The organism is Pseudomonas sp. JH-2 (assembly GCF_036231725.1).
Lineage (GTDB): Bacteria > Pseudomonadota > Gammaproteobacteria > Pseudomonadales > Pseudomonadaceae > Pseudomonas > Pseudomonas delhiensis.
In genome coordinates this window covers 1-51551 of record NZ_JAZAQP010000046.1, presented here as the reverse complement: position 1 = coordinate 51551, position 51551 = coordinate 1, and the positions used below count along the sequence as shown (strand labels likewise).

Here is a 51551-nt window from a genome sequence, read left to right as displayed (position 1 = left end):
AGCCGGGCTACCCTCGCGAATTCCCCCGCCACGGAGGCCCGCCCCGACAGCACGTCCCTGTGCTGATCGGGGCTCTAGCGACATCCATGTCGCATGACCTCCTGAGCGCCGGTTTCGCTCGGCCTTCTGAAGGGGCGTTCCGGTGCGCTCGGATATTTCTCTGGAAATCTAAAATCAAGAGCGGCACTGCTCTTCGTAGGAGCGAGCTTGCTCGCGAACCCTGGCTCCCCGCGTTCGCGATAGTCCGTAGGGCGCATAACGCCTACGGCGTTATCCGCCAAATCGCGAACGGAGTCTCCTACGGTTCCAGAGACGCACGGGCGTAGGACTCCGTCCGCGATTGGCTCGCCGGACGCACCGGGCTACCCTGTGGAGCGCTCCCCTTCGCGAACATCCTCACCTGCCCTCCCGCCCCTCCACACCCCGCGAATTCCCTGCTCCCGCGGCTTGCGCGAAGGGGCGTGCCTCACTAACGTAGCGGCTTTCCGCAAGCCCTGTGCAGGAGCACGCTTCCATGGCCTCGCGAGCCTTCCGCCCGCTTCCCCGATTCGGCCTCGCCGCCGCCCTCAGCGCCGCCGTCAGCCTGACTGGCTGTCAGACCTGGCTGAACGACCGCTACGCCGACAGCCTGCCGCCGACCTCCGGCGTGCAGCCGCTCAAGGGCCTGGCCGAAAGCGTGTCGGTGCGCCGCAATGCCCTGGGCATGCCGCTGATCGAGACCAGCACCTTCCACGATGCGCTCTTCGCCATGGGCTACGTGCATGCCAGCGACCGCATCAGCCAGATGGTCAGCCTGCGCCTGATGGCCCAGGGGCGGCTGTCGGAGATGGTCGGCCCGGGCGCCCTGGAAATCGACCGGTTCATGCGCACGGTCGATCTCAAACAGTCCGCCAATGCCCTCTACGCCGGCGCCTCGCCACGCCTGAAGCGCTTCTTCGAGACCTACGCGCGCGGCGTCAACGCCTACCTGTTCCGCTACCGCGACAAGCTGCCGATGGACATCGCCGAGTCCGGCTACCGCCCGGAATACTGGAAGCCGGAGGACTCCGCGCTGGTCTTCGCCCTGCTCAACTTCGGCCTGGCGGTGAACCTGCAGGAGGAGCTGGATTCCCTGGCGCTGGCGCAGAAGGTCGGCGCCGAGAAGCTCGCCTGGCTCACGCCCATCTACCCGGACGAGGAACTGCCCTTCGCCGAGGCCGACAAGCTCAAGGGCCTGCAGCTCGCCGGGCAGATTCCCGGCCTGGCCGAGGTGGGCGGCGCCGCCGAGGCGGTGGCCAGCCTGCAGATGCTCGGCGTGGCCGCCTCCAACAACTGGGCCATCGCCCCGCAGCGCAGCCGCAGCGGCAAGAGCCTGCTGGCCAACGACACCCACCTGCCGCTGTCGATACCGTCGATCTGGAACTTCATGCAGGTCCGCTCGCCGAAATACACCGCCGCCGGCGTCACCATCGCCGGCGTGCCCGGCGTGGTGGCCGGCTTCAACGGCAAGCTGGCCTGGGGCATGACCATGGTCATGGGCGACAACCAGGACGTCTTCCTCGAGCAGGTGCGGCGCCAGGGCGGCAAGCTCTACTACCTGGCCGACGGCCAGTGGAAGCCAGCCCGCGAGCGCGTCGAGACCTTCTTCGTCAAGGGCCAGCGCCCAGTGCGCGAGACCATCTACGAGACCCGCCACGGCCCGCTGCTCAACAGCGCCCTGCTCGGCGCGAAGAAGAACGACCTGCAGCCGCTGCCGCTGTCCAGCAGCTACGGCCTGGCCTACCAGAGCATCCAGGCGGTGTCGGACAAGAGCCTGGATGCCTTCTTCGACCTGTCGCGGGCCAGGAGCGTCGAGCAAGCCTTCGACGCCACCCGCGAAATCCGCGCCATGCCGCTGAACATCGTGTTCGCCGACGAGAAGCACATCGGCTGGCAGGTCACCGGGCGCTTCCCCAACCGCAAGGACGGCCGCGGCCTGCTGCCCTCCCCGGGCTGGGACGGGCGCTACGACTGGGACGGCTACGCCGACCCGATCCTCCACCCGTCCGACCAGGACCCGCAGCAGGGCTGGCTGGGCACCGCCAACAACCGCACCGTGCAGCCCGGCTATGGCGCGCAGCTGTCCAGCTCCTGGTACTACCCCGAGCGGGCCGAGCGCATCGCCCAGCTGGCGAACGCCAGCAACCGCCACGACGCGCGCAGCATGATCGCCATGCAGTACGACCAGACCACGCCCTTCGCCGCCAAGCTGCAGGGCATGCTCGACGCGCCCGGCATGGCCGGGCCGTTGAAGCAGGCGATCCAGGCCCTGCCCGCCGGCCAGCGCGAACGCGCCCGCGAGGCCCTGGACCGGCTGATGGCCTTCGACGGCAAGCTCTCCGCCACTTCCGCCGATGCCGCCCTCTACGAAGCCTTCCTGCAGGAAAGCACCCGGCAGATCTTCCTCGATGAACTGGGCCCGGAAGACAGCCCGGCCTGGAAGGCCTTCGTGCAGAACGCCGACCTTTCCTACTCGGCCCAGGCCGACCACCTGCTGGGCCGCGACGACAGCCCGTTCTGGGATGACGTGAAGACCCCGCAGAAGGAAGACAAGCCGGCCATCCTCGCCCGCAGCCTGGCCGCCGCCACCGCCTTCTGCGAGCAGAAGCTCGGCGCCGACCGCCGCGCCTGGCAGTGGGGCAAGCTGCACACCTACGACTGGGTCAGCGACAGCACCAAGATGGCGCCCTACCTGGACGCCGGCCAGCGCGCCAGCCTGGGGGCGATCAAGGGCTACCTGGACCGCGGCCCCTACCCCGCCGGCGGCGACCACAGCACGCTGAACGTTTCCGCCTACGCCTGGGGCCAGGACTTCGACACCTGGCTGATCCCGGCCATGCGCATCGTCGTCGACTTCGGCCAGAGCGAGCCCATGCTGGGCCTCAACAGCAGCGGCCAGTCCGGCAACCCGGCCAGCCCGCACTATGCCGACGGCATCGACGCCTGGCTGAAGGGCGACTACATGAGCTTCCCGTTCCAGAGCCAGAACCTCGACCGCGTCTACGGCACCAAGCGCCTGACCCTGGTGCCGCAGAAATAGTCGGCCGGCGCGGGAACTTCCGCCGCGCCGCCGACTCATAACTGTCGACTTACTCCATGATCATCTTGAAGGCACCCTCGGGTGCCTTTCTTTTTTGGTGCCTGCGCCACAACCGGCGCACCAGGCTGTTACCGAAAGCCCCGCCCCCTCGCCCCGTAACGGGGCATCGCTTCCCCGACCGGCTGCTATACCTGTCGTAGGAACGCGCCTGTCGTCCGCCTCCTACCGCCGAGGCCCGTGGTTGCGCCCCTGGTTCGAAACTTGCTGTCACATTGATGTTATGCCTTTCGTTCCACTGCTTGAATCAACCACCAAGGATTCCAACCGATGAAAAAAGCATGGCTGACCCTCTCCGCCCTGGTGCTGCTGGCTGGCGCCGGAGCCTTGCAGGCCAAGGAATGGAAAGAAATCCGCTTCGCCACCGACCCGTCCTACGCGCCCTTCGAGTCCAAGGCGCCGGACGGCAGCCTGGTCGGCTTCGACATCGACCTGGGCAACGCCATCTGCGCGCACCTGAAGGTCAAGTGCGTATGGATGGCCAACGACTTCGACGGCATGATCCCGGGCCTGAAGGCTCGCAAGTTCGATGGCGTGATCTCCTCGATGACCGTCACCGAGGCGCGCCAGAAGGAAATCGACTTCAGCGACAAGCTGTTCACCAGCCCCACCGCGATGATCAGCAAGAAGGGCTCGGGCCTGGAGGCCACCGCCGAATCCCTCAAGGGCAAGACCGTCGGCGTCGAGCAGGGCACCATCCAGGAAACCTTCGCCAAGGCCAAGCTGGAGCCGGCCGGGGTCAACGTGAAGAGCTACCAGAACCAGGACCAGGTCTACGCCGACCTGGTGTCCGGGCGCCTGGACGTCTCGCTGCAGGACATGCTGCAGGCCGAGCAGGGCTTCCTCACCACCGACCAGGGCAAGGGCTTCGAGATCAGCAAGCCGGTGCATGACCCGCTGATGCCGGCCGACATCGCCATCGGCATCAAGAAGGGCAACAACGAACTGCGCGAGATGATCAACAAGGGCATCAAGGCGATCCACGCCGACGGCACCTACGACAAGCTGCAGAAGAAATACTTCGGCGACATCGACATCTACAACGACTGACCCGCGCCCGCCGCCCCCGGCCGCCGCCAAGGCGGCCGGGGGCGGTCTATTCTGCTGACAAGGCACAAGGAGTTTCCTGCGCATGCTCCAGGACTTCTTCCGGACCCTGGCCGAGAACATGAGCCTCAAGGGTTACGGCTCCATCCTCCTCGACGGCACCTGGATGACCGTCAAGCTGTCGATCTGCTCGCTGCTGCTGTCGGTGCTGCTGGGCCTGCTCGGCGCCAGCGCCAAGCTGTCCGGCTCGAGGCTGCTGCGCTTCCCCGCCATCGCCTACACCACGCTGATCCGTGGCGTGCCCGACCTGGTGCTGATGCTGCTGATCTTCTACAGCCTGCAGACCTGGCTGGCCGACATCACCGACTACATGGACTGGGACTACATTGAGATCGACCCCTTCAGCGCCGGCATCATCACCCTCGGCTTCATCTACGGCGCCTACTTCACCGAAACCTTCCGCGGGGCCATCCTCGCCGTGCCGCGCGGACAGCTGGAAGCCGCCAGCGCCTTCGGCCTGACGCGCCTGCAGCGCTTCCGCTTCGTGCTCTTCCCGCAGTTGATGCGCTTCGCCCTGCCAGGCCTGGGCAACAACTGGATGGTGCTGATCAAGTCCACCGCGCTGGTCTCCATCATCGGCCTCTCCGACGTGGTGCGCGCGGCCCAGGACGCCGGCAAGAGCAGCTACCGGCTGCTGTTCTTCCTGCTGGTGGCGGCGGCCATCTACCTGCTTTTCACCACCGTTTCCAACATCGTGCTCAACGCCCTTGAGCGCCGCTATGCCATCGGTGTGCGCGAGGCCCTGCGATGATCGAGTTGCTGCAGCAGTACGGCAAGGCCTTCCTCTGGACCGACGGCTACCACATCACCGGCCTGGCCATGACGCTCTGGCTGCTGACGGTGTCCATCGCCTTCGGCTTCACCTTCGCCATCCCCCTGTCCATCGCCCGCGTCTCGCGTAACCCGCTGGTGCGCTGGCCGGTGCAGTTCTACACCTACGTGTTCCGCGGCACGCCGCTCTACATCCAGCTGCTGGTCTGCTACACCGGCATCTACAGCGTGGCGGCAGTGCGCGAGCAGCCGATCCTCGACGCCTTCTTCCGCAACGGCCTGAACTGCACCCTGCTGGCCTTCGCCCTGAACACCTGCGCCTACACCACCGAGATCTTCGCCGGGGCCATCCGCAACATCGCCCACGGCGAGGTCGAGGCGGCCCATGCCTACGGGTTGAGCGGCTGGCGCCTGTACCGCTACGTGATCATGCCCTCGGCGCTGCGCCGCTCGCTGCCCTACTACAGCAACGAGGTGATCCTCATGCTGCACTCCACCACCGTGGCCTTCACCGCCACGGTGCCGGACATCATGAAGGTCGCCCGCGACGCCAACGCCGCCACCTTCCTGTCCTTCCAGTCCTTCGGCATAGCCGCGGCGCTGTACCTGGTGACCTCCTTCACCCTGGTCGGCCTGTTCCGCCTGGCCGAACGCCGCTGGCTGGCCTTCCTCGGCCCCAGCCATGGCTGAACCCCATCCACCCACGGCCGCCAGGGGGCGGCCGGCGCACCCGAGGACTCCATGACCACACTGAAGATCGAAGGCCTGTACAAGCGCTACGGCGACAACGAAGTGCTCAAGGGTGTTTCCCTGGAAACCCGCACCGGCGACGTGGTGAGCATGATCGGCGCCAGCGGCTCGGGCAAAAGCACCTTCCTGCGCTGCATCAACTTCCTCGAACAACCCGACGAAGGCAGCATGAGCCTGGACGGCGAGGTCGTGCGCATGGTCCCCAGCCCTGGCGGCATGCGCGTGGCCGATGCGGCGCAGCTGCAGCGCATCCGTACCCGGCTGGCCATGGTGTTCCAGCACTTCAACCTGTGGAGCCATCTGACGGTGCTGGAGAACATCACCCTGGCCCCGCGCCGCGTCCTGGGCATCGAGCGCAAGGAAGCCGAGGAGCGCGCGCGCAGCTACCTGGCCAAGGTCGGCCTGCCGGCGCAGGTGGAGGACAAGTACCCGGCCTTCCTCTCCGGCGGCCAGCAGCAGCGCGTGGCCATCGCCCGTGCCCTGGCCATGGAGCCGGAGATCATGCTGTTCGACGAACCCACCTCGGCGCTGGACCCGGAACTGGTGGGCGAGGTGCTCAAGGTCATCAAGGCCCTGGCCGAGGAAGGCCGCACCATGATCCTGGTGACCCACGAGATGGCCTTCGCCCGCGAGGTCTCAAGCCAGGTGCTGTTCCTCCACCAGGGCCGCGTCGAGGAACAGGGCCCGCCCCAGGAGGTGCTGGGCCATCCGAAGAGCGAGCGGCTGCGGCAGTTTCTCAGTGGCAACCTGAAGTGAGGTCGGCGCGGTTGTCCGTCCCTGGCTCGACAGGATAAGGGCGGGGGAACGGAGCCAGGCCCGGCGCCGGCGTATCGTCGAAGTCCGCCCCTCTCCCCAGCCCTCTCCCTGAAGGGAGAGGGAGCCGTTCGGCGTCAAGCGAGGCCAAACAGGCATCCTGCACACCCGCCCGCTCTTGTAGGAGCGAGCTTGCTCGCGAACAGGCCCCCGGCTGACTGCGTGGCCGCCCATTCTGCCCAACGGTCCCCTCTCCCGCTTGCGGGGGAGGGTTAGGGAGGGGGAGCGGAGCCAAGCCCAGCACCAGTGTGTCGTCGAAGTCCGTTGCCCTCTCCCCAGCCCTCGCCTACGCGGCCCGCCCTGAAGGGAGAGGGGGCCGTTCGGCGTCAAGCGAGGCCAAACAGTCATCCTGCACACCCGAGCTACCCGCTCTCGTAGGAGCGAGCTTGCTCGCGAACGGGGCTACCGGCTGACTCCATGGCCCCTCGCCCTGCCCAACGGTCCCCTCTCCCGCTTGCGGGGGAGGGTTAGGGAGGGGGTGCGGAGCCAAGCCCAGCACCAGTGTGTCGTCGAAGTCCGTTGCCCTCTCCCCAGCCCTCTCCCTGAAGGGAGAGGGGGCCGTTCGGCGTCAAGCGAGGCCAAACAGACATCCTGCACACCCGCCCGCTCTTGTAGGAGCGAGCTTGCTCGCGAACAGCCCCCCCGGCTGACTGCGTGGCCGCCCATTCTGCCCAACGGTCCCCTCTCCCGCTTGCGGGGGAGGGTCAGGGAGGGGGAGCGGGGCCAAGCCCAGCACCAGTGTGTCGTCGAAGTCCGTTGCCCTCTCCCCAGCCCTCTCCCGCAAGCGGGAGAAGGAGCTGTCCGCAGCAGCCGGGCAGCGACATCGCTAGCCGGTTGGCCCGCAATCGCGCGCAGGGCGCGCTCCTACAGGGGGGCCATGCCGCCCTCTCTCCCCGCCCCCAGGCAACAAAAAACCGGGCCATGGCCCGGTTTCTCGTATCCGCCTTCGGCCTCAGGCCTTGGGCAGGGTCACGCCGGTCTGGCCCTGGTACTTGCCGCCGCGATCGCGATAGGAGACCTCGCAGGCTTCGTCCGACTGCAGGAACAGCATCTGCGCCACGCCCTCATGGGCGTAGATCTTCGCCGGCAGGTTGGTGGTGTTGGAAAACTCCAGGGTCACGTGGCCCTCCCACTCCGGTTCCAGCGGGGTGACGTTGACGATGATGCCGCAGCGCGCGTAGGTACTCTTGCCCAGGCAGATGGTCAGCACGTCGCGGGGAATCCGGAAGTATTCCACGGTGCGCGCCAGGGCGAAGGAGTTCGGCGGGATGATGCAGACGTCGCTGTTGATGTCGACGAAACTCTTCTCGTCGAAGTTCTTCGGGTCCACCACCGCCGAGTGGATGTTGGTGAACACCTTGAACTCGGCCGCGCAGCGCACGTCGTAGCCGTAGCTGGAGACGCCGTAGGAGATCACCCGGCTGTCATCGGCGCCGCGCACCTGGCGCTCGACGAAGGGCTCGATCATCCCGTGCTCCAGGGCCATGCGGCGAATCCACTTGTCCGATTTGATGCTCATGGCGGGCGTCCCGTAGCTGCTGAAAAATGAAACGCGAATCTTACCGGCAGGCGCGCCGCCCGGCAAAGGGGCACGCCGGGCGGCCTTGTCGCAGGGTCAATCCTCGCTGATGGAGATGCTCGGCATGGCCGGCGCGTCCTTCTCGCTCAGGGCGATGCGCGCACCGACGCAGCGGGCCATTTCCTGGTAGATCATCGCCAGCTGGCTTTCCGGGTCGGCGATCACCGTCGGCTTGCCGCCGTCGGCCTGCATGCGGATGGCCATGGACAGCGGCAGCGAGGCCAGCAGCTCCACGCCGTACTGCGCGGCCAGCTTCTCACCGCCGCCCTCGCCGAACAGGTGCTCGGCGTGGCCGCAGTTGGAGCAGATGTGCACCGCCATGTTCTCCACCACGCCCAGCACCGGGATGTTGACCTTGCGGAACATCTCCACGCCCTTCCTGGCGTCGAGCAGGGCCAGGTCCTGCGGGGTAGTGACGATCACCGCGCCGGCCACCGGGACCTTCTGCGCCAGGGTCAGCTGGATGTCGCCAGTGCCCGGCGGCATGTCGATCACCAGGTAGTCCAGGTCGTTCCAGGCGGTCTGGGTGATCAGCTGCAGCAGCGCGCCGGAGACCATCGGCCCGCGCCATACCACCGGGGTGTTGTCGTCGGTGAGGAAGGCCATGGACATGACTTCCACGCCATGGGCCTCCAGCGGCACGAACCACTTCTGCTCGCGCACCTTCGGCCGGGTGCCCTCGGCGATGCCGAACATGATGCCCTGGCTGGGGCCGTAGATGTCGGCGTCGAGGATGCCCACCCGCGCGCCCTCGCGGGCCAGCGCCAGGGCCAGGTTGGCGGCGGTGGTGGACTTGCCCACGCCGCCCTTGCCGGAGGCCACGGCGATGATGTTCTTGACGTTGCTCATGCCCGGCACCTGGGCCTGGGCCTTGTGCGCGGCGATCTTCACATCCACCTTCACCTGGGCCGACTCCACCCCGTCGGCGGCCTCCAGGGCCATCTGCACGGTCTGCGCCAGGCCGTTCCTGAACAGGCCGCAGGCGTAGCCCAGCTCCAGGCCCAGGGCAACGCGGCCGCCCTGGATGTCGAGGTCGCGCAGGTAGCCGGCGTCGAGCAGGTTCTGGCCGGTGTGCGGGTCGGTGATCTGGCGGAGGACGGCCTCCACCGTGGCGCGGGTGACGACGCTCATGGGTTCTCCCGAAAAAAGGCTGAGCACGGTAGGAGGGAATTCTAACAGCAGCGGCAGGCTACAGGCTGCAGGCTTCAGGCGAACAGCAGGCAGCGAACGCTCTTCGCTCCTGCCTGCAGCCTATGGCCTGCCGCCTGTAGCCTGTTGTGGCTTGCAGCTTGCCGCTTCCTATATAGTTACCGACTTCCCTCGTTTTGCCCCAATGGCCTGAGCATCATGTCCGAAAACCGCCAGATCCTCGTCACCAGCGCCCTGCCCTACGCCAACGGCTCGATCCACCTGGGTCACATGCTGGAGTACATCCAGACCGACATCTGGGTGCGTTTCCAGAAGATGCGTGGCAACCAGGCGGTGTACGTCTGCGCGGACGACGCCCACGGCTCGGCCATCATGCTGCGCGCCGAGCGCGAGGGCATCACCTCGGAGCAACTGATCGACGCCGTGCGCGCCGAGCACATGGGCGACTTCGCCGACTTCCTGGTGGACTTCGACAACTACCACTCGACCCACTCGCAAGAGAACCGCGAGCTGTCCTCGGCCATCTACCTGAAGCTGCGCGAGGCCGGGCACATCGCCACGCGCCCGGTGACCCAGTACTTCGACCCGGAAAAGCAGATGTTCCTGGCCGACCGCTTCATCAAGGGCACCTGCCCGAAGTGCGGCACCGCCGACCAGTACGGCGACAACTGCGAGGCCTGCGGCGCCACCTACGCGCCCACCGAGCTGAAGGACCCGAAATCGGCGATTTCCGGCGCCACCCCGGTGCTCAAGGAGTCGCTGCACTACTTCTTCAAGCTGCCTGACTTCCAGGCCATGCTGCAGCAGTGGACGCGCAGCGGCACCCTGCAGGAGTCGGTGGCCAACAAGCTCGCCGAGTGGCTGGATAGCGGCCTGCAGGAGTGGGACATCTCCCGCGACGCGCCCTACTTCGGCTTCGAGATTCCCGACGCCCCGGGCAAGTACTTCTACGTCTGGCTGGACGCGCCCATCGGCTACATGGCCAGCTTCAAGAACCTCTGCGCGCGCCGCCCGGAACTGGACTTCGACGCTTACTGGAACAAGGATTCCAAGGCCGAGCTGTACCACTTCATCGGCAAGGACATCGTCAACTTCCACGCGCTGTTCTGGCCGGCCATGCTCGAAGGCGCCGGCTACCGCAAGCCGACCGCGCTGAACGTGCACGGCTACCTGACCGTCAACGGCCAGAAGATGTCCAAGTCGCGCGGCACCTTCGTCAAGGCGCGCACCTACCTGGACCACCTGGACCCGGAATACCTGCGCTACTACTACGCCGCCAAGCTCGGCCGCGGCGTCGACGACCTCGACCTGAACCTCGAGGACTTCGTGCAGAAGGTCAACTCCGACCTGGTCGGCAAGGTGGTCAACATCGCCAGCCGCTGCGCCGGCTTCATCCAAAAGGGCAACAACGGCCTGCTGGTGGACGCCAACCCGGCGCCGGAACTGGTCGAATCCTTCCAGAGCGCCGCGCCGAGCATCGCCGCCGCCTACGAGGCCCGCGACTTCGGCCGTGCCATGCGCGAGATCATGGCCCTGGCCGACCAGGCCAACGCCTGGATCGCCGACAAGGCGCCCTGGGCGCTGAACAAGCAGGAAGGCAAGCAGGCCGAAGTGCAGGCCATCTGCGCCCTGGGCGTGAACCTGTTCCGCCAGCTGGTGATCTTCCTCAAGCCGGTGCTGCCGAAGCTGGCCGAGGCCGCCGAAGCCTTCCTCAACGTCGCCCCGCTGAAGTGGAGCGACCACGAGAACCTGCTGGCCAACCACCAACTGAACCCGTTCAACCCGCTGATGACCCGTATCGAGCCCGCGAAAATCGAAGCCATGATCGAAGCCTCCAAGGAAGACCTCGCCGCCGCCAACCAGCCCCAGGGCAATGGCGAACTGACCAAGGACCCGCTGGCCGCGGAAATCAACTTCGACGCCTTCGCCGCCGTCGACCTGCGCATCGCGCTGATCGAGAAGTGCGAGTTCGTCGAGGGCGCCGACAAGCTGCTGCGCCTGTCCCTGGACATCGGCGACGAGAAGCGCAACGTGTTCTCCGGCATCAAGAGCGCCTACCCGGACCCGAGCAAGCTCGAAGGCCGCCTGACCCTGTACGTGGCCAACCTGGCCCCGCGCAAGATGAAGTTCGGCGTCTCCGAAGGCATGGTTCTGGCCGCCGGCCCCGGCGGCGAGGAAATCTACCTGCTCAGCCCCGACAGCGGCGCCAAGCCGGGCCAGCGCGTGAAGTAAGCGCCCTGCGCTGTCCACGACGCCGGCCCCTGGGCCGGCGTCGTCGTTTCCGCAATGCCCTCACTTCCGCCCGCCACGGCGCCCCGCTAGACTCGCTGCGCCCCAAAGGACATCCCCGCGCAAGGAACCGCCGATGCCCCCGCACCACCACCCGGCCCGCCGGCCATGAAGAAATCCAACGTCGTCGCCACCCTGCTCACCGGCAGCGTGGTCGTGGCCATGCTCCACCACAACCCGGTGTACCGCGACCGCTACGCCACCCGCGAAGACTGCCTGAAGGACTGGGGCAGCACGCCCAGCGCCTGCGAGCCGGAATCCTCCGGCAGCACCAGCGGCGGCAGCAGTGCCGGGCGCAGCTACTACGGCCCCAGCTACGAGGAAGGCTCGCGCCCGCGCACCGCGCAGAGTTTCCAGGTGCAGTCGCGGCAACTCATCACCCGCGGCGGCTTCGGCGCGTCCGGGGCGCGCTTCTCCGGGGGCGGCTGATGCGACGCCTGGCCATGGAGCCGCGGCCGGACTGGCGCGAGCGCTGCGAGTCGGTCGGCTTCACCTTCCACAGCATCGACGGCCGCTACTGGGACGAGTCGGTCGCCTACGAATTCACCCTGGAGCAGATCGAGACGCTGGAAGCGGCGAGCGAAGACCTGCACCAGCGCTACCTGGAAGCGCTGGACTGGGTGATCGCCCACGAACACTTCGCCCCCTTCGCCCTGCCCGAGGCCGCCATCGAGGAAGCCGTGCGCGCCTGGCGCCGCCAGGACCCGAGCCTGTACGGGCGCTTCGATTTTTCCTGGAACGGCAGCGGCGCGCCCAAGCTGCTGGAGTACAACGCCGACACCCCCACCGGCCTGCTGGAGGCCAGCGTGGTGCAGTGGCACTGGCTGAACGACCTGAACCCCGCCGCCGACCAGTTCAACTCGCTGCACGAGAAGCTGATCGCGCGCTGGCGCGCCATCGCCCCGGACGGCCCGGTGCACTTCTGCGCCATCGACGGCCACGAGGAAGACACCGGCAACGCCCTCTACCTGCAGGACACCGCGCGCCAGGCCGGCCTGCAGACGCGTTACCTGCCCGTGGAGTTCATCGGCCACCACGCCGGGCGCGGCACCTTCGTCGACCAGTACGAACAGGACATCCGCCACTGCTTCAAGCTCTACCCCTGGGAATGGCTGATGCAGGACGACTTCGGCCGGCACCTCGAACGCAGCGGCACCCGCTTCGTCGAACCGGCCTGGAAGCTGCTGATGTCGAGCAAGGCCATGCTGCCGATCCTCTGGCAGCTCAACCCCGGCCACCCGAATCTGCTGCCGGCGAGCTTCCGCGACGACCTGCCCGGTGCCTACGTGCGCAAGCCACTGTATTCCCGCGAGGGCGAGAACATCCGCATCGTCGCCGGCGACCTGCGCCTGGAAAGCGACGGCCCCCACGGCGACGCGCCCTGCATCTACCAGGCCTACGCGCCGCTGGCCGAATACGCCGGCAACCACGCCGTGCTCGGCTGCTGGGTGGTCGGCGAGCAGGCCGCGGGCCTGGGCATCCGCGAGGATGCCAGCCCCATCACCCGCGACAGCAGCCGCTTCGTGCCGCACTACTTCATCGACTGAACCAACGGCGACGCCCGCAGCGCGCCGCGAGGGAATCCCATGGACCTGTTGCCCAACTTCATCGTCTACCTGGCCGCCGCCCTGGCGCTGTTCGGCCTGTTCGCCAGCCTGTACATCCGCCTGACGCCCTATGCGGAAATCCGCCTGATCCGCCAGGGCAACCTGAGCGCCGCCACTGCCCTGGTCGGGGCCCTGCTCGGCTTCGCCCTGCCGTTGGCCAGCGCCATCGCCAACAGCGTCGGCCTGCGCGACATGCTGCTCTGGGGTCTGGTGGCCATGCTGGTGCAGGCCCTGGTGTACCTGGGTATCTCGCGCCTTGTCCCGGAACTCAAGGCCGGCATCGCCAACGACACCCTGGCCCACGGCGTGTTCCTCGGCGGCTGCTCGCTGAGCGTGGGCCTGCTCAACGCGGCCTGCATGGTCTACTGAAGCGCCGGCGATTGCCGCTGGGGTGACATGCGCATAACCTATGCGCATGTCGACGCGGAGATTCCCATGCACACGACCTACGACCCCCAAGCCCCGAAGAAAGCCACCAACCTCAGCCTGAACAGCGACCTGCTCAAGCAGGCCCGCGAGCTGGACGTGAACCTCTCGGCGGTGCTGGAGGAAGCGCTGGCCGAAGTGGTCCGGGAGCGCCTGCAGGCACGCTGGCTGGAACAGAACCGCGAGGCCATCGACGCCTACAATCAGCATGTGGAAGACGCCGGCGTCTTCGGCGACGACCTGCGGAGCTTCTGATGCAGTTCGACCTCTACCGCAACCCCAGCCCGCGCGGCCGCGGGGAAATCCCGCTGCTGCTGGACGTGCAGAGCGACCTGCTCGCCTCGCTGAACACCCGCGTGGTGATCCCGCTCAGCCGCGGCAAGGGCCTGGCCGGCATCAGCCGGTTGATGCCCGAGGTGCTGGTGGAGGGCGAGAAGCTGCTGCTGCTCACCCCGCAGATGGCCGGCGTGGCCCGCCGTGACCTGGGCGAGGCGGTGGGCAGTCTGGCGCACCTGCGGCAGGACATCGTCGCCGCCATCGATCTGCTGACAAGGGGAATCTGAGCATGCGCAAGCTCTACCCTGCCCCGGGCGCCCGGCCATGACCGAACTCGCCCTGATCCTGGTCAGCGCCATCCTGGTCAACAACTTCGTGCTGGTGCAGTTCCTCGGCCTGTGCCCGTTCATGGGCGTGTCACGCAAGATCGAGACGGCCATCGGCCTGGCCCTGGCCACCACCTTCGTGCTGACCCTGGCCTCGATCTGCAGCTACATCCTCCAGCGCTACGTGCTGCGGCCGCTGGACCTGGAGTACCTGCGCACCATCGGCTTCATCCTGGTGATCGCCGTGGTGGTGCAGTTCACCGAACTGCTGGTGAAGAAGAGCAGCCCGCTGCTGTACCGGGTGCTCGGCATCTTCCTGCCGCTGATCACCACCAACTGCATCGTCCTCGGCGTGGCCCTGCTCAATGCCAACAAGCCCGAGTACGGCTTCCTGCAGTCAAGCGTGCAGGGCTTTGGCGCCGGCCTGGGCTTCTCCCTGGTGCTGGTGCTGTTCGCCGCCCTGCGCGAGCGCATCGCCATCGCCGACGTGCCCAGGCCCTTCCAGGGCGCGGCCATCGGCATGATCACCGCCGGGCTGATGTCCCTGGCGTTCATGGGCTTCACCGGGCTGATCAAGCTATGACTGCCGTGCTGCTCGCGGTCGGCGTGCTGCTGGCCCTGTGCCTGGCCAGCGGCGCCCTGCTCGGCTACGCCGCGGTGCGCTACAGGGTCGCGGGCGACCCGGTGGCCGAACAGGTCAACGCCCTGTTGCCGCAGACCCAGTGCGGCCAGTGCGGCTACGCCGGCTGCAAGCCCTACGCCGAGGCCATCGCCCAGGGCGACGCGATCAACAAGTGCCCGCCCGGCGGCAGCGCCACCATCGCCGCCCTCGCCGACCTGCTCGACGTCGAGGCGCCGCCCCTGGACGCAGCAGCGGAAACCCCGCCGCGGGTGGCCTTCATCCGCGAGGCCGAGTGCATCGGCTGCACCAAGTGCATCCAGGCCTGCCCGGTGGACGCCATCGTCGGCGCCGCGCGGCAGATGCACACGGTGATCGCCGACGAATGCACCGGCTGCGACCTGTGCGTGGAGCCCTGCCCGGTGGACTGCATCGAGATGCGTGACCTGCAGGTCGGCGTACGCGAATGGAAATGGCCGCTGCCCGCTGCCCGGCTGATCGCCAGCGACCGGGAGCAGGCCGCATGAACGCCAAGGCCTGGGACTTCCCCGGCGGCCTGCACCTGCCGACGCACAAACAGCAATCCACCGCCAGCCCCATCCTCCGGGCGCCGCTGCCCAAGCGCCTGGTCCTGCCGCTGCAGCAGCACACCGGCGCGCCCGCCCTGCCCTGCGTGGACGTTGGCGAGCGCGTGCTCAAGGGCCAGATGATCGCCAGCCCCGGCAGCGCCATCAGCGCGGCCGTGCATGCGCCGACCTCCGGCACCGTGATGGCCATCGGCGAACAGCCCTACCCGCACCCGTCGGGCCTGCTGGCCGAAGCCATCGTCATCGACGCCGACGGCCGTGACGAGTGGGCGCCGCTGCAACCCAGCCCGGACTACCGCCAGGAAAGCCCCGCCGCCCTGCTGGAGCGCATCCGCCAGGCCGGCATCGCCGGGCTTGGCGGCGCCGGCTTCCCCACCGCCGCCAAGCTGGCCGCGCGCGCCGCCGAGGACCTGCACACCCTGGTGATCAACGGCGCCGAGTGCGAGCCCTACATCAGCGCCGACGACATGCTGATGCGCGAACGCGCCGCCGAACTGGTGGAAGGCATCGAGATTCTCATGCACCTGCTGCAGCCGCAGCAGGTGCTGCTCGGCATCGAGGACGACAAGCCGCAGGCCATCGAGGCCCTGCGCCAGGCCATCGGCGAGCGCGCCATCGAGCTGCGCGTCGTCCCGACCAAGTACCCCTCCGGCGGCGAGCGCCAGCTGATCCAGTTGCTCAGCGGCCGCGAGGTGCCCAGCGGCGGGCTGCCGGCGGACATCGGCATGGTCTGCGTCAACGTCGGCACCGTCGTGGCGCTGCGCGACGCGGTGATCCTCGGCCGCCCGCTGATCTCGCGCATCACCACCCTGACCGGGGCCGCCCTGGCGCGGCCGATGAACGTCGAGGCGCTGCTGGGCACGCCGGTCGGCGAACTGCTGGACTTCGCCGGCCTCGACCACGGCCGGCTCGGCCGCCTGCTCATGGGCGGCCCGCTGATGGGCGTCACCCTGGGCGACCTGCAGGCCCCGCTGGTCAAGACCGCCAACTGCCTGCTGGCCGCCACCGCAGAGGAACTGCCGGCGCCACCGGCGGCCCTGCCGTGCATTCGCTGCGGCGATTGCGCCCAGGCCTGCCCGGCCAGCCTGCTGCCGCAGCAGCTGTACTTCTTCGCCCGGGGCGACGACCACGAGCAACTGCAGGCCTACAACCTGTTCGACTGCATCGAGTGCGGCGCCTGCGCCTACGTCTGCCCCTCCAGCATCCCGCTGGTGCAGTACTACCGCGCGGCCAAGGCGGACATCCGCGAACTGCAGCTGAAACAGCAGAAGGCCGAACACTCGCGCCTGCGCTTCGAGCACCGCCAGGAACGCCTGCGCCACGAGGAGGCGCGCAAGGCCGAGGAACGCCAGGCCCGCCTGGAACGCGCCGCCCGCGCCCGCGAGGCCCAGGCCGCCGCGCCGCTGGCGGAAGCGCCGCAATCGGCCATCGAGCGCGTGAAGGCGGAGAAGGCCGTGGGCAACGCCGGCGCCGACCTCAAGCGGCTGAAGATCGAGGCCAGCATGGCCCGCGTCGCCCTGCAGAAGGCCGAGAAGCAACTGGCCGCCCACGACACCGAGCAACTGCGCGCCCAGGTCGAGGCCCTGCGCCAGGCCGCCGAACAGGCGCGCCTGGCCCTGGAGACCGCCGAAGCCGGGCCGGCCCCCGCCGCCCCCGTGCCGGAAGCCCGCGACGAAGCAGCCCTGAAGAAAGCGAAGATCGACGCCGCCATGGCCCGCGCCCAGTTGAAGAAGTCCGAGAAAGCCTTTGGCGAAGCGCCCGGCGAACAGCAGCAGGCCACCCTCGCCCAACTGCGCGAAGCCGCCGAGCAGGCCGAGCGCCGCCTGGCGCAGTTGCAGGCGACGCCCGAACCCGCGGCAGCACCGGCCGGCGACGGCATGGCGCAACTGAAGAAGGCCAAGGTCGCCCTGGTCACCCGCCGCGCCGAGCTGCGGAAAGCCGAGCAGGACGGCGCCGGCGAAGCGCAGCTGGCCCTGCTGCGCGAAGCCCTGGCCGAGGCCGAGCGCCAGCTGCACGCCGCCGAGGACGCCAGCGGCAAGCCGGCGCCGGACCTGCAGCGCATCGACAAGCGCCCGGTGGACGCCGCCACCCGCGCCCTCAAGACCGAACTGGCCTACGCCCGCGCCGACCTCAAAAAGCTCGAACGCGAAGGCGCCGACGAAGCCCGCCTGGCCGCCGCGCGCGAGCGCCTGGCGGCAGCGGAAAGCGCGCTGGCCGCGCGCGATACGGAGTAGCCCATGGCCCTGCCGCGTTTTTCCTCGCCCCACGCCACCGGCGCCAACCGCACGCAGAAAGTCATGCTGCAGGTGCTCGCCGCGCTGGTGCCGGGCGCCCTGGCGCTGATCGCCCTGTACGGCGTCGGCCCCCTGTTCAACCTGCTCTGGTGCTCGGCCGTGGCCCTGGGTACCGAAGCGCTGATGCTGTACCTGCGCAAGCGCCCGCTGGCGGTCTTCCTCCAGGACGGCAGCGCGCTGGTCACCGCCGTGCTCCTGGCCCTGGCCCTGCCGCCCTACGCGCCCTGGTGGCTGAGCCTGCTGGCCACCGCCTTCGCCCTGGTGTTCGGCAAGCACCTGTACGGCGGCCTCGGGCAGAACCCGTTCAACCCGGCGATGCTCGGCTACGTGGTGGTGCTGGTGTCCTTTCCCCTGGAAATGACGCGCTGGCCCAGCCCCGACACCGGCCTCGGGCTGGTCGACGGCCTCTCGCGCATTCTCGGTCTCGGCGCGCCGCCGCCGGACGCCTGGGCCGGCGCCACCGCGCTGGACGTGCTGAAGAACAACCACAGCCTGACCATCGACGAGCTGGTGACGCAGAGCACGGCCTTCGGCCATGTCGGCGGGCACGGCGTGGAGCTGGTCAACCTGGCCTTCCTCGCCGGCGGCCTGTACCTGCTCTGGCGCAAGCTGTTCACCTGGCATGCGCCGCTGGGCATGCTCGGCGGCCTGTTCGTCATGAGCCTGCTGTTCTGGAACGGCTCGGGCTCGGATTCCCACGGCTCGCCGCTGTTCCACCTGTTCAGCGGGGCGGCCATGCTCGGTGCCTTCTTCATCGTCACCGACCCGGTCTCCGGCGCCACCAGCAACCGCGGGCGCCTGGTGTTCGGCCTGGGCGTGGGCATCATCACCTACGTGATCCGCGCCTGGGGCGGCTACCCCGACGGCGTGGCCTTCGCCGTGCTGCTGATGAACCTGGCAGCGCCAACCATCGACTACTACACCCGCCCGCGCAGCTACGGGCACAAGAAGCCCAAGCGCGGCTTCAAGCTGGGGGAATGAGATGGCCGACAGCCGCCGCTCCATGCTGAAGAACGCCCTGCTGCTGGGGGCCTTCGCGGTGCTCTGCGTGGGCCTGGTGGCGGTGGTCCACCAGTTCACCCAGGCGCGCATCGAGCAGGCCCAGCGCGAGGCGCGCGGGCGCCTGCTGCTGGAACTGCTGCCGCCGGGCAGCTACGACAACCACCCGCTGGACACCCCCATCGAGGTCTTCGAACCCAGGCTGCTGGGCAAGCCGCGGCCGGCCCAGGCCTTCGTCGCCCGCCTGCGGGGCCGCGCCACCGGCGTGATCCTCCCGGCCAGCGCGCCGGACGGCTACGGCGGCAGCATCGAGCTGCTGGTGGGCGTCAGCGCCGAAGGCCGCCTGCTCGGCGTGCGGGTGGTGGCGCACAAGGAAACCCCGGGCCTGGGCGACAAGATCGAGCTGGGCAAGAGCGACTGGCTGCACGGCTTCGACGGGCGCTCCCTGGCCGACCCCGGCGAGGCCGGCTGGAAGGTGAAGAAGGACGGCGGCCGGTTCGACCAGTTCGCCGGCGCCACCGTCACCCCGCGCGCCGTGGTCAAGGCCACGCACAAGGCGCTGCAGTACTTCGACGCGCACAAGACCGAGCTGCTGGCACCGGCGGCCGGAGGCGAGGCACATGAATAGCTACCGCGAGATCGCCCGCCAGGGCCTGTGGCGGAACAACCCCGGCCTGGTCCAGCTGCTGGGCCTGTGCCCGCTGCTGGGCACCAGCAACTCCATGGTCAACGCCCTGGGCCTGGGGCTGGCGACCATCTTCGTGCTGGCCTGCTCCAACGCCGCCATCTCGGCCACCCGCCGCTGGCTCAGCGAAGCCGTGCGGCTGCCGGTGTTCGTGCTGATCATCGCCGCCCTGACCACCTGCATCGAGCTGCTGATGCAGGCCTGGACCTTCGAGCTGTACCAGATCCTCGGCATCTTCATCCCGCTGATCACCACCAACTGCGTGATCCTCGGCCGCGCCGAGGCCTTCGCCGCGCGCAACGGCATCGCCCGCTCGGCCTTCGACGGCCTGATGACCGGCGCCGGCTTCGCCCTGGTGCTGCTGGTGCTGGGCACCTTGCGCGAACTCATCGGCCACGGCACCCTGCTGGCCGACATGAACCTGCTGTTCGGTCCGGCCGCCGCCGGCTGGAAGCTGCAGATAGCCGACTACCAGGGCTTCCTGCTCGCCGTGCTGCCGCCCGGCGCCTTCCTGCTGCTGGGCCTGCTGATAGCCCTGAAGAACCGTATCGATGAAAGCCTGGCGGAACGCGCCAGGGCGCAGGCGGGCAACGTACCCGCCGCAGAGCGCCAGCGCGTCCGCGTGACCGGAGTGATCGAATGAATGCCGCCAAGCGCGCGGAGATTTTCCGCCGTCTGCAAGAAGACAACCCCGACCCCAAGACCGAACTGGCCTACGACTCGCCCTTCGAGTTGCTGATCGCGGTGATCCTGTCCGCCCAGGCCACCGACGTCGGGGTGAACAAGGCCACGGCCAGGCTCTACCCGGTGGCCAACACCCCGGAAGCCATCTACGCCCTGGGCGTGGACGGGCTGTCGGAGTACATCAAGACCATCGGCCTGTACAACAGCAAGGCGAAGAACGTCATCGAGACCTGCCGCATCCTCATCGAGAAGCACGGCAGCAAGGTCCCGGAGAACCGCGAGGACCTCGAGGCGCTGCCCGGCGTGGGGCGCAAGACCGCCAACGTGGTGCTCAACACCGCCTTCCGCCAGTTGGCCATGGCGGTGGACACGCACATCTTCCGCGTCGCCAACCGCACCAACATCGCGCCGGGCAAGAACGTCCTGGAAGTGGAGCGCAAGCTGCTCAAGTTCGTGCCCAGGGAATACCTGCTGGACGCCCACCACTGGCTGATCCTGCATGGCCGCTACGTCTGCAAGGCGCGCAAGCCGCAGTGCGGCAGCTGCCGGATCGAGGACCTGTGCGAGTACAAGCACAAGACTTCCGACGATTGAGTGCTATCGTCAAAAGCATCGCCGCTCATTGAAAAAATCTTTTTTACCGCCCCGAGCTTTGTCGCTATAAGGGGCGCCAAGCACACCCCGCAAGTTGGAGTGATCGTTATGGCCGATAAAGAAGATCTCGAGCTCGAAGACGAAGTGAGCACCGACGATGCCGACGACAGCGCCGAAGCTGCCGCCGAAGTCGCCAAGACCAACCTGACCAAGCGCCGCATCATCGACAACTACCTCGAAGAGCGCCGCCTGCAGCGCCAGCTGTCGGACTACGACTTCGACCTCTGAGCCCTGCCCTGCATGAAAAAGCCCCGCACTTGGCGGGGCTTCGTTTTTCTGGCGGGCGGGCCGTCACTCGACGCAGGCGTAGACCACCAGCTCGACCAGCATCTCCTCCCTGGCCAACCCGGCCACCACGACGGCGGCCCGGTTCGGGTAAGGCGCCTGGAAGTACTCGGCGTAGATGGCATTCACCGTTGCCAGGTAGCGGCGGTCGGTCACGTAGATCAGCACCTGGGTCACCGCCTCCAGACCGCAGCCCGCGGCTTGCAGGGTGTGCCGTAGGTTGTCCAGAGTCTGCCGCGCCTGGGCTTCAATGCCGCCCTCGACCACCTGCCCCCGCGCATCGATGGGAATCTGTGCGGTGTACAGTATGCCGTTGCCCACCACCGCCCACTCCAGCGGTGCGGGCGAAGCGTACAGGTCGGTCTTGATCGCTCGTTTCATGCGCTTTTGCCATTCATCTGTTGAAGGATCGATTCGCTACCCTCGCCGGCGCCACGCAGCCGGGACGCTTCGGTGCTTTCCACCAGCACCCGCTCGCCCAGGCGCTTGAGGGTGTCCCAGACCTGCGGGTCGACTTCGATGCCCTCGCTCAATTGGCGTTCGGCCGTTTCCGCCAGGTTGTCGGCATCCCGGTCGATCAGCAAGGCGCCCTCCGGCACCCGCTGGGACAGCTGGAAGTATTGCGAGAGCAGGATATTCAGGCTCTGCTCGTCGTCCCGGCTGCCTGCCGGCAGGCGGTAGACGCTCAGCCTCGGGCAGCCCTGCCCAGCGGCGAAGCTCACCACCGCTTCCTGGCGGGTGTCGCGCCAGTAGGCGCAGACATTCAGGCCACGCCGAGCGCAGCCGGCGAGATGAGCGAGCAGCAGAATGCGGTTGTGGCAGCGGCGGATACGCACCGAGGCTGCGCCGCTGCGCATCGCCTTAGCCGCCCCCAGTTCGAGGGCCAGCACGGCACTGCGCAGGACACTCTGGCCACCGGCGTCGAGCAGCACCTGGCCATCGTCTTCATAGCATAACTCGACCGGCCGCTGGGCATCGCTCTCCATGAACGACAGCCCCCTGGCCAGCGCTCCCAGGCCATCCAGACCATGCAACTGGGCCCAAGCGACCATCTGAGCGGCGTCCTCGCCATCGCCCGGGTCCAGCCCCAGCCCCTCGAACGCCTTGCGGCACAGCACCTGGACTTCGTTGAAAGCCACACGCATTTCACTGCCCTCCCAACGGCATCAAGGCGAAGTTCCAGTCATCGGCGAACGGTTGGCCGATGTCGCTGACCAGCGGCGCCCCCTGGAACAGGGTGATGCGTACCCAGCGGCTGGACTTCGGGTCGAACTTGCCCGCGCCGAAGAACGCCAGCTTGCAGCGCAACAGGTGGATCGGCAGCATCTGCCGGTCCAGCGGGTTGGTGCGAATCTCGCCATAGACGCTCTGCGCCATGCCTTGCAGGCGGCGGACGGTGCCCTTGTGCTGCGGCTGGGCGAGCAGGAAGTGCGCCACCCTGTGCCGCGGCTCGCGGCGCAGGTACTCGTCGAGCGCCTGGTGACAGCGCTGGATGTCGCGGGCCACGGCCAGGCGCATCTCTTTCTCGGCGCCAGGCTCCTCCAGGCGCACGCCCAGGCGCGGCTCTTCCTTCTCCGCCGAGCGGTACCAGAAATAGTGGTTGGCCTCGGCGCTGTCGAAATCGTATTCCAGCGCCCAGGCATAGCGCTCCTCGATCAGCGTGAGCAAGCTGGCCAGCGGCATGTCCGCCTCCAACTGCAGGCCTTCGTCGACGCCCATCTGCCGCTCCAGCGGATCCACCAGCGATGGGTACAGCTCCAGCAACAGGCTCACAAGCAGCTCCTGGCAACCCAGCCCCGCATGGGCTTCGCTCCAGGCCAGCAGCCGCGGCCAGAGGTCCGCATCGGCCGGCTGCCGCGCCAGCCATTCACCCATGTGCAGCAGGTCGGCCAGGCTCTGGCGATTGGCCCGGGTCTGCCACGGGTCTTCTGTGTAGGTCTGTTCCAGGTGCAACGCCGCGCGCTCAACCAGCGCATTCAGGCGCGCCAGGGTCGCGCCATCGGCGGCGGTGGCCAATACGCGCCCCAGGGCGGTCTCGCGCGCCCAGACCCATTGCGCGATCAGTTGCGGATGGTTGATCAGGAAGGGCGCCATGCCCAGCCCGGTGGCATTGCCCACGCCCAGGTAGCGCTGCAGCTCCGGCGCCAGGCGCACAGCCTGCTGCGGCGAGCGGGCCCGGGCCATGTGCTCGATCTGCTCGATGCTGAAATGGCGCAGCAGGTAGACGGTGAACATCTGCGCGCTGAACGGTTGGTCGAAGTCCGGATTGCCCTGCAGGCAGGCGAAGTCGGCGATGCCGAACTTGCCATTGCCGTATACCGCGGTGGTCCGGTACAGGTAGCCGACCTCCGCCAGATGCTGCGGGTCGGGCTGGCGCCCCTCGGCGAGCGCGCCGAGGAAACGCTCGAAATTGCGCACGCTGCGGTTGGCGCGGGACAGCACCAGCACACGGGCATCGTTGCGCCCAGCCTCCTGCAGCGGGACATTGCGCCGCAACGCCTCCAGTTGCCCGGCCTCGACCTCGCCCCTGAGCAGCACGAAGCTGACGTCCCACTGGTCGGCGATCACCCGGTCACTGCGCTTTTCCTCCGGCAGGTAGAGCGAGAAGAACACCCCGTGGTAACGCCCGTTGGGCGTGTCAATGCGGTAGATGGCAGTGCCGTAGCCTTCGCCGTCGAGGTCGAAGCGCTGGCGCTCGATCCGCCAGCGCTCGTTCATCATCCGCCGCATGCAACTGCGCACGAAGCTCAGGCGGCACTGGAACTGGGCGCCCAGGCGCTCCAGTTGCATGACCTGGCTGGCCGGACGCAGGGTGGGGACGGTACTGCTCATGCTCTCGACTCCAGGAAAGCTCATGTTCATAGCCCTTGCTCCCGCGCCATCTGCCGGGCGATGCGCGGGGCATCCCAGAGCGACGGCAGCACCAGCAGCGACACCGGCAAGGCAGTGATCACGATGAACGATTGCAGGGCCGAGACGCCACCGGCCCCCATGGTGATCAGCACCGCACCGACCAGGCCCATGCCCACCGCCCAGAACACTTTCAGCCAGGCCTGCGGCTCATGCCGGTCGCCGGTGATCGCCATGGCCACGGTGTAGGACATCGAGCCCGCGGTGGTCACCACCGAGAAGAAGCTGAGGAACAGGAACAGCGCGGAGATCAGCATCGGCATCGGCATGGCCTGAGCCACGCCCAGCAGCAGCGCCTCGGGTTGCGTCGAACTGCCCATCACCGAGCCGGGGGACGCCAGCTCCAGGCCGATACCGGTCCCGCCGACCAACGTGAACCAGAGCATGGTGATCAGCGGCGCGCCCAGCGACAACAGCATCACCAGGCTGCGGATGTGCCGGCCGCGGGACACCTTGGCGACGAAGATCGCCATCATCGGCGCGTAGCCGATGAACCAGCCCCAGTAGAACAGCGTCCACCAGTTCAGCCATTGCGCATCGTCGCGGTAGAAGGCGGTCTGGAAGAAGTTGCCGATGTGCATCCCCAGCGCCTGGGAGAAGGACTCGCTGAGGAACAGCGTCGGCCCGAAGAGGAACAGGAAGGCGGCCAGGCCCAGCATCAGCCAGACGTGGATCTTGCCGACGAAGCGCAGGCCCTCCAGGCCGGCCACGCAGGCGATGGTGAAGATCGCGGTGACGGCAAGGATCACCGAGGTCTGCACGACCAGCGTGTCCGGTACCTGCCAGACCGAGTGCAGCACGTAGGCGATCTGCAGCCCGAGGAAGCCGATCGGGCCGATGGTGCCGGCGGCCACCGCGATGATCGAGGCGGCGTCGGCCAGGGTGGCGATCGGGCCTTTCAGCGCACGCTGGCCGAGCAGCGGGTAAAGCAGCGTACGCGGCGCCAGGGGCAGCCCCTTATCGTAGTGCAGGTGCATCAGCACCACGCTGAGCAGACTGCCCAGGGTCGCCCAGGCTAGGAAGCCCCAGTGCAGATAGGACTGCGCCAGCGCAGCCAGGCCAGCGGCATGGGTCCTGGCCTCCACCGCGAAGTACGGCGGCGGGCTGGCGAAGTGCATCAGCGGCTCGGCGGCGGCCCAGAAGGCGCCGCCCCCGGCCAGCAGGGCGCACATGATGACCACGACCCAGGAGAAGGTGCTCAGTTCCGGCCGCGCATCCGCACCGCCGAGGCGCACCAGCCCCAGGCGCGAGAAACCCAGCCACAGGCTGACCAGGAAAACCGCAACGGTGAGTACCTGCCAATACAGGCCGAAACTGCGGGTAGCCCAGGCGAACGCCGCATTCACCACGCTGGTCAGCGCCGGCAGGTTGGCCAGGGCCACGACCAGGAACAGCAGGAAAAAGCCACCGCTGATGATGAACAGCGGCCAGTCGATGTCGCGGATGGCCGCGCGATTGGGCGGGGAATCCGCCGTGGTTTGCAGAGCAGGGAGTTCCATAACGCCTCCTGAAGGCACCAGGCCTTGGTGGTCCGCCGCGGCACAGAGGGCGCCGGCGGACGAATGAGCGACGATGGGTCGAAGTGCTGCCGTTACCGGATCAAGTCGGCGGAACACGGCCATCGGGCAGTGGGGGCAGGAGCGTCGGGATCAGGCTAGGTCCATCGGTACGGCGGATGGACGAGGCACCATTGTTGTTGTTCATGCAGGCCTCTCGATATCCAGTGGTGTTCAGGGTTGGAGGGTGGTGGAGGACTCCAGCAGGCGCAGCCAGTTGAGTCCCATGATGTCGTGCACATCGGTTTCGGCGAAGCCGCGCTGGCGCAGGCCGCGGGCAATCACCGGGAAATCCCGGCTGTCGCGGAACCAGCCCAGCGGCTCGGGCCAGTGAGCGTTGTCCGCCGAGCCTTCGCCGTAGTCCTTGTCCTTGCTCCAGCGGCCGTTGCGCATCCATTCCAGTACCTGCAGGGGTTGCTGCTGGCACAGGTCGGAGCCGATCCCGATGCGTTGCACGCCCATCAGGTCGGCGGTCCGCGCGACCATGTCGCAGAAGTCCTCCAGCGAGCAGTTGGAGGCATCCCTGAGGTGGAACGGGTAGGTGCTGAAACCGAGCAGGCCGCCGGACTCGGCTATCGCCTGCAGGACGCGGTCGGACTTGTTGCGCCGGGCCGGGTGGAAGCTGCTGGGGTTGGCATGGGAGATGATCACCGGCCGGCTGGACAGCTCGATCGCTTCCAGGGTGCTGCGCTCTGCGCTGTGGGACATGTCGATGAGCATGCCGACGCGGTTCATCTCGGCGATCACCTGCCGGCCGAAGCGGCTGATGCCGTTGTCCTCGCTCTCGTAGCAGCCGCTGGCGAGCAGGCTCTGGTTGTTGTACGTCAGTTGCATGATGAACACCCCGAGCTGGCGGAAGACCTCCACCAGGTCGATGTCGTCCTCGATCGGCGAGCAGTTCTGCAGGCCGAAGAACACCCCGACACGCCCTTCCTGGTGGGCCAGGCGGATGTCCGAGGCCTGGCGTACCGGACGGATCAACTCCGGCCAGGCCTCGAAGCGACGATTCCACTCGCCGATGCGCGAGAGGGTTTCCCGGGCGTTCTCGTGGTAGGCGATGGTGGCATGCACCGCGCTCAGGCCACCTTCGCGCATCTGGCGGAAGATCGCTTCGCTCCAGTTGGAGTACTGCAGGCCGTCGATCATCAACATCTCGTGCATCTCGACCTCCGGCTCAGGGCCGCACATAGGTGGTTTTGACCTGGGTGTAGAAATCGCGGGCGTACTGCCCCTGCTCGCGCGGTCCGAAACTGGAGGCCTTGCGACCGCCGAAAGGCACGTGGTAATCGGTGCCGGCGGTGGGCAGGTTGACCATCACGCAGCCGCAGCGGGCGCGGCGCTTGAAGTCGCTGGCATGGCGCAGGGACTGGGTGACGATGCCGGCGGTGAGGCCATAGTCGGTGTCGTTCAGCGTGGCCAGCGCCTCTTCGTAATCAGCCACGCGGATCACGCAGGCGATGGGGCCGAAGATTTCCTCGCGGTTGATGCGCATGGCGTTGTCGCCGTCGACGAACAGCGCCGGACGCATGAAGTAGCCCTGGGTGGCCAGCGCCAGGCGTTCGCCGCCCTCGACCAGGCGCGCCCCCTCTTCCTGGCCCAGGCGCAGGTATTCGAGGTTCTGCTCCAGTTGCCGCGCCTCGGCCACCGGGCCGATCTGCACGCCCGCCTCCAGGGCATGGCCGACCTTCAGCTCGCGCATGCGTGCGACCAGGGCGGCGACGAAGCGGTCATGGATGCCTGCGCAAACGATCAGCCGCGAAGAGGCCGTGCACTTCTGCCCGGTGCCGAAGAAAGCCCCGTTGAGGGCACACTCCACGGCCAGCTCCAGATCGGCATCGTCGAGCACCACCAGGGCGTTCTTGCTGCCCATCTCCAGTTGGCAGCGCACCAGGTTGCCGGCGGTGGAGGCCGCCACCCGGCGGCCGGTCTGCAGCGAGCCGGTGAAGGTCAGGGCATCGATGTCGCGGCTATTGACCAGGCTGTCGCCGACCGTGGCGCCGCTGCCCATCAGCAGGTTGAAGGTGCCAGCGGGCAGGCCCTGGCGGCTGATCACCTCGGCCAGCGACCAGGCGCTGGCCGGCACCAGGTTGGCCGGCTTGAACAGTACCGCGTTGCCGAACGCCAGGGCCGGCGCGATCTTCCAGGCGGCGGTGGCCATGGGGAAGTTCCACGGGGTGACGACCCCGACCACGCCGACCGGTTCACGGCGCACTTCGATCTCGATGCCCGGGCGTACCGAGTCGGCGGTCTCGCCCATTTGCCGAAGCACTTCGGCGGCGTAGTAATGGAAGAATTGGCCGGAGCGGTATACCTCGCCGATGCCTTCGGCGAGCGGCTTGCCTTCTTCGCGGGACAGTTGGCGGCCCAACTCGTCCTTGCGTGCGATCAGCTCATCGCCGATGGCCTGCAGCACCCGCTGGCGCTGCTCCAGGCCGGTGGCCGCCCACTCTGGCTGGGCCCGGCGGGCCACGGCGATAGCCTGGGCCACCTGCCCCGCGCCGGCCTGGGCGTAGTGCCCGATGACGTCACTGGTGTCCGACGGGTTCAGGTTGGCGATGGCGCCTTCGCCCTCGCACCAGGCGCCGTCGATGTAGTTCTGCTGAATGTGCTGTGCCATGAAGACCTCCCATTGCGTGGTGCCATCTTGGAGGTTTTCTGGTAGATATAAAAATTAATTAAAATTCATTTTCGATAAGAAAATCTTTGCATGCTGCCCGAACTGAAAATCATCCAGCTGCGCTATTTCGTCATGGTCGTCGACCTGCAGGGCTTCCATGCCGCCGCGCGCCAGGCACACCGCACGCAACCGGCGGTATCGCTGGCGATCCGCGAGCTCGAGCAGAAACTCGGCCAGGCGCTGTTCGAAAAAGGCGGACGCGCTGAACTGACCCCGTTCGGCCAGCACTGCCTGCCCCTGTTCCGCGCGCTGCTCGAGCAGCACGACCGCATCGCCCGCGAGCTACAGTTGCTGGCCCGCCATGAGATCGGCCAGGTGAGCATTGCCACCGTGCCCTCGGTGGCCAGCCGGATCCTGCCGAAACTGCTGGCCGACTTCGTGCGCCGCTACCCCAAGCTGCACATCAGCATCCAGGACGCCAACGCCGATACCGTGCAGAACCTGGTCGCCCAGGGCCAGGTGGACTTCGGCATCAGCAGCCTGTGGAGCGAAGACGAAACGCTGGCATTCACCCCGCTGTGGCAGGACCGCATCGGCGTGGTCTGCCGCCATGACCACCCACTGGCACAGGACCCCCGGCCGCTGCACTGGTCGCGCCTGGAAAACCTGCCGCTGGTGCGCAACGGTACCTCGCGCCTGCTCGACGGCACGCCGGCGCAAAGCCTGCTGGCGAACAGCCCGCTGTTCGTGTCGAACATGATCTCGCTGATCGCGATGCTCGAGGAAGGCATCGGCGTCACCACCCTGCCCCTGCTGGCATTCCCCGCGGACAACCGGCAACTGGCCTTCGTACCGCTGGCCGAACCCCACATCGAAAGGCAGATCGGCATCGTTCGCCGCGCCGGCCGCAGCCTGTCGGCGGCGGCCGAACAGTTGCTCAGGCATATCGTCGAAGGCGGCACGCGCACCTGAAGGAGCGGCTCATCCATCGACTACGCGAAGAGGCATGACGACGCCACTCATTGAAAGACCATATTGTCATCGGCCAGCGCGACACGCCCTCCATACAGCGCCTGCAAGCGAGACAGCAGGTCGCTGCGCGCCTCCCCGTGCGTCAGCACGTGGGTGCCAATCAGCAGCCCGGGCTTCACCTTGGCCATCAGCGCCGCCAACTGCGTTTCCGTGGTATGGGCATCGAGCATGTAGTCGCGCCACTCCCCCGGAAGCTTCCCGGTGCCCGCCGAGCTCATGACTTCGCTGATGACGATGTCGCTGCCCGCCAGCTTCTCCTCCAGTGCCGGGGTCAAGCGGTATGAATAGTCGCCGGTGATGGCGATCACCAGGTCCGGGGTTTCCACCCTGTACCCGTATGTCCTGTCGGGGTCCCAACTGCCATGGACGACCTGGAAGGCGGAAACGCGAACGTTCTCGTCGGCGAAGACCAGGCCGGGGGCCGAGAACTCCCTGGTTTCCACGGTGATGCCTGCCTTGTTCCTCGTCCTGGCCGAAGCCAGGCGATAGTCTATCCACGCCTTGTTCCCCTCCAGCACGCCACGCACCAGCGCCTCCGTGCCCGGCGGGCCATGGACCCGGGCCGGTCCCTGGCGGCCGTATATCCAGAAGCGCAGGAGAAACGCCGGCACATCGAGGACATGGTCGCTGTCCAGGTGCGTCAGGAACAGCTTGTCCATGTAGCCGGCGCCCGGGTACCCGGTGGGCATCTTCCACGCGGGGAAGACCTTGCCGTCCGCATACCTGGACAGGTTGTTCATGCTGCCATGCCCGGCATCGAACACGTAGACCTGGTCCTTCACCACGATCGCGATCGATTGCCCGGCCTTGTTCGGCTCGAGGATGGGGCTGCCGGTTCCCAGGAAGACGATGCGCGTCTGGTAGTCCCTGCCCGTGCCCATGAGCCGGCCCAGGTCGACACTGCGGTAGAGGGGAGCCTCGTCCCGGGACGCGGCGATGCCCGGCGAACCGAGGCAACAGAGCGACAGCAACAACAGGATCAGCTTGTTGTTCATACCCCCTCCTCAGAAACCCTTGTGGATATTGGCGATCACCCGGGTACCCTGGCCCCGGTTCCTGGCGTCGAACTCCTCGTACCAGGCCACCCCGAAGCCCAGCCGTGCCTGGCGATGGAAATAGGAGAAGGCCGGCCCGAGCGCGGAGACGGACTCCTTCGAGCGGCCGACCCTGCGCCCGTCGATGCGATCGTCGTGCAACTGTTCCAGCCTGTAGCCCGCCAGGCCCAGCCTGAGGCGCTCCGATACCAGGTAGCCGCTCGACAGGCTCAGGTTCATGGCCGCACCGGGCTGGACGCTCCGGGCCCGGCCGCCGACGGGGTCGTCGTTGCGCTCGCTCCAGACATACCCGAGGTTGAAGCTGTGGCTCCAGCGCCCACTGAAGTAGGTGCCGGCGAACATGGGGTTCAGGTAGAGGTAGTTGCTCCCGACATTGACCTGCTGCCCGGCGTCATAGGCGCCGGTCGGCAAGGTCAGCGCCAGGATCGACTGCAGGGTGAGCCGCCCGGAGCCGAGCGGCATGTCGCGCCAGGTCAGCTTCACCGGCCGCAGGGTGATGTCCCCGACACCGGCGTCGCGCCCCCTGGCCCCGCCCTCGACATCGATGTCCGAGTGGATGACGGGCAGCCTGACCGTGAAACCGTATTCGGCGCCAAACACCTTCTGCGAGGTATTGAGCGCATATTGAAAAATGCTGGTGCTTATTCGGTTGTTCTTTTCCCCGGGTGTTTCCTCTCCGTAGCCGTCCTTTATGTTTTCAACCGAATAGAAGTTCTGTTGAAACATCAGGTGGTGCCCCGGCCTCGCCAGGCCCTCGGCGAAGAAACCGCCGCCTAGATTGACCGGCGGCAGCTTCACCGGATCGACGTTCCTTGCCAGAACCGGCTGTTGCAACAGGTAGCCCACGACACCCAAGGCAAAAAGTGGCGCCTTCATTTCCCTTCCTTTTCTTGTTCTTCGTCGCCTTCGGCCAAGCCCTCCGCGCAACCGCAATCGTCATGTCGACGAACGGCACAAAGAAGGCTCGAAATCCGCAATGGCTATTCGATAGAGCGCCATTGGCAGCGCTCCCCCGGCTCCTCCCTGAGCAAGGCTCTGATTCAGCTACTTCCCCCATGAAACAATGTTTCCCCGGGGAAATAGCAGAAGACATGCCAGCCCATTGGGCTCGGCAGGAAATCCGTGTTTCAGGCATTAAACCTTTGGAATCAGCCAGTTGAATGAAAAACTCGCCGAGTGCCGATACGCCGGCCAAGGTTCGACGTTTCAATGCTGAACAGGGGGATTAACCGACGTGCGAGGTGGGGCGGCCATGCCCAGGTCCCTACCGATGCCTGGTTCATTCGGTAACATCGCGGCGGGCATGAAAAAGCCGCCTGGCCGAAGGGGCCAGGCGGCTCGAACTTGGTGTCGGAGGCCGGCTACTCGCCTCCAGGGGTAACCTCAGTCCTTGCGCTGCGGCGACAGCAGCTCGATCTTGTAGCCGTCCGGGTCCTCGACGAAGGCGAGGATGCTGGTGCCGTGCTTCATCGGGCCCGGCTCGCGGGTGATCTTGCCGCCGCGGGAGCGGATGTCCTCGCAGGCCTTGTAGACGTCGTCCACTTCCAAGGCGATGTGGCCGTAGCCGGTGCCCAGCTCGTACTTGTCCACGCCCCAGTTGTAGGTCAGCTCGATGACGCTGTTCTCGTCCTCGGCGCCGTAGCCGACGAAGGCCAGGGTGAACTGGCCGTCCGGGTAGTCCTTGCGGCGCAGCAGGGTCATGCCCAGGACTTCGGTGTAGAAGGCGATGGACTTGTCCATATCGCCGACGCGCAGCATGGTATGCAGCAGTCTCATGGGGTGCGTACTCCTCAATCAGGCCCTGTTCCGGGCTTCCAAAACACGAACCCCGGCTCGTGGCCGGGGTTCGTCTGGCTCAGGGGTGCAAGCTTATCAGAACAGCTTGCGGCCCTTGTTCGCGGCGATGCGCATGCGCAGCGCGTTGAGCTTGATGAAGCCTGCGGCGTCGGCCTGGTTGTAGGCGCCGCCGTCTTCCTCGAAGGTCGCGATGTTGGCGTCGAACAGCGAGTCGTCGGACTTGCGGCCGACCACGATGACGTTGCCCTTGTACAGCTTCAGGCGCACCACGCCGTTCACGTACTCCTGGGAGGCGTCGATCATCTGCTGCAGCATCTCGCGCTCCGGGCTCCACCAGTAGCCGGTGTAGATCAGCTTGGCGTAGCGCGGCATCAGCTCGTCCTTCAGGTGGGCGACTTCGCGGTCCAGGGTGATCGACTCGATGGCGCGGTGGGCCTTGAGCATGATGGTGCCGCCGGGGGTCTCGTAGCAGCCGCGGGACTTCATGCCGACATAGCGGTTCTCGACGATGTCGAGGCGGCCGATGCCGTTGATGCCGCCGATGCGGTTCAGCTCGGTCAGCACCTGCGCCGGGGTCATTTCCTTGCCGTCGATGGCGACGATGTCGCCCTTGCGGTAGGTCAGCTCGATGTAGGTCGGGGTGTCGGGGGCCTTCTCCGGGGAGGTGGTCCACTTCCACATGTCTTCTTCGTGCTCGGTCCAGGTGTCCTCCAGCACGCCGCCCTCATAGGAGATGTGCAGCAGGTTGGCATCCATGGAGTACGGCGACTTCTTCTTGCCGTGGCGCTCGATCGGGATCTCGTGCTTCTCGGCGTAGTCCATCAGCTTCTCGCGGGACAGCAGGTCCCACTCGCGCCAGGGGGCGATGACCTTGACGCCCGGCTTGAGCGCGTAGGCGCCCAGCTCGAAACGCACCTGGTCGTTGCCCTTGCCGGTGGCGCCATGGGAGATGGCGTCGGCGCCGGTCTCGTTGGCGATCTCGATCAGGCGCTTGGCGATCAGCGGGCGCGCGATGGAGGTACCCAGCAGGTACTCGCCTTCGTAGACGGTGTTGGCACGGAACATCGGGAAGACGAAATCGCGGACGAACTCTTCGCGCAGGTCATCGATGTAGATTTCCTTGACGCCCATGGCTCGCGCCTTGGCACGGGCCGGCTCGACCTCTTCGCCCTGGCCGAGATCGGCAGTGAAGGTCACCACTTCGCAATTATAAGTATCCTGCAGCCACTTCAGAATCACCGAGGTATCCAGGCCACCGGAATACGCCAGGACTACCTTCTTCACGTCCGCCATGCCATCACTCCACGGGGGGTTGTCACGAAAACCCCCGATTCTACTGCTGCGCTTCGAGAAATTATAGAGGCGCGACAGCTTTTGACGACAAAGCGACAGATTCTATCGAGGGTGCGACTAGGCGCCGCGGGCGCTCGGCTGGCCCGGCGGCGCCGAGGCCGGGGCGTTGCCAGCCGGTGCCTTGGCCTGAGGCGCGGCGGGCGCCGGGGCCTCGGGCGGCGTGGTGCCGGGCTGCGCCGCATTGGGCGTGGCGGTGGGTGCCGGCGGGGTTTCCGGCAGCGCCTCGCGGGACAGGTGCAGGGTCACCCGGCGGTTGCGCGCGCGGTTGGCCTCGGAGTTGTTCTTCACCAGCGGGTAGCGCTCGCCGTAGAAGCGCACGGTGACCTGCTCCTCGGGCACGCCGTGGGCCTTCAGGTACTCCATCACCGCCAGCGCACGGCGCCGCGAGATGTCGCGGTTGCTCAGGCGGTTGCCGCTGTTGTCGGAATGCCCGTCCAGCTCGATGCGGTTCACCGTCGGGTCGGCCTTGAGGTATTGCAGGACGATGTCCAGCTTGGCCCGGGCCACGGCGTCCAGGGCGTCGCCGCCGCCGGGGAAGCCGACCTGGGCCTGGCGCACCTGGTCGAAGTTCACCGGCAGCATCTTCGTCGAGCAGTCCTGCAGCTGCGCGTAACCATCGGCGAAACGCGCCGCCAGCAGGCGCACCCGCAGGTCCTGGCCACCCGCCGCCCGCAGGCGCACCTCGGGGCTGCGCCCTTCCAGCACACCGTCGAGCAGGCGCCCGGCCTGCTGCTGGCTGCTGGTGAAGGACACCTCGCCGGCGACCAGGGCCACCGGGCCCAGGTCGATGTCGACCTGGGTCGGCCGCCACGGCGGCGCCGCCGCCAGGAGCGTCGCCGAACCGCTGCCGGCCCAGTTGCGCTGCGGCTTGAGGCGGAAGGTCGGCTGCTCGCCGGCGCGCCAGACGAACTCGCCGACGCCGAAGCCATCCACCTGTTGCGACAGGCGGCATTCGAACTGATCGCCCGCCGCCGTCCAGCGCGCGTTCTCCAGGCGCGTCTGGAAGGTCAGCCCCCAGGCCGGCACGCTGGCGCACAGGCCGAGCAGGAGAAGGTAGGAATGGCGCACGGATGGCTCCGGGTAATGCTGGAAAGTACCCAGGAGATATCGGACAGGGCCGGTAAAACTTGATAGCGAGTGCCGGCGACGGGCTTTTCCGGTAGCATTTCCCCACTTAACTCCGCTGCAAATCGTCCTCTGGTATCCCCATGTCCGACCGCCTGACCCTGCTGCGCCCCGACGACTGGCACATCCACCTGCGCGACGGCGCCGCCCTCGCCCAGACCGTCGGCGATGCCGCGCGCACCTTCGGCCGCGCCATCGTCATGCCCAACCTGGTGCCCCCGGTGCGCAACGCCGGCGAAGCCGACGCCTACCGCCAGCGCATCCTCGCCGCGCGCCCGGCCGGCAGCCGCTTCGAACCGCTGATGGTGCTCTACCTCACCGACCGCACCAGCCCCGAGGACGTGCGCAACGCCAAGGCCAGCGGCTTCGTCCACGCCGCCAAGCTGTACCCGGCCGGCGCCACCACCAACTCCGATTCCGGCGTGACCAGCATCGACAACATCTTCCACGTGCTCGAAGCCATGGCCGAGGTCGGCCTGCCGCTGCTGGTGCACGGCGAGGTGACCCGCGCCGAGGTGGACGTGTTCGACCGCGAGAAGCGCTTCATCGACGAGCACCTGGCCCGCGTGGTCGAGCGCTTCCCCACCCTCAAGGTGGTCTTCGAGCACATCACCACCGGCGACGCCGCGCAGTTCGTCCTGGCCGCCCCGGCCAACGTCGGCGCCACCATCACCGCCCACCACCTGCTGTACAACCGCAACCACATGCTGGTCGGCGGCATCCGCCCGCACTTCTATTGCCTGCCGATCCTCAAGCGCAACGTGCACCAGGAAGCCCTGCTCGACGCCGCGACCAGCGGCAGCCCGAAGTTCTTCCTCGGCACCGACTCGGCGCCCCACGCCCGCCACGCCAAGGAAGCGGCCTGCGGCTGCGCCGGCTGCTACACCGCCTACGCCGCCATCGAGCTGTACGCCGAAGCCTTCGAGCAGCGCAACGCCCTGGACAGGCTGGAAGCCTTCGCCAGCTTCCATGGCCCGGACTTCTACGGCCTGCCGCGCAACGCCGACAGCATCACCCTGGTCCGCGAGGAATGGCAGGCGCCCGCCAGCCTGCCCTTCGGCGATCATGAGGTGGTGCCCCTGCGCGCCGGCGAAAAACTGCGCTGGCGCCTGCTGGAGGCCGGCGCATGAGTGAAGAGCACTACGAAGAAGAATTCGACGGCAACTTCCCCCCCGGCCCGCGCCACCCCATGGCGCGCCGCTTCCGCGGCTACCTGCCGGTGGTGGTGGACGTCGAGACCGGCGGCTTCAACTGCGCCACCGACGCCCTGCTGGAAATCGCCGCGGTGACCATCGGCATGGACGAGAACGGCTACCTGTTCCCGGAACATACCCACTTCTTCCGCGTCGAGCCCTTCGAAGGCGCCAACATCGAGGCGGCGGCCCTGGAGTTCACCGGCATCAAGCTCGACCACCCGCTGCGCATGGCGGTGGCCGAGGAGCAGGCACTCACCGAGATCTTCCGTGGCGTGCGCAAGTCGCTGAAGGCCAACGGCTGCAAGCGGGCGATCCTGGTCGGCCACAACAGCAGCTTCGACCTCGGCTTCCTCAACGCCGCGGTGAACCGCACCGGCCTCAAGCGCAACCCGTTCCACCCGTTCTCCAGCTTCGACACCGCCACCCTCGCCGGCCTGGCCTACGGCCAGACGGTGCTGGCCAAGGCCTGCCAGGCCGCCGGCATGGAGTTCGACAACCGCGAGGCGCACTCGGCGCGCTACGACACCGAGAAGACCGCCGAGCTGTTCTGCGGGATCGTCAACCGGTGGAAGGAATGTGGTGGGTGGATGGAGGATGAGGACTGATTTTGGTCCTTGAGCCACTGCCATGAAAAAGCCCCGCCGATGCGCGGGGCTTTTTCGTTGGGGGTCTTCGTGCCACTGCAGAGGCTGGCAGGGCCTGCGGGTCCAATCGCGGACGGAGTCCGCTCCTACGACCGTGCCTCCTGGAACCATTGGTTCAGGATCCGCCCTACGGGTTCCGGCGTTCGCGGGAGTGACGAGGGGAAAGGATGGCGCCTTGCTTCCCGGCCGCTCGGGACAGCCCCCTCTCCCGCTTGCGGGAGAGGGCTGGGGAGAGGGCGCGGAGCCAGTCCAAAACACAGCCGCCGCCGGTAAGCACCGTTCGCGAGCACGACCGTAGGAGCGGACTCCGTCCGCGATTGGACTCACCGGCCACGCCGGACGCCCCGATGGCACGGCCAACGGCGGATAACCGCGAACGGTTATTCGCCCTACGGCGAGGCGGGCCTGACTCACCCTTCGCCGCTCAAAAAGACCATTCGTCGCCATGCCGGAATGTCGCCCCTCAAACTTTGACAATCATTCTCATTAACATTAGTATCGACGCCAACAACCCCACACCAGTAGTGCCATCCATGTACGTCTGCCTCTGCCAAGGTGTTACCGATACCCAGATCCGCGACGCGATCTACGAGGGATGCTGCAGTTACCGCGAAGTGCGCGAGAGCACCGGCGTCGGCACCCAGTGCGGCAAGTGCGCCTGCCTCGCCAAGCAGGTGGTGCGCGAGACCCTCGGTGATCTGCAGGGCGCGCAATCGATGAACTACTCGCTGGCCTATGCCGCCAGTTGAGCGATGCCGATTCGGCATACGCCAGAAGAACCGGGCCCAGGCCCGGTTTTTTTATGCCCGCAATTCAAGTATTTAGCGTCTAACTGCGGAATGAAAACATTCGTATTCATATTCCTTTTTATAACTAAATCAATAGCTTACGTTTGACATCAGGTTATAAGAAGCCCAAAATTTCAGTCCTACCCCACTCCATACGGCAGGACTCGGCATGAAAGGCGACAAGAAAGTCATCCAGCATCTGAACAAGGTCCTCGGCAACGAGCTGATCGCCATCAACCAGTACTTCCTGCACTCGCGCATGTGGAACGACTGGGGCCTGAAGCGCCTCGGCGCCCACGAGTACCACGAGTCGATCGACGAGATGAAGCATGCGGACAAGCTCATCGAGCGCATCCTCTTCCTCGAGGGCCTGCCCAACCTGCAGGACCTGGGCAAGCTGCTGGTCGGCGAGAACACCCAGGAAATGCTGCAGTGCGACCTGAACCTGGAACTCAAGGCCGCGAAGGACCTGCGCGACGCCATCGTGCATTGCGAAAGCGTGCATGACTACGTCAGCCGCGACCTGCTCAAGAACATCCTCGAGTCCGAGGAAGAGCACATCGACTACCTGGAGACCCAGCTCGGCCTGATCCAGAAGGTCGGCCTGGAGAACTACCTGCAGTCGCACATGCACGAAGACGACTGATGGCTACGGGCGCCGCCCCGCGCGGCGCCCCGGCCCTGCTCTACCCCGCCTGCTGCGGGCGGCGCACGAGGTGCGCCCAGCACAGCAGCCCCGCGCACAGCCCCACCACCACCAGCAATGCCAGGCGCAGGCCGATGTGCTCGGCCAGGATGCCGATCAGCGGTGGCCCCAGCAGCAGCCCGCCATAGCCGAACGACGCCACCGCGGCGACGCCGCTGGACGCCTCCACGGCCGGCCGGTTGCCGGCCGCGCCGATGAGGATCGGCACCACCACCGACAGGCCCAGGCCGACCAGGGCGAAGCCCGCCACCGACAGCTCGACGCGGCCGCCGAACAGCGCCAGCAGCATGCCGGCGATGGCCAGCAGGCTGAGCCCGCGCACCAGGGCGACGTCGGCGACGTGCAGGCGCAGGCGGTCGCCGAACAGCCGGCCGACCACCATGGTCGCCGAGAAGGCCGCGAAGCCCAGCGCCGCCACCCGCTCCGAAGCGCCCAGGACGCTGTGCAACAGCAGCGCGCTCCAGTCCGCCACCGCGCCTTCGGAGACGAACGCGCAGAGCGTCAGCAGCCCCAGGCCAACCAGCGCCGCCGGCGGCAGCCGCGGACCGCGCCGGCGCGGTTGCGCCTCGGCTTGCGGTTCGCTGCGCCCCTCCAGCAGGCGCCGGCCGAACAGCGGCAGGGCCAGCAGCGCCAGCACGGCGAGCAGGCTGAAATGCCAGAACGGCGTGAGCCCCGCCAGCAACGCCGCGCCCAGCGCGCCGAGCAGGCCGCCGAGGCTGTACATGCCGTGCAGGCTGGACAGGCAGGGCCGGCCCAGCAGGCGTTCCACCTCCACCGCCTGGGTGTTCATCGCCACGTCCAGGGTGGCGAAGGTCAGCCCCACCAGCAGCAGCGCCAGGGCCAGCTCCCACCAGCCGTGGCACAGCCCCAGCAGCGGGAACACCAGCAGCAGCGCCGCGGCGCTGGCCAGTGTCACCCACCGGCTGCCGAGGCGGCGCACCAGGGCGCCAGCGAAGGAGAACGCCAGCAGCGCGCCGAGCCCGGCGCCCAGCAGCGCCTGGCCCAGCGCCTGCTCGTCGACGCCGGTGAGGCTCTTCAGCGCCGGGATGCGCCCCATGACGCTGCCATGCACCAGCCCGCCCGCGCCGAAGCAGAAGGCGCAGGCCCAACGGGCCGCGCGGGCCCTCTTGCGGTCGTCCATCGGTTCGAATCCCTTCCCCGCACAAATGAAAAACCCCGCGCTGGCGCGGGGTTCTTCGCTACGACGGCTACGCCGTCGATCAGGCTTCGGCGTTGCCGACGGCCTGCTTGATCAGCGGCTGCAGTTCGCCCTTCTCGAACATCTCGACGAGGATGTCGCTGCCCCCGACCAGCTCGCCACCCACCCACAGCTGCGGGAAGGTCGGCCAGTTGGCGTACTTCGGCAGGTTGGCGCGGATTTCCGGGTTCTGCAGGATGTCGACGTAGGCGAATTTCTCGCCGCAGGCCATCAGCACCTGCGCGGCGCGGGCGGAGAAGCCGCACTGCGGAGCGTTCGGCGAACCTTTCATGTACAGCAGGATGGGGTTGTTGGCGATCTGCTCTTTGATGGTATCGATGATGTCCATTGGCTAACCTCGGCTGAACTTCGCTACTGCCCGGCCATGCAGCCGGTACTTTGCCGGCAGTGTACCGGAAAGCCGAGCACCGCGCTCGGCTTTACCGCCGACTTCAGGCCGCCTCCACCTCCACCGGCACGCCGTTGAGCGCGGCGTTGCCGGACAGCGTGTCCAGGTGGCGCTCGTCGGTCAGGTCGTTGGCGCTGGCGCCGCCCTGTTCGCTGGCGATGGCCAGTTGCACCCCGGGGCGCGCGTGGCCCCAGCCATGGGGCAGGCTGACCACCCCGGCCATCACCTCGTCGCTGGCCGCCACCTCGATCTCGACGCTGCCCACCCGCGAGCGTACCCGCACCCGCTGGCCGTCCACCAGGCCGCGGCTGGCCAGGTCCTGCGGGTGCATCAGCAACTGGTGGCGCGGCTTGCCCTTCACCAGGCGGTGGTAGTTGTGCATCCAGGAGTTGTTGCTGCGCACGTGGCGGCGGCCGATCAGCAGCAATTGGCCCTCGGCCGGCGCCGGGGTGTCGGCGAAGCGCCCGAGGTCGGCGAGGAACAGCGCCGGCGCGGCCTCCACCTGGTGGCTGGCGGTCTTCAGCCGCGCTGCCAGGTTCGGCTGCAGCGGGCCCAGGTCGAGGCCGTGGGGGTGCTCGCGCAGGCGCGCCAGGCTCAGCTTGTGCTCGCTGGCATCGCCGTAGGGGCCGAAGCGCAGGCCCATGTCGATCATCTGCTCCGGCGGCGCCGTCGGCTTCAGCTCGGTGCCCTGGCGCGCGGCATAGGCCCTGGCCAGGCCGACGAATATCTCCCAATCGTGCAGCGCGCCAGCCGGCCGGGGCAGCACCGCCTCGTTGAAGCGGGTGACGTTGCGCACCGCGAAGACGTTGAAAGTGGTGTCGTAGTGCTCGTGCTCCAGCGGCGCTGTGGGCGGCAGGATGAGGTCGGCGTAGCGCGTGGTCTCGTTGATGTAGAGGTCGATGGCGAGCATGAACTCCAGGCCGTCCAGGGCCTGCTCCAGGCGCCGCCCGTTGGGGGTGGAGAGCACCGGGTTGCCGGCCACGGTGATGAGCGCGCGGACCTGGCCCTCGCCCTCGCTGAGCATTTCCTCGGCCAGCGCCGCCACCGGCAGCTCGCCGCCGTATTCCGGCAGGCCGGACACCCGGCTGTGCCAGCGGCCGAAGGCACCGCCGGAGGTACTGGCCACCAGGTCCACCGCCGGCGTGGTGCAGAGGCTGCCGCCGACGCGGTCGAGGTTGCCGGTGACCAGGTTGATCAGTTGCACCAGCCATTGGCAGAGGGTGCCGAAGCGCTGGGTGGAGACGCCCATGCGCCCATAGCACACCGCCTTGTCGGCGGCGGCGAAGTCCCGGGCCAGGGCGCGGATATCCGCCGCCGGCACGCCGCAGCGCCGGGCCATGGCCTCGACGCCGAAGGGCGCCAGCGCCGCGCGCACCTCGTCCAGCCCGGCCACCGGCAGGTGGCTGGCGCGCCCCAGGTTCTCGCCGAACAGCACGTCGAGGATGCCCAGCAGCAAGGCCGCGTCCTGCCCCGGGCGGACGAACAGGTGCTGGTCGGCCAGCGCCGCGGTCTCGGTGCGCCGCGGGTCCACCACCACCAGGCGGCCGCCGCGGGCCTTCAGGGCCTTGAGGCGCTTTTCCACGTCCGGCACGGTCATGATGCTGCCGTTGGAGGCCAGCGGGTTGCCGCCGAGGATCAGCATGAAATCGGTATGGTCGATGTCCGGAATGGGGATCAGCAGGCCGTGGCCGAACATCTGCTGGCTGACCAGGTGGTGCGGCAGTTGGTCCACCGAGGTGGCCGAGTAGCGGTTGCGCGTCTTCAACTGGCCGAGGAAGTAGTTGCTGTGGGTCATCAGCCCGTAGTTGTGCACGCTGGGGTTGCCCTGGTACACGGCCACGGCGTCGTTGCCGTGGCGCTCGCGGATTTCCGCCAGGCGCGCGGCGACCAGCTCGAAGGCCTCTTCCCAGGCGATCGGCTGCCACTCGCCGCCGACCCGCCGCATCGGCTGGCGCAGGCGGTCGGGGTCGTTCTGGATGTCCTGCAGGGCCACCGCCTTGGGGCAGACGTGGCCGCGGCTGAAGCTGTCCTGCGCATCGCCCCTGATCGACAGGATGCGCTGTTCCTCGGTCTCGATGGTCAGGCCGCAGATGGCCTCGCACAGGTGGCACGCACGGTGGTGGAGGGTCTTGCTCATGGCTCGCCTCTTGTTGTTGCGCCGACCTTCGCGGGCCGGTCGTTACCAGAGCGAGCACTATGGAACGGCGCTGCGGCGAGCGCCACAAGCCTAAGTGCAGTGAATCGCGGGATATAGGCGCGAATCGGGGCCGCGCAGCTGCCCGGCGGGGCGCTCCGTGGCAAACTTGCGTGAATGCGTAATTTCCTTATAGGATCGCGTCTTCCCCCTAAATTTCCGCTGCATGCGGTCAGGCCGCAGGTTCAGTCCGTTTTTTCTCGAAAAGCCGGCCAGACCCTCGGTCGCAACTCTGAGAATAAGCAGTAGGTACTGAATCATGAGCGCAAGGCACTTCCTCTCGATGCTGGATTACACGACCGACGAACTCCTCGGTCTGATCCGCCGCGGCAGCGAGCTGAAGGACCTGCGCGACCGAGGCGTGCTCTACGAGCCGCTGAAGAACCGCGTGCTGGGCATGATCTTCGAGAAGGCCTCCACCCGGACGCGGATTTCCTTCGAGGCCGGCATGATCCAGCTCGGCGGCCAGGCGATCTTCCTCTCCCCGCGCGACACCCAGCTGGGCCGCGGCGAGCCCATCGCCGACGCGGCGAAGGTGATGTCGCGCATGGTCGACGCGGTGATGATCCGCACCTTCGCCCACAGCACCCTCACCGAGTTCGCCGCCAACTCGCGGGTGCCGGTGATCAACGGCCTGTCCGACGACCTGCACCCCTGCCAGTTGCTGGCCGACATGCAGACCTTCCACGAACACCGCGGCAGCATCGCCGGCAAGACCGTGGCCTGGATCGGCGACGGCAACAACATGTGCAACAGCTACATCGAGGCGGCCATCCGCTTCGACTTCCAGCTGCGCGTGGCCTGCCCCGAGGGCTACGAGCCCAGCGCCGCGCTGCAGGCCCTGGCCGGCGAGCGCGTGCGCGTGGTCCGCGACCCGCGCGAGGCGGTGGCCGGCGCGCACCTGGTGAGCACCGACGTCTGGGCCTCCATGGGCCAGGAAGACGAGGCCCAGGCGCGCCTGCGCACCTTCCGCCCCTACCAGGTGAGCCGCGAGCTGCTCGACGCCGCCGCCGCGGACGTGCTGTTCATGCACTGCCTGCCGGCGCACCGTGGCGAGGAGATCAGCGAGGACCTGCTGGACGACCCGCGCTCGGTGGCCTGGGACCAGGCGGAGAACCGCCTGCACGCGCAGAAGGCGCTGCTCGAACTGCTGGTCGAACACGCCCACTACGCCTGAGCCCTCATTGCCGCCGCGCGGCCCCGGCCTGCCGTGCGGCACGGGGTCGCCGGCATCGCGCTGGCGAGTAATTCTCATTCGCCACGTGTAAACTCTCTGCCTCCGCTTCTTTCTCCACGGCACCATCCATGACCCGACCGCTGTTGCTCGAACTCAGAAACCTCTCCTGTGGCTATGGGCAACAGCGCGTGGTGCAGGACGTCAGCCTGCACCTGAACGCCGGCGACATCGGCTGCCTGCTGGGCCCCTCGGGTTGCGGCAAGACCACCACCCTGCGCGCCATCGCCGGGTTCGAGCCGGTGCAGGAAGGCGAGATCCACCTGGCCGGCGAGACCATCTCGCGCCCCGGCTTCACCCTGGCGCCGGAGAAGCGCCGCATCGGCATGGTGTTCCAGGACTACGCGCTGTTCCCGCACCTGACGGTGGAGGACAACGTCGGCTTCGGCATCCGCAAGCACCCCGAGCGCCGGCGCATCGTCACCGAGCTGCTGGAGCTGGTGAAGCTCGACAAGCTCGGCCGGCGCTACCCCCACGAGCTGTCCGGCGGCCAGCAGCAACGCGTGGCCCTGGCCCGCGCGCTGGCCCCCGAGCCACTGCTGCTGCTGCTCGACGAACCCTTCTCCAACCTCGACGTGGAGCTGCGCCGCAAGCTCAGCCACGAGGTCCGCGAAATCCTCAAGGCACGCGGCACCAGCGCCGTGCTGGTGACCCACGACCAGGAAGAGGCCTTCGCCGTCAGCGACCAGGTCGGCGTGTTCAAGCACGGCCACTTGGAGCAGTGGGACACCCCCTTCAACCTCTACCACGAGCCGCAGACGCCCTTCGTCGCCAGCTTCATCGGCCAGGGCTACTTCATCCGCGGGCAGATGCTCGACCCGGACAGCGTGCAGACCGAACTGGGCGTGCTGCGCGGCAACCGCGCCTACAGCCTGCCCCAGGGCAGCGCGGTGGACGTGCTGCTGCGCCCGGACGACCTGGTCTACGCCCCGCAGGGCCCGCTGAAGGCGCGCATCGTCGGCAAGTCGTTCCTCGGCGCGGCCACCCTGTACCGCCTGCAACTGGCCACCGGCACCCTGCTGGAGTCGATCTTCCCCAGCCACGCCGACCACCAGCCGGGCGAGGAAGTCGGCATCGGCGTGGCCGCCGACCACCTGGTGCTGTTCCAGGCCGAGGGCAGCGTGGCGCTGGACTCGCCGCGCTGACGCGGCCCCCGGAAGGAAAGGGGGCTGTTCGTGCCACCGGGGCGTCCGGCGTAGCCGGTGAATCCAATCGCGGACGAAGTCCGCCTACGACCGTGCCCGACCGTAGGGCGAATAACCGTTCGCGGTTATCCGCCGTTGGCCGTGCTACCGGGGCGTCCGGCGTGGCCGGTGAGTCTGCTCCTACGTCCGTGCTTCCTGGAACCGTAGGAGCGGACTCTGTCCGCGATTTGGCGGATAACGCCGTAGGCGTTATGCGCCCTACGAACTATCGCAAACGAGGAAACCCAGGGTTCGCGAGCAAGCTCGCTCCTACGAGAAGCCATGCTCGCCTGCAACGTAGCAGACTCTGTCCGCGATTCGGCGGATAACGCCGTAGTAAACAGCATTACGCTGCGGCTCAGGCCTTCTCCGCCTGGTCCGCCTCGACGATCGCCAGCAGCGCCGCCTCGTCCACCACGTCCATCTGCTCCGGGCGCAGGAAGCGCTCGCCGTATTCGCGGTAGACGCCGCTGGCCACGAACAGGCGGAACAGCCCCGCGTCCACGTGGCGGTCGCGGGCCATGCAGGCGAGGATCTTCAGCGACTCGGAGAGCGTCTTCGGCGCCTTGTAGGGGCGGTCGGCGGCGGTCAGCGCCTCGAAGATGTCGGCGATGGCCATGATCCGCTCGGGAATGCTCATGTCCTCGCCCGACAGCCGCCGCGGGTAGCCGGTGCCGTCCATCTTCTCGTGGTGGTTGGCGGCGATGGTCGGCACCCGGCGCAGGTGCCGGGGCAGCGGCAGCGCGCTGAGCATCATCAGCGTCTGGACGATGTGCTCGTTGATCTTGAAGCGCTCCTCGTCGGTCAGGGTGCCGCGGCGGATGCCCAGGTTGTACAGCTCGCCGTAGTGGCTGGCGAAGGCCGGCAGGCGCATGTCGAAGCCCCAGGCGTTGCGCGGGTCGTCCCGGGCCACCGGCGGCTTGCGCTCGCCCCAGGGCACCTGGTGCGACGGCTTGTCGGCCAGCAGGCGCTCCTCCACCGGCAGCGGCTCGGCCGGCGTCGCCGCCAGGCGCTCGGCCTCGTCGTGGGAAATGCCGATGCGGTCGTCGAAGTGCCGCCACCAGCGGCGCTCGCCGATGCGCGCCAGGCGCTCGATGTCCTCGTCGCGCATGAACTCGCCGCCGACGTTGGCCTGGGCGACGAAGGCGAAGTCCTCGCGCAGCGCCTGCTGCTCGGCATCGCGCCGCTCGCGCAGGGCCGCCTCCTCGCCGCCCTCGGTGCGGCCGCGCCAGTAGCGGATGTCGGCGTCGCGCCAGAGCACCTCGAAGCGCATGCGGACCTCGTGCAGGCGGTTGTACAGGGTCTCCAGCTTGGTGGCCTTGTCCACCACGTACTCGGGACTGGTGATCTTGCCGCAGTCGTGCAGCCAGGCGGCGATCTGGAATTCGTAGCGCTCGGCGTCGCTCATGGCGAAGGCCGCGTAGGGCCCGTCGCGGTCGTCGATGGCCTTCTGCACCAGCATGTCGGCCAGCTGCGGCACCCGCTCGCAGTGGCCGCCGGTGTAGGGGCTCTTGGCGTCGATTGCATCGGCCAGCAGCTTGATGATCGCGTCCAGCAGGCGCTGCTGCGCCTCGATCAGCTGGCGCGTCTCGATGGCCACGGCGGCGGCCCCGGACAGCTCCTCGACGAAGCGCTTGAACGGCCGCCGCGGCTGGCGCCGGCGCTCGCCCTCCTCCTGCAGCTGCAGCACCAGCATGCCCAGCAGTTCCTCGCTGCGGTTGCGCAGCGGCACCTCCATGTGCCGGCCGCGGCCGCTCAGGGCCTGGTCCACCAGGCTGGCCAGCTGCGCCTCGTCGAAGCCCTCGATGAGCAGCGACTGCGGGTAGTGCCCGCCGTTCACCGCGCAGGCCTGCACCAGGCGGTTGTCCTGCTCCTGCAGCAGGTACACCGCGCCGCCCCGCACGCCGGTGGCCTCCACCAGGCGCGTGAGCACCTCGGCGAGCATGCTGTCCAGGCGCGTCTCGCGGCTCAGGCTCAGGGTGATGCCCTGGAAGTTGTGGATGGTCCGCGACATGCCGCCGAGCACCCGGCTCAGCTCGCGCACCTCGCGGATCTTCGAGTCGACGCCCACCGGCCGGGCGAAGTCGAAGGCCGCCAGCGCGCCCACCTGGTCGGCCAGGGCCCGCAGCGGGCGGGCGATGCGCCGGCCGATCAGCCAGCCGAGCAGCAGCAGGACCAGCAGCAGCGCGCCGCTCCAGGCGGCCTGGCGCAACAGCACCTGGCGCGCGCCGGCCAGCAGTTCGTCGGCCGGGATGCCGATCAGCACCCGCGCCTGGCCGCTGGCGAAGTTCACCAGCGGCACCCAGATGCCGTACCAGTCCTCTCCCGCCACCTGGTAGCGCTGCGGCGTGCCGGCCGGGCCGCCGAGCTCCACCAGGCGCTCCAGGCTGGGCACGCCGAGTTCGTCGAGGTGGGCCAGGCGCACCTCGTGGTCGTCGTGGCGCAGCAGGCGCCCCAGGTCCGGGTAGGCGATCACCGTGTTCTGCGCGCCGAGCACCGCCAGCTCGGTGTTGGCGGTCTGGCGCAGGTCGCCCATCTCGGTGGCCAGGTCGTCCACCGAGGCGTCCATGCCGATCACCGCCGCGCCGTCGACGCTGCGCAGGGCCAGGGTCAGGCCGATCTCCTGGGTGGTGAAGAACACGTAGGGCTGCGTCAGCACCGTGCCCTTGCCGGTGTAGGCGTCCTTGTACCAGGGGCGCTGGCGCGGGTCGTAGCGGTAGTCGGGGCGTTCCTGGCGCTGCAGCAGTTGCAGCCGCGCATCGTAGAAGCGCCACTCGCCGACCAGCGCGCCCTGCTCGCCGAGGGTCTGGCTCTGCACCAGGTAGAGGGTCTTGTCCGGCGCCTTGAGCGCCTGCCGCGCCTTCGCCGTGCGCAGGGCGCGGATCAGCAGGAACTCGCCGTTCGGGTAGCCGACGTAGAGCGCGCTCAGGGTGCGGTTGGCGCGCAGGTTCTCCGCCAGCATGGGCAGGCGCTCCAGGCGCGCCGGCAGGTTGTCGGTCTGCGAGATGCCGTCGTAGCTGAGCAGGCGCAGGGTGTTCTGCGCCGGGTCGAGCAGGCGGCGGATGCGCTCGTTGACCGTCACCCCCAGTTGCGCCGCGGACTCGCCCGCCGCCGTCACCAGCGCCCCTTCCACGCCGCGGTAGCCCTGCACCAGCAGCGACACGGCCAGCACCAGCATGCTCAGGATGATGGCGCCGGTCACCAGGACCTGCAGGGGAATGCCGCGCTTGTCTGCCCTCATGGTGCCTCGTCCTGTTCGCCGAGCCCATCGGGCGTCGGTCGGTAGCCGTTGTCGAGAAGCGACGCCGCGACGTCCAGCGGCGCGTTGCCGAGGAAGATGCGGGCCAGCGAGCCGTCCAGCCGCAGGTCCTCGAACAGGCGCTGCCACTGCGCGCTCTGCGCCGCGCTGAAACGCCCGCGAGCCAGCACCAGGCTGCGCGGCACGCCGGTCCCGCGGGCCACGTCGATGCCGCGGAAACGGTGACGCAGCGCCGGGTCGTGGAGCAGGCCGGCCAGGCTCAGCTCGTGGCCGATCAGCCCGTCCACCTCGCCGCCCAGCAATGCGTTGAAGCAGGCCGTCTCGTCGACGTATTCGCGCACCCGCCCCTCGCTGCGCAGGATGCGCAGCATGGCGTCCAGGTAGGGGCCGTGGTTGTAGCCGGCGACCGCGCCCAGGCGCACGCCCGGCAGCGCGTGGAAGTCGTCCAGGCTGTGCAGGTCGGCGGACAGGTCCAGCGGCACTATCAGCCGCTCGCGCAAGTGCAGGTAGGGCACGAAGTAGGCGTAGCGGCGTTGCTCGGCGGTGGCCACGGCGCTGGTGGCCATGTCCAGCTCGCCACGCTGCAGGGCCGTCCAGATCTGCGCCCGTGGCCGCACCGAGACCTCGAAGGCGCAGCCGGTGCGGCGCGCAAGCTCGGCCACCAGGTCAGCGTCCAGGCCCTTGCCGTCGTGGTAGAACACCTGGTTGCGGTAGAACGCCAGGCGCACGGGTTGCGTGCAGCCGTAGCGATCATCCGCGGCCGCGGGCAGGCACAGGCAGGCCAGCACGGCGAAAGCCAGCCCGGTTCGCAAAACAGGGTGCACGACCATGAATCCGACCCATCCATTGTGTCGGCCAGGGAGGAGCGCAACGACCTCTTCCGCGGCTGGAGGATTCGCAGGAAACGACTGAAGGAAAGTGTAATAGGGCGCTGGCCTTTTGCCGGAAAAACGCAGTTCGTCGGATTCCCGGTCGACGGCAGTGGGAAAACGCCCGGCACAGGGTTGCGGTCGACGAACCGTCCTGCTTAACTCTGCCCCATGCGTGACTCATCGGTCACGCATCACGTCCAAGAAGATTTTTCCGCCCGGCACTTCCCCGCCCGGCCTTTCCTACCTGCCTCGAAAGCCCCCGCGCACGGCCCTCGAAAAGAGGTTCGACGCTTCGCTTTTGCAATTATAAGTTTTTGAAAATAAAGAAAATATGAACTTTCGCCGTGTGACATGAAGCTGTCACCTCGAGGCGTTTTCCTTCTGCCTGGTAGTTCTCTCGCACCCGATCGTGGGGTGCATCCATTCGAGCTGCGTATGGAGGAAGCGACATGAGGCCGGAAACCGCCGTCGTCGAGATTCTGCAACACCGGGTATACACGGAGTTCCACGCCAACAGGGAAGCACGCCAGACCATCATCCTGGTCAACGGCTCGCTGTCCACTACCGCCTCCTTTGCGCAAACGGTGAAATACCTGCAACCGCACTTCAACGTGGTCTGCTACGACCAGCCCTATGCCGGCGGGTCCAAGGCGCACAACGACTGCCGCGAGTTCATCAGCAAGGAGTACGAGGCGCAGCTGCTGCTGGGCCTGATCGAGCACTACCGCGCCGACGTGGTGATGTCCTTCTCCTGGGGCGGGGTGGCCACCCTGCTGGCCCTGGCGCAGCGCCCGAGCCGCATCCGCAAGGCGGTGATCAGCTCCTTCTCGCCGCTGCTCAACGCCTCGATGCTGGACTACCTGCACCGCGGCCTGGACTACCTCGGCGCCTGCGACCGGCCGAACGTCGCCAACCTGGTCAACGACACCATCGGCCGCTACCTGCCGCAGCTGTTCAAGCGCTACAACTTCCGCCACGTCGCCGGCCTGGACGATCACGAGTACCGGCAGATGCACTTCCACGTCTGCCAGGTGCTCAAGCTCAGCGCCGAGAGCTACATGGAGAAGTTCGCCGCCATCGACATCCCGCTGCTGTTCGTCAACGGCGAGCTGGACATCTACACCACCCCGGCCGAGGCCAAGCTGTTCCAGCAGCTGATCCGCGATTGCGAGTTCCGCACCATCCGCAACGCCGGGCACTTCATCGACGTCGAGCACAAGCAGGGCTGGCAGGACACCCGTGATGCCCTGCTGGGCTTCCTGAAACCGCAGCGCCAGCCGGTCAGCCTGTCCCTGGGCAACGGCTACCTGCCCAACCACGAGGGCATTCCGCTGGCCGCCCTGGCCGGCTGAACGCCCCTTCCCCGTCGTCCGGCTCCCGCCTCCCGGCGGGCGGCCGAGGCCGGCCCGCCGCCGTGATGGCAATCCGCAGGGCTCGCCGCCTCGCTCCCCACGCACTACTATCCGGATAAGCCCCACCCTCACCGGGCCGCCCTTGCGGCCACACCGGGGCAGGACACCGCCAGCGCGCGGTCGAGTACCCAGGTGCCCTCCCGGGCATCCGCACCAATGGAAGCTGTAATGTCCCCCAGACCCACCATCAATGCCTCGGTCAGCCCCAAGGGCACCCTCGAAACCCTGTCCCAGCGCGAAGTCCAGCAACTCAGCGAAGCCGGCTCGGGCAGCGTCTACCAACTGTTCCGCCAGTGCGTCCTGGCCATCCTCAACACCGGCGCGCGCATCGACAACGCCAAGACCATCCTCGACGCCTACTGCGACTTCGAGGTACGCATCCACCAGCAGGACCGCGGCGTGCGCCTGGAACTGGTCAACGCGCCGGCCGACGCCTTCGTCGACGGCGAGATGATCGCCGGCACCCGCGAGATGCTCTTCAGCGCCCTGCGCGACATCGTCTACACCGCCAACGAACTGGACGACCAGCGCGTCGACCTGCACACCTCCCAGGGCATCACCGACTACGTCTTCCACCTGCTGCGCAATGCGCGCACCCTGCGCCCGGGCGTGGAGCCGAAGATAGTCGTGTGCTGGGGCGGCCACTCCATCAGCACCGAGGAATACAAGTACACCAAGAAGGTCGGCCACGAGCTGGGCCTGCGCAATCTCGACGTGTGCACCGGCTGCGGCCCGGGCGTGATGAAGGGGCCGATGAAGGGCGCCACCATCGGCCATGCCAAGCAGCGCCACCACGGCGGCCGCTACCTGGGCCTGACCGAGCCGGGGATCATCGCCGCCGAGGCGCCCAACCCCATCGTCAACGAGCTGGTGATACTGCCGGACATCGAGAAGCGCCTGGAGGCCTTCGTCCGCGTCGGCCACGGCATCATCATCTTCCCCGGCGGCGTCGGCACGGCGGAGGAGTTCCTCTACCTGCTGGGCATCCTCATGCACCCGGACAACCAGGACCTGCCCTTCCCCCTGGTGCTCACCGGCCCGCGCAGCGCCTCGGCCTACTTCGAGCAACTGCACGCCTTCGTCGGCGCCACCCTGGGCGAGGCGGCGCAGCGGCGCTACCAGATCATCGTCGACAACCCCGCCGAAGTGGCGCGGCACATGGCCCAGGGCCTGAAGGAGGTCAAGCAGTTCCGCCGCGAGCGCAACGACGCCTTCCACTTCAACTGGCTGCTGAAGATCGACGTCGGCTTCCAGCGCCCCTTCGACCCCACCCACGAGCACATGGCCGGCCTGCAGCTGAGCACCGACCTGCCGCCCCACGAACTGGCGGCCAACCTGCGCCGGGCGTTCTCCGGGATAGTCGCCGGCAACGTCAAGGAAAAGGGCGTGCGGGCGATCGAGGAGTTCGGCCCCTACGAGATCCACGGCGAACCGGCGCTGATGCGCCGCCTGGACGAGCTGCTGCACGCCTTCGTCAAGCAGCACCGGATGAAGCTGCCGGGCGGCGCGGCCTACGAGCCGTGCTACCGGGTGGTGGAGGGTTGATCTGCGCCATTCCCCTGTAGGAGCGAGCTTGCTCGCGAACGAGGTAACCGGCGGCGCCGCTGCCATGCCAACCTCCGCGCCCTCTCCCTAACCCTCTCCCTGAAGGGAGAGGGGACCGTTGGGCAGATGCTGATATTTCGGCGTTAGCCGGCTAGCACAGTGATTACCGGCTGAAACCATTCCTCCTCTCGGCACAGACTAGCCCCCTCTCCCTTCAGGGAGAGGGCTGGGGAGAGGGAACGGCGCCCACCCAACACACCGAAACCACCAGCGAGCACCCCACAAAAAATAGGTTCATCGCGCTTTCCCGGGGAAGGCGGCCTTGATTTTCAGGAAAAAGTAGGTGGAGTCCCTGAAGCCATAGGCCATGCGCTTGATCACCTTGATGCGGTTGTTTACCCCTTCCAGCAGGCTGGTGTGCATGGGGAAGCGAGCGCTGGCCAGGATGCC

At 67.7% G+C, this 51551-nt stretch carries 47 protein-coding genes; 28 read left to right on the top strand and 19 right to left on the bottom strand.

Annotated elements, in window-relative coordinates; all coding sequences use genetic code 11:
- Positions 1-514 precede the first annotated feature (514 nt).
- The 5 genes from VV867_RS24710 (at position 515) to VV867_RS24690 (ending at position 6499) form a co-directional block, all read left to right on the top strand.
- The gene (locus VV867_RS24710) at positions 515-3058 is read left to right on the top strand and encodes a penicillin acylase family protein (protein ID WP_328567820.1); all 2544 of its coding nucleotides are present in this window, start codon (positions 515-517) and stop codon (positions 3056-3058) included.
- A gap of 327 nt (positions 3059-3385) precedes the next feature.
- A complete protein-coding gene (locus VV867_RS24705; protein WP_109936023.1) occupies positions 3386-4165 on the top strand; it encodes an ABC transporter substrate-binding protein in 780 nt (259 codons plus the stop codon).
- A gap of 82 nt (positions 4166-4247) precedes the next feature.
- Complete coding sequence (locus VV867_RS24700; RefSeq protein ID WP_109936024.1) at positions 4248-4973, top strand: ABC transporter permease; 726 nt, start codon at positions 4248-4250, stop codon at positions 4971-4973.
- Positions 4970-5683 (top strand): ABC transporter permease, encoded by a 714-nt coding sequence (locus VV867_RS24695; protein ID WP_089394089.1) that lies wholly within the window; start codon positions 4970-4972, stop codon positions 5681-5683. The genes VV867_RS24700 and VV867_RS24695 overlap by 4 nt, the downstream gene beginning before the upstream one ends.
- 51 nt (positions 5684-5734) lie before the next feature.
- Positions 5735-6499: an ABC transporter ATP-binding protein gene (locus VV867_RS24690; protein WP_109936025.1), complete on the top strand. Its 765-nt coding sequence runs from the start codon at positions 5735-5737 to the stop codon at positions 6497-6499.
- Between the two features lie 1009 nt (positions 6500-7508).
- Here VV867_RS24690 and dcd read toward each other — a convergent pair.
- Entirely contained in the window at positions 7509-8075 is a 567-nt protein-coding gene (dcd, locus tag VV867_RS24685) for a dCTP deaminase (RefSeq protein ID WP_109936026.1), read from the bottom strand.
- Positions 8076-8171: 96 nt separating this feature from the next.
- Positions 8172-9266: an iron-sulfur cluster carrier protein ApbC gene (gene apbC / locus VV867_RS24680; RefSeq protein ID WP_275627406.1), complete on the bottom strand. Its 1095-nt coding sequence runs from the start codon at positions 9264-9266 to the stop codon at positions 8172-8174.
- 216 nt (positions 9267-9482) lie between these two features.
- Here apbC and metG point away from each other — a divergent pair, with 216 nt between their 5' ends.
- The 14 genes from metG to VV867_RS24610 all read left to right on the top strand — a co-directional run bounded on the left by metG (position 9483) and on the right by VV867_RS24610 (position 20958).
- Complete coding sequence (metG, locus tag VV867_RS24675; protein WP_328567819.1) at positions 9483-11516, top strand: methionine--tRNA ligase; 2034 nt, start codon at positions 9483-9485, stop codon at positions 11514-11516.
- A gap of 165 nt (positions 11517-11681) precedes the next feature.
- Positions 11682-12002, top strand: a complete 321-nt coding sequence (locus VV867_RS24670) for a hypothetical protein (RefSeq protein ID WP_328567818.1) — start codon at positions 11682-11684, stop codon at positions 12000-12002.
- The gene (locus VV867_RS24665) at positions 12002-13120 is read left to right on the top strand and encodes a glutathionylspermidine synthase family protein (RefSeq protein ID WP_109936030.1); all 1119 of its coding nucleotides are present in this window, start codon (positions 12002-12004) and stop codon (positions 13118-13120) included. The genes VV867_RS24670 and VV867_RS24665 overlap by 1 nt, the downstream gene beginning before the upstream one ends.
- Before the next feature lie 39 nt (positions 13121-13159).
- Entirely contained in the window at positions 13160-13549 is a 390-nt protein-coding gene (locus tag VV867_RS24660; RefSeq protein ID WP_109936031.1) for a DUF350 domain-containing protein, read from the top strand.
- A 66-nt stretch (positions 13550-13615) separates the two neighbouring features.
- Complete coding sequence (locus VV867_RS24655; protein WP_109936032.1) at positions 13616-13861, top strand: type II toxin-antitoxin system CcdA family antitoxin; 246 nt, start codon at positions 13616-13618, stop codon at positions 13859-13861.
- On the top strand, positions 13861-14169 hold the full coding sequence (locus VV867_RS24650; protein WP_256595956.1) for a CcdB family protein: 309 nt from the start codon (positions 13861-13863) through the stop codon (positions 14167-14169). Before VV867_RS24655 ends, VV867_RS24650 begins: the two co-directional genes overlap by 1 nt.
- A 37-nt stretch (positions 14170-14206) precedes the next feature.
- On the top strand, positions 14207-14791 hold the full coding sequence (gene rsxA / locus VV867_RS24645; protein ID WP_328567817.1) for an electron transport complex subunit RsxA: 585 nt from the start codon (positions 14207-14209) through the stop codon (positions 14789-14791).
- Positions 14788-15354 (top strand): electron transport complex subunit RsxB, encoded by a 567-nt coding sequence (gene rsxB / locus VV867_RS24640; RefSeq protein ID WP_328567816.1) that lies wholly within the window; start codon positions 14788-14790, stop codon positions 15352-15354. Before rsxA ends, rsxB begins: the two co-directional genes overlap by 4 nt.
- Positions 15351-17648 (top strand): electron transport complex subunit RsxC, encoded by a 2298-nt coding sequence (rsxC, locus tag VV867_RS24635; RefSeq protein ID WP_328567815.1) that lies wholly within the window; start codon positions 15351-15353, stop codon positions 17646-17648. The genes rsxB and rsxC overlap by 4 nt, the downstream gene beginning before the upstream one ends.
- 3 nt (positions 17649-17651) lie before the next feature.
- Positions 17652-18689 (top strand): RnfABCDGE type electron transport complex subunit D, encoded by a 1038-nt coding sequence (locus VV867_RS24630; protein WP_328567814.1) that lies wholly within the window; start codon positions 17652-17654, stop codon positions 18687-18689.
- 1 nt (position 18690) lies between these two features.
- Complete coding sequence (rsxG, locus tag VV867_RS24625; protein WP_328567813.1) at positions 18691-19335, top strand: electron transport complex subunit RsxG; 645 nt, start codon at positions 18691-18693, stop codon at positions 19333-19335.
- Positions 19328-20035 (top strand): electron transport complex subunit E, encoded by a 708-nt coding sequence (locus tag VV867_RS24620; protein ID WP_328567812.1) that lies wholly within the window; start codon positions 19328-19330, stop codon positions 20033-20035. The genes rsxG and VV867_RS24620 overlap by 8 nt, the downstream gene beginning before the upstream one ends.
- Positions 20032-20670 carry an endonuclease III gene (nth, locus tag VV867_RS24615; protein ID WP_089394101.1) on the top strand — a complete coding sequence of 213 codons (639 nt, stop codon included), beginning with the start codon at positions 20032-20034 and terminating at the stop codon, positions 20668-20670. The genes VV867_RS24620 and nth overlap by 4 nt, the downstream gene beginning before the upstream one ends.
- A 108-nt stretch (positions 20671-20778) precedes the next feature.
- Complete coding sequence (locus VV867_RS24610; protein WP_275627415.1) at positions 20779-20958, top strand: PA3496 family putative envelope integrity protein; 180 nt, start codon at positions 20779-20781, stop codon at positions 20956-20958.
- 63 nt (positions 20959-21021) lie between these two features.
- Here the strand turns inward: VV867_RS24610 and VV867_RS24605 are convergent, their stop codons facing one another.
- From VV867_RS24605 to VV867_RS24580, 6 genes are all read right to left on the bottom strand, one after another.
- Complete coding sequence (locus VV867_RS24605; RefSeq protein ID WP_328567811.1) at positions 21022-21396, bottom strand: RidA family protein; 375 nt, start codon at positions 21394-21396, stop codon at positions 21022-21024.
- Complete coding sequence (locus tag VV867_RS24600) at positions 21393-22160, bottom strand: DUF3726 domain-containing protein (RefSeq protein ID WP_328567810.1); 768 nt, start codon at positions 22158-22160, stop codon at positions 21393-21395. Before VV867_RS24600 ends, VV867_RS24605 begins: the two co-directional genes overlap by 4 nt.
- 1 nt (position 22161) lies before the next feature.
- Positions 22162-23847 (bottom strand): hypothetical protein, encoded by a 1686-nt coding sequence (locus tag VV867_RS24595; RefSeq protein WP_328567809.1) that lies wholly within the window; start codon positions 23845-23847, stop codon positions 22162-22164.
- A 26-nt stretch (positions 23848-23873) separates the two neighbouring features.
- Complete coding sequence (locus VV867_RS24590; RefSeq protein ID WP_328567808.1) at positions 23874-25424, bottom strand: BCCT family transporter; 1551 nt, start codon at positions 25422-25424, stop codon at positions 23874-23876.
- 231 nt (positions 25425-25655) lie between these two features.
- Entirely contained in the window at positions 25656-26642 is a 987-nt protein-coding gene (locus VV867_RS24585; RefSeq protein WP_328567807.1) for a dipeptidase, read from the bottom strand.
- Positions 26643-26655: 13 nt separating this feature from the next.
- Positions 26656-28098, bottom strand: coding sequence for an aldehyde dehydrogenase family protein (locus VV867_RS24580; protein WP_328567806.1), 1443 nt, complete (start codon positions 28096-28098; stop codon positions 26656-26658).
- 90 nt (positions 28099-28188) lie between these two features.
- On the opposite strand from VV867_RS24580, the gene VV867_RS24575 reads away from it, so the two are divergent.
- Positions 28189-29070: a LysR family transcriptional regulator gene (locus VV867_RS24575; protein ID WP_328567805.1), complete on the top strand. Its 882-nt coding sequence runs from the start codon at positions 28189-28191 to the stop codon at positions 29068-29070.
- 47 nt (positions 29071-29117) lie between these two features.
- Here VV867_RS24575 and VV867_RS24570 read toward each other — a convergent pair whose 3' ends face one another.
- The 5 genes from VV867_RS24570 to VV867_RS24550 all read right to left on the bottom strand — a co-directional run bounded on the left by VV867_RS24570 (position 29118) and on the right by VV867_RS24550 (position 34403).
- Positions 29118-30125: an MBL fold metallo-hydrolase gene (locus VV867_RS24570; protein ID WP_328567804.1), complete on the bottom strand. Its 1008-nt coding sequence runs from the start codon at positions 30123-30125 to the stop codon at positions 29118-29120.
- A 9-nt stretch (positions 30126-30134) separates the two neighbouring features.
- Positions 30135-31061 carry a SphA family protein gene (locus VV867_RS24565; RefSeq protein ID WP_328567803.1) on the bottom strand — a complete coding sequence of 309 codons (927 nt, stop codon included), beginning with the start codon at positions 31059-31061 and terminating at the stop codon, positions 30135-30137.
- A 507-nt stretch (positions 31062-31568) separates the two neighbouring features.
- Positions 31569-31961 carry a lactoylglutathione lyase gene (gene gloA / locus VV867_RS24560; protein ID WP_009618415.1) on the bottom strand — a complete coding sequence of 131 codons (393 nt, stop codon included), beginning with the start codon at positions 31959-31961 and terminating at the stop codon, positions 31569-31571.
- Between the two features lie 96 nt (positions 31962-32057).
- Entirely contained in the window at positions 32058-33275 is a 1218-nt protein-coding gene (locus VV867_RS24555; protein ID WP_109935145.1) for an argininosuccinate synthase, read from the bottom strand.
- A gap of 117 nt (positions 33276-33392) precedes the next feature.
- Positions 33393-34403, bottom strand: a complete 1011-nt coding sequence (locus tag VV867_RS24550) for a flagellar protein MotY (protein WP_328567802.1) — start codon at positions 34401-34403, stop codon at positions 33393-33395.
- Between the two features lie 140 nt (positions 34404-34543).
- Here VV867_RS24550 and pyrC point away from each other — a divergent pair, with 140 nt between their 5' ends.
- From pyrC to bfrB, 4 genes are all read left to right on the top strand, one after another.
- Complete coding sequence (pyrC, locus tag VV867_RS24545) at positions 34544-35590, top strand: dihydroorotase (RefSeq protein ID WP_109935143.1); 1047 nt, start codon at positions 34544-34546, stop codon at positions 35588-35590.
- Complete coding sequence (gene rnt / locus VV867_RS24540; RefSeq protein ID WP_109935142.1) at positions 35587-36261, top strand: ribonuclease T; 675 nt, start codon at positions 35587-35589, stop codon at positions 36259-36261. Before pyrC ends, rnt begins: the two co-directional genes overlap by 4 nt.
- A 572-nt stretch (positions 36262-36833) precedes the next feature.
- Positions 36834-37049 carry a bacterioferritin-associated ferredoxin gene (locus VV867_RS24535; protein ID WP_089394108.1) on the top strand — a complete coding sequence of 72 codons (216 nt, stop codon included), beginning with the start codon at positions 36834-36836 and terminating at the stop codon, positions 37047-37049.
- Between the two features lie 208 nt (positions 37050-37257).
- Complete coding sequence (gene bfrB / locus VV867_RS24530) at positions 37258-37734, top strand: bacterioferritin BfrB (RefSeq protein ID WP_009618404.1); 477 nt, start codon at positions 37258-37260, stop codon at positions 37732-37734.
- Positions 37735-37774: 40 nt separating this feature from the next.
- Here bfrB and VV867_RS24525 read toward each other — a convergent pair whose 3' ends face one another.
- The 3 genes from VV867_RS24525 to VV867_RS24515 form a co-directional block, all read right to left on the bottom strand.
- Complete coding sequence (locus VV867_RS24525) at positions 37775-38935, bottom strand: MFS transporter (protein ID WP_328567801.1); 1161 nt, start codon at positions 38933-38935, stop codon at positions 37775-37777.
- 79 nt (positions 38936-39014) lie between these two features.
- Entirely contained in the window at positions 39015-39341 is a 327-nt protein-coding gene (gene grxD / locus VV867_RS24520) for a Grx4 family monothiol glutaredoxin (protein ID WP_058070522.1), read from the bottom strand.
- A 103-nt stretch (positions 39342-39444) separates the two neighbouring features.
- Complete coding sequence (locus VV867_RS24515; protein ID WP_328567800.1) at positions 39445-41538, bottom strand: molybdopterin oxidoreductase family protein; 2094 nt, start codon at positions 41536-41538, stop codon at positions 39445-39447.
- A gap of 316 nt (positions 41539-41854) precedes the next feature.
- Here VV867_RS24515 and argF point away from each other — a divergent pair, with 316 nt between their 5' ends.
- Positions 41855-42772, top strand: a complete 918-nt coding sequence (gene argF / locus VV867_RS24510) for an ornithine carbamoyltransferase (RefSeq protein WP_328567799.1) — start codon at positions 41855-41857, stop codon at positions 42770-42772.
- 128 nt (positions 42773-42900) lie between these two features.
- Positions 42901-43974 (top strand): ABC transporter ATP-binding protein, encoded by a 1074-nt coding sequence (locus VV867_RS24505; RefSeq protein ID WP_328567798.1) that lies wholly within the window; start codon positions 42901-42903, stop codon positions 43972-43974.
- 397 nt (positions 43975-44371) lie between these two features.
- Here the strand turns inward: VV867_RS24505 and VV867_RS24500 are convergent, their stop codons facing one another.
- Together VV867_RS24500 and VV867_RS24495 are read right to left on the bottom strand one after the other, a co-directional pair.
- On the bottom strand, positions 44372-47254 hold the full coding sequence (locus VV867_RS24500; protein ID WP_328567797.1) for an HD domain-containing phosphohydrolase: 2883 nt from the start codon (positions 47252-47254) through the stop codon (positions 44372-44374).
- Positions 47251-48102 carry a substrate-binding periplasmic protein gene (locus VV867_RS24495; protein WP_109934939.1) on the bottom strand — a complete coding sequence of 284 codons (852 nt, stop codon included), beginning with the start codon at positions 48100-48102 and terminating at the stop codon, positions 47251-47253. Before VV867_RS24495 ends, VV867_RS24500 begins: the two co-directional genes overlap by 4 nt.
- Positions 48103-48593: 491 nt before the next feature.
- Between VV867_RS24495 and VV867_RS24490 the strand changes: the two genes are divergently transcribed.
- Positions 48594-49496: an alpha/beta fold hydrolase gene (locus VV867_RS24490; RefSeq protein ID WP_089394773.1), complete on the top strand. Its 903-nt coding sequence runs from the start codon at positions 48594-48596 to the stop codon at positions 49494-49496.
- 228 nt (positions 49497-49724) lie between these two features.
- Positions 49725-51101 carry a nucleotide 5'-monophosphate nucleosidase PpnN gene (gene ppnN, locus VV867_RS24485; RefSeq protein ID WP_328567796.1) on the top strand — a complete coding sequence of 459 codons (1377 nt, stop codon included), beginning with the start codon at positions 49725-49727 and terminating at the stop codon, positions 51099-51101.
- Between the two features lie 294 nt (positions 51102-51395).
- Here the strand turns inward: ppnN and VV867_RS24480 are convergent.
- Positions 51396-51551, bottom strand: a 156-nt coding sequence (locus VV867_RS24480) for a transposase (protein WP_328567821.1), incomplete at its 5' end; no start/stop codon positions are given.

What these genes read in the sequence shown, in the direction of transcription:
- VV867_RS24710 (WP_328567820.1), top strand. Translation starts at nt 515, where the DNA reads ATGGCCTCGCGAGCCTTCCGCCCGCTTCCCCGATTCGGCCTCGCCGCC.
- VV867_RS24705 (WP_109936023.1), top strand. Translation starts at nt 3,386, where the DNA reads ATGAAAAAAGCATGGCTGACCCTCTCCGCCCTGGTGCTGCTGGCTGGC.
- VV867_RS24700 (WP_109936024.1), top strand. Translation starts at nt 4,248, where the DNA reads ATGCTCCAGGACTTCTTCCGGACCCTGGCCGAGAACATGAGCCTCAAG.
- VV867_RS24695 (WP_089394089.1), top strand. Translation starts at nt 4,970, where the DNA reads ATGATCGAGTTGCTGCAGCAGTACGGCAAGGCCTTCCTCTGGACCGAC.
- VV867_RS24690 (WP_109936025.1), top strand. Translation starts at nt 5,735, where the DNA reads ATGACCACACTGAAGATCGAAGGCCTGTACAAGCGCTACGGCGACAAC.
- dcd (WP_109936026.1), bottom strand. Translation starts at nt 8,075, where the DNA reads ATGAGCATCAAATCGGACAAGTGGATTCGCCGCATGGCCCTGGAGCAC.
- apbC (WP_275627406.1), bottom strand. Translation starts at nt 9,266, where the DNA reads ATGAGCGTCGTCACCCGCGCCACGGTGGAGGCCGTCCTCCGCCAGATC.
- metG (WP_328567819.1), top strand. Translation starts at nt 9,483, where the DNA reads ATGTCCGAAAACCGCCAGATCCTCGTCACCAGCGCCCTGCCCTACGCC.
- VV867_RS24670 (WP_328567818.1), top strand. Translation starts at nt 11,682, where the DNA reads ATGAAGAAATCCAACGTCGTCGCCACCCTGCTCACCGGCAGCGTGGTC.
- VV867_RS24665 (WP_109936030.1), top strand. Translation starts at nt 12,002, where the DNA reads ATGCGACGCCTGGCCATGGAGCCGCGGCCGGACTGGCGCGAGCGCTGC.
- VV867_RS24660 (WP_109936031.1), top strand. Translation starts at nt 13,160, where the DNA reads ATGGACCTGTTGCCCAACTTCATCGTCTACCTGGCCGCCGCCCTGGCG.
- VV867_RS24655 (WP_109936032.1), top strand. Translation starts at nt 13,616, where the DNA reads ATGCACACGACCTACGACCCCCAAGCCCCGAAGAAAGCCACCAACCTC.
- VV867_RS24650 (WP_256595956.1), top strand. Translation starts at nt 13,861, where the DNA reads ATGCAGTTCGACCTCTACCGCAACCCCAGCCCGCGCGGCCGCGGGGAA.
- rsxA (WP_328567817.1), top strand. Translation starts at nt 14,207, where the DNA reads ATGACCGAACTCGCCCTGATCCTGGTCAGCGCCATCCTGGTCAACAAC.
- rsxB (WP_328567816.1), top strand. Translation starts at nt 14,788, where the DNA reads ATGACTGCCGTGCTGCTCGCGGTCGGCGTGCTGCTGGCCCTGTGCCTG.
- rsxC (WP_328567815.1), top strand. Translation starts at nt 15,351, where the DNA reads ATGAACGCCAAGGCCTGGGACTTCCCCGGCGGCCTGCACCTGCCGACG.
- VV867_RS24630 (WP_328567814.1), top strand. Translation starts at nt 17,652, where the DNA reads ATGGCCCTGCCGCGTTTTTCCTCGCCCCACGCCACCGGCGCCAACCGC.
- rsxG (WP_328567813.1), top strand. Translation starts at nt 18,691, where the DNA reads ATGGCCGACAGCCGCCGCTCCATGCTGAAGAACGCCCTGCTGCTGGGG.
- VV867_RS24620 (WP_328567812.1), top strand. Translation starts at nt 19,328, where the DNA reads ATGAATAGCTACCGCGAGATCGCCCGCCAGGGCCTGTGGCGGAACAAC.
- nth (WP_089394101.1), top strand. Translation starts at nt 20,032, where the DNA reads ATGAATGCCGCCAAGCGCGCGGAGATTTTCCGCCGTCTGCAAGAAGAC.
- VV867_RS24610 (WP_275627415.1), top strand. Translation starts at nt 20,779, where the DNA reads ATGGCCGATAAAGAAGATCTCGAGCTCGAAGACGAAGTGAGCACCGAC.
- VV867_RS24605 (WP_328567811.1), bottom strand. Translation starts at nt 21,396, where the DNA reads ATGAAACGAGCGATCAAGACCGACCTGTACGCTTCGCCCGCACCGCTG.
- VV867_RS24600 (WP_328567810.1), bottom strand. Translation starts at nt 22,160, where the DNA reads ATGCGTGTGGCTTTCAACGAAGTCCAGGTGCTGTGCCGCAAGGCGTTC.
- VV867_RS24595 (WP_328567809.1), bottom strand. Translation starts at nt 23,847, where the DNA reads ATGAGCAGTACCGTCCCCACCCTGCGTCCGGCCAGCCAGGTCATGCAA.
- VV867_RS24590 (WP_328567808.1), bottom strand. Translation starts at nt 25,424, where the DNA reads ATGGAACTCCCTGCTCTGCAAACCACGGCGGATTCCCCGCCCAATCGC.
- VV867_RS24585 (WP_328567807.1), bottom strand. Translation starts at nt 26,642, where the DNA reads ATGCACGAGATGTTGATGATCGACGGCCTGCAGTACTCCAACTGGAGC.
- VV867_RS24580 (WP_328567806.1), bottom strand. Translation starts at nt 28,098, where the DNA reads ATGGCACAGCACATTCAGCAGAACTACATCGACGGCGCCTGGTGCGAG.
- VV867_RS24575 (WP_328567805.1), top strand. Translation starts at nt 28,189, where the DNA reads ATGCTGCCCGAACTGAAAATCATCCAGCTGCGCTATTTCGTCATGGTC.
- VV867_RS24570 (WP_328567804.1), bottom strand. Translation starts at nt 30,125, where the DNA reads ATGAACAACAAGCTGATCCTGTTGTTGCTGTCGCTCTGTTGCCTCGGT.
- VV867_RS24565 (WP_328567803.1), bottom strand. Translation starts at nt 31,061, where the DNA reads ATGAAGGCGCCACTTTTTGCCTTGGGTGTCGTGGGCTACCTGTTGCAA.
- gloA (WP_009618415.1), bottom strand. Translation starts at nt 31,961, where the DNA reads ATGAGACTGCTGCATACCATGCTGCGCGTCGGCGATATGGACAAGTCC.
- VV867_RS24555 (WP_109935145.1), bottom strand. Translation starts at nt 33,275, where the DNA reads ATGGCGGACGTGAAGAAGGTAGTCCTGGCGTATTCCGGTGGCCTGGAT.
- pyrC (WP_109935143.1), top strand. Translation starts at nt 34,544, where the DNA reads ATGTCCGACCGCCTGACCCTGCTGCGCCCCGACGACTGGCACATCCAC.
- rnt (WP_109935142.1), top strand. Translation starts at nt 35,587, where the DNA reads ATGAGTGAAGAGCACTACGAAGAAGAATTCGACGGCAACTTCCCCCCC.
- VV867_RS24535 (WP_089394108.1), top strand. Translation starts at nt 36,834, where the DNA reads ATGTACGTCTGCCTCTGCCAAGGTGTTACCGATACCCAGATCCGCGAC.
- bfrB (WP_009618404.1), top strand. Translation starts at nt 37,258, where the DNA reads ATGAAAGGCGACAAGAAAGTCATCCAGCATCTGAACAAGGTCCTCGGC.
- VV867_RS24525 (WP_328567801.1), bottom strand. Translation starts at nt 38,935, where the DNA reads ATGGACGACCGCAAGAGGGCCCGCGCGGCCCGTTGGGCCTGCGCCTTC.
- grxD (WP_058070522.1), bottom strand. Translation starts at nt 39,341, where the DNA reads ATGGACATCATCGATACCATCAAAGAGCAGATCGCCAACAACCCCATC.
- VV867_RS24515 (WP_328567800.1), bottom strand. Translation starts at nt 41,538, where the DNA reads ATGAGCAAGACCCTCCACCACCGTGCGTGCCACCTGTGCGAGGCCATC.
- argF (WP_328567799.1), top strand. Translation starts at nt 41,855, where the DNA reads ATGAGCGCAAGGCACTTCCTCTCGATGCTGGATTACACGACCGACGAA.
- VV867_RS24505 (WP_328567798.1), top strand. Translation starts at nt 42,901, where the DNA reads ATGACCCGACCGCTGTTGCTCGAACTCAGAAACCTCTCCTGTGGCTAT.
- VV867_RS24500 (WP_328567797.1), bottom strand. Translation starts at nt 47,254, where the DNA reads ATGAGGGCAGACAAGCGCGGCATTCCCCTGCAGGTCCTGGTGACCGGC.
- VV867_RS24495 (WP_109934939.1), bottom strand. Translation starts at nt 48,102, where the DNA reads ATGGTCGTGCACCCTGTTTTGCGAACCGGGCTGGCTTTCGCCGTGCTG.
- VV867_RS24490 (WP_089394773.1), top strand. Translation starts at nt 48,594, where the DNA reads ATGAGGCCGGAAACCGCCGTCGTCGAGATTCTGCAACACCGGGTATAC.
- ppnN (WP_328567796.1), top strand. Translation starts at nt 49,725, where the DNA reads ATGTCCCCCAGACCCACCATCAATGCCTCGGTCAGCCCCAAGGGCACC.